Consider the following 57,671-nt stretch of genomic DNA (forward strand, 5'->3'; position numbering starts at 1 on the left):
ATCTGTACTTGATATACGATAATAATAATAACACTGTGGATTCTGTGGAAAATGCGTCAATAAAAGGAAAACTCGCTTAAAAATAGTGGGTTAAGAATGTTCCTGCCAATATGACATTGTGAATTTCTATGTGCAGAACATGTGGAAATCTGTGTGGTTTTCCACAATTTGGAATGTGGATTTCTTTTTCACACAAAAAATCCACAATCTATCCAGATTCTTTTCCACACCCAAAATCTTGTGCACAGCACTGTGCACAGAAAGCGTTTCTCTTTAAAAATCAATAACTTTTTATTTTTATCATTAAGAGATTGCAAATTGAGTTATCCACATCGGGCAAATCTATTGTTGATAGGCATCATACAGGTAAGAGGATTTTCTCTTTTTCGTTGAGGATATGTTTATATTGTTCCGTGTCGTCAGGTGTAAGCTATCTCACCATGCATACATAAATAGGAGACGGTTGAGGTGCTGACTTATGATTCTCAAAAAGCGATGCGCGCATTGTGCAAAAATGATCGCACACTCGGTCAATTAATCAAGCAGGCAGGACCAATAACCCTTGATTTGCCAAAACGATTAAACCCTTTTGATGCGCTTTTGCGGTCGATTATCTATCAACAACTCTCAGGAAAAGCGGCTGCCGCCATTCACAAACGGGTGCGCGTCCTGTTTTCTGGGGGAAATATCAACCCAAATCAAGTACTTGCGATGGATGACCAGGTGCTTCGCAATGCGGGAATGTCCCGGGCAAAAGTGGTCGCGGTAAATGATCTGGCGCAAAAAACCATAGATGGCCTGATTCCCCCGGGTTCACGCCTTCGGGAAATGTCGGATGCCGATATTGTAGAAAATCTCACACAAGTGCGCGGCATTGGAGAGTGGACTGTTCAAATGTTTCTGATGTTCCAACTCGGCAGGCCCGATGTGCTCCCGACAAAAGATTTGGGGGTGCGCAAGGGATTTATGCTCACTTATGGATTGGACGAGTTGCCAGCAGAAAAAGATATGATGGTCTATTGTGAGCGGTGGCGACCTTATCGCTCGGTGGGAAGCTGGTACATGTGGCGGGCACTTGAATTGTGAGGCTAACTTTCATGTATAAACGGAGCGGATTATGCCAAACCTGATCGTTTTATTGAGTGACCAGTTGCGCCGACAGGCTCTTGGAATTCACGGTGACCCGGATGCACGCACACCGCACCTGGACGCCTTTGCACAACAGGGTGTTCGATTTGACAATGCGTGTTCCACGTATCCGATCTGTGTGCCTTTTCGATTTACACTTATGACCGGCGAATATGCCCATGTCCGCAAAATACCGGGTATTGAATACGCAATGTCCACGGAAGAGCGCACGCTGGCAGATGAGTTTAATGAGGCGGGGTATGAAACCATTTATGTGGGCAAATGGCATCTCGATGGCGGGCACGGGCGGTTGGGATCTGCTGTGCAGGTCAACCGCACGCGGATACCGCGTTCTCGGCAGGGTCGCTGGCAAAAGTGGTACGGGTTTGAGCTGCGCAATGATCCCTTTGATACCTGTTATTTTGAGGACGACGATCCCACGCCGAAAAAAATTGAAGAGTATCAGACCGATGGCTTGTTTCAAATTGGTATGGATTATATAAAAGACCGCGTGGATGACCGTCCCTTCTGCATGGTCATTTCTGTGGAACCACCTCACGATCCTTTTGTGGCTCCCGAAGATGTGCAATCCGCATGGGAAGCGAGAGATATTGTATTACCCGAAAACTTTGATGTGGCGGATCCCACACAGCGCGAAGCGTTTATTCTCAGTCGCAAGCGCTACAATGCTATGGTTGAGAATCTGGATGCCAATGTCGGAAAGATGATGGTTTTTCTCAAGGCGGAAGGATTATTGGATGATACAGTCGTGGTCTTTTTATCTGACCACGGCGAATTGGCGGGCGCACACGGCCTGCGCGCCAAGCAATGGCCCTATGAAGAGTCTGTGGGGATTCCACTCATGGTGTGGGATTCCCGTGTGAGAGAACGCGCGGGAACGGTGATCAATGACCCGACATGCACCGAGGATTTGTTTCCAACACTGCTTGGATTGGTGGGGTTAACCCCAAAAAATGAGGTGCCGGGGACGAACTTGACACCGCTCATTCACGGGGATGTAGATGCGCTTGATCGCGAGGGTGTTTTGCTCGAATTTGTTGCGGAATTGCGGGAACGACCACCATTTTTTGATGAAGTTTGGCGGGGATTTCGGACCCGGGATTACAAATATACCGTGAAGGGCAACAATATGGGCGGCAGACCCTGGCAATTTTTTGATCTGAAAAACGATCCCGGGGAAATGAATAATCTGGTAGATGACCCCAATTACCGCGACCTGGTTGTCCACCATCATCGCTTGTTGTGCGAGCGCATGATTGAGACAGAGGATCACTTTGTCCTGCTTCCGGCGTTTGACAGTGAGGGTGTAAACGTCTGGGAAGAGTAAGTTCAGGGTTTCCAGATGGTCGCGCCGATATAGCGTTCGCCTTCGGGCGTATCATTGTAATAATAGGCTGTTACGAGTACGCCATCGGGTCTCAGAACAGTGCGCGGATACCCGATATCCGCATTGCCGCCATCTTCGCGCAGTACAATTTCCTCGCTCCAATTGGTTCCGGTCGTATCACTGATCCTCGCGCGAATACCATAAGGTGTTGCGCGATAACCGTAAGTTAGAACGACCCGTCCATCCTTCAGATGCGTCAACGTCGGCGGGTTCCCCCCCTGGCCAGAAGCCGGTACAGGCTGGCCGACATGTGTCCAGGTCAGCCCATCATCTTCGGATAAATACGTATCGATCCAGTGTTTAGACGCTGTAAATTCTCCGCGTTCCGTGCAGCGCACGGCGACAAGAATATGCCCATTACGGAGACGCAAACTTGCGGGCATGATCTGAAAACCCGCAGGCTCTTCACTCAGCCACGATAGAAATCCAAATTTGCGCCCGCCATCATAAGACCGCGCAGCAAATACGCGGCCTTCCAGCCCATTGCGCTTATTCGCCGTTAGAAATAGCGTACACCGATCCGCGCTATCTATCAGATAATCCGTTCGCGCAGCGATCCCGGTTTGCCCCCACATTGGGAGCCAGAAAGGCCCGTTCCACGACTGACATCGGTCCTGTGAATAGTACCAGAAGGAACAGACCCCTGGACCCAGGCCCGTCCTGGCACACATCAATGCGAAGTCGGGATGCGAAAAATCCACATTGCCCGGACAATCCGTCGGCCCGTGTTCTCCGTCCAGAACTTCGCCTACGCGCAATCCTTCATTCATGTGTTCATCGGCTGACAATCCGCGATTTCCCGGGGTTTTGCACGGCATGGGTGTCACGTTCCAGGTTTCGCCGCCATCCACACTTCGCGCTTGCATGTTTACAAATGGACTGTCTTTGTCTCGCGCGTGAAAACCGCCCTGGGGATCTGTATATCCCAGCGTAAATCCCAGTGCGATCTCGTCACCCCACGACCACACCCCGTAATTTGCAGGCCAACCCGCAAAACGCCCCGTTTCCCGGTACACGGTTACGTGTTTCATAATTTAACCGTACCATCTTCCAGCATGCTCAACAGTGCCGAATCATCCACGTTTAGAGGTAATTCAACTCTGCCTCGACGACGACTCGATTCATAAGTTGCAAAAATCAATTCTGTTGCTTGCAGTGCTTTGCGCCCCGAAAGTTCGGGTTCGCGTCCATTTTTCACGGCATCGACGAGGTCCAGCACAGCAACGGTTGTCGCATCGCGCTGACTCACCATGCCGCTGAGATCCACATCCACCTCCTGGGTGCCCGATACAACGCGGAGTGGGCGAGCATCGCGGCCCCCAATTTCAATGAACCCTTCGCTCCCGACCAACCGATTCGCAACGCCCTGCATCCTGGTTACACCTGTTACCAACAACCCCTCGCGGCCATTTTGATACCGAATCCACGAAATTCCGCTGCCTTCCACGGGGGTCCCAAACACCTCGCGCCCACCTTCTGCGTCGATTTGCCCGATTACCCACTCGGCGGGTTCATCGTCATTGTAAAAGAAGAACATATCGAACCAGTGCGTGCCCCAGTCGAACATGTTCGGGCAATTGCCCTCAAAACGCCGCACTTCGCCAATGGCACCAGATTTTGCAATCTCCTTTGCCTTTATAAATTGCCCGGCAAACCGCCTCTGATGACAAAATGTGATGACCACGTCGTTATCCACGCAGGCCTGATATAACGATTTTGCTTCTCCCCAGGTCGGTGCCATGGGCTTTTCTGCGTGAATCGCCTGAATCCCACTGCCCGCCGCATCTACAATCATGTCGTGATGCAATCCGGTCCAGGTACACACGCTGACAAAGTCCAGGTCTTCCTTTTCCAGCATGTCGCGGTAGTCTTCGTAGCCGTTTTCAACACCAAATTCCGCCATGTACGCCGAACGCGGTGCCTCAAACGGATCGGCACACGCTATGATCGCTACGTCGTCTGATGCGGTCCACCCGCGTGCATGCGCTTTTCCACGACCCCCACAACCGATAACACCAGCTTTAAAATTTGCCATTTTCTTTTCTCCTCTATTTATGTTTTCCAAATCGATGTCGCATCCACGACATAGCCCCTCTGGTTATCCACCACGTTTAACAGGGGTTCTCCCGCGCAGAATCGACGCACATTTTCCACAATTAATGCCTTTCTGCGCTTGTCTATTTCGGGCGAAGCACCTGCCACATGTGGCGTCAAAATTACATTTTCCATGGACCACAGGGCGTGATCTTGCGGCAGCGGTTCCTCTTCATATACATCGAGACCCGCACCGCCGATCTGCCCGGATTGCAATGCGCTGGTCAGTGCATGCAATTGGACCACTTTGCCGCGGCCGATATTGATTAGTATTCCCGTATTTTTCATCGCACGAAACATATCCGCATCGAATAACCCTTCGGTCTGTGCTGTATGCGGTACGCAAATTACCACAAAATCGGACTCCGCGACCATATCCGAAAGTTCATCTGGGGCATAAATACGCGCGATAAAATCGGGTTTTCCCTTTGGGGCTGGATCCATTCCCACCACGCGCATGCCAAATACCGGGCCTCGTTCGGCAACAGCCAGACCAATGCCTCCCAAACCGACGACGCCCAATGTCGTTCCCGCAAGGTGGATGACCGGCACGCCTTTTTCCCATTTGCTCTGGGACTGATTGCGAATATAGTGATGCAATCCGCGCGCAAATGCCATGACCATTGAAAATACATGATCGGCGATTACATCGCTGTATATCCCACGGATATTCGTCACTGTCAAATCGCTTTTTCGCAGTTCTGGAAAGTAATAGCCATCCAGCCCGGCACTCGTCGCCTGTACCCACCGCAGTTTTTTAGCTGCTTTCAAAATCTGCGGCGTCATTCCTCCAAAATACGCATCTGCATCACCAATTTCCGACAGGATGTCTTCTTCGGACTTCACCACGACTGTTTCCACACCCAGGTCGTGGATCTGCTGCATGTATTCATCTTCCAACGCCCGCTGCAATACCATTTTTATCGCCATTTTACAACCTCCAAGCGAATCAACGAATAGACGAATAGACGAATCCCGCCCAGCAACCCCACGGACGGGCGAGAGGCACTATCTCTACATTGTTCTCTGCACTGTTTTAAGACTGCCAGGGGATACTGCCGTTTTGCTGCATTTCCGTCTGCAACAACTCACCCATTTCCCGAAATGCGCCTGTTTTTGCCTGATCCGATGTTTCTTGAGGGTCATTGCCCAGATCATAGAGTTCCAGTGGTTCAAAAGGACTGTTGTGCAACAATTTGATGTTGCCGCGTCGAACAGCGTGCTGGTTTAGTCCGAGGAATGAGGGACCCCCGTCTTTTCGCACCCAGTACATCACGCGATCAGAAAAATTCTGCGTTTCTCCTCTCAGCGTTGGCAAAATAGACAGTCCTTCGATTTCATGGTTGACCGATACACCTGCTATTTCGCAGGCTGTGGGGAATAGGTCCATCAGCATGGCAACGTTATCACATACCTGGCCTTTCTCAATTCCATCTGCCCACATTGCACAGGTGGGTACCCGAATGCCGCCTTCATACATCTGTCCCTTTCCGCCTTTTAAATCACCGTTGGTTGCGCCCACATTTAGCTGTCCGCCATTGTCCGATGTGTAAATCACGAGAGTATTGGAGAGTTGTCCGGTTTGCTCAAGCGCGTCCAGGACCCGACCAATGCCCGCATCCATGTGCTCGACCAGTGCGATGTATTTCACCCGTTCGGGCGAGGCATCAGGCTCGCGCTGGCGCACCCGGTCGATCCAATCTTCTGGCGGTTGAATGGGCGTGTGTGGCGCATTATAAGCCAGATAGAGGAAGAACGGTTGTGACGAATGCGCGTGTCCGTGAATTACCTCGGTCGCCCATTCTGTAAATAGATCCGTTGCGTGTCCCCGCGGGTCAATCACCTCGAGGTCTTTCTGCATGTAATTCTGGTCGTGTCGCAAATGCGTGTAATAATCGTCCATCATGTCGCCCAGAAAACCGTGGAAATGATCAAATCCACGCTTGCACGGATGGTTCTCTGGCTCGAGGCCCAGGTGCCATTTTCCAATAATGGATGTGTGATAGTCTTTTTGTTTGAGCATTGATGGCAGTGTTATGGCATCGCGACTGAAATATCCCCAATTACTCTCGGGGTAAGTGCGAATCACGCCCGGCACGCCAACTCGATCCGGATATCGCCCGGTCATCAGTGCTGCGCGACTGGGGGAACATACGGATGAATTTGCGTAGAACTGCGTCAGGCGAATGCCGTTTTCAGCAATGCGGTCGATATTTGGCGTTTGAATATGCGGTCCTTGATGTGCCGAGATATCGCCGTAACCGTGATCATCGCCCAGGATTATCAGGATATTTGGCAAATGCGCCATGTATCATCTCCTTTAATAAAATTACATGTGTCGCAGCATTCGCCGCACGAGTTCGCGTTTTTCTGCGGGGTCTTTTGCCCAGCAGATTTCCTCAAATTGATCTTCAAATGTTCCGGGATTTTCGATTGTTCGATCCCGACTCAATTTTTGCAACTGCTCAATTTCACGAGGATCGAGTCTGTGGGACATGCGGTTTAGTGCAAATTTGAATCGTTTCGGATTCCGCAAAAAATAAGTGCCCAGATCCCGGAGCATGTCGCCGTATTTCAAGCTTTGCTCCGCAACAGTTTCCGCGAGTTTATCATTTTGCATGGCCGAACTCCTTTTATTATTCATTCGCGCGTTTTCCAATTGTATCCGCGAGGTGGTCCATCAGATCGTCGAGTGCCTGCCGCGATGCGCGATCGCGAAATGCTTTGAGCGCCGGATCGTTTGTTTCCACCATCCATTCTTCGAGCGCGTTTCTCAGAGCCTGAATTTCATCGGCGTAGTTAGGGTCGTCAATCAGGTTGTTCAGTGCATTGGGGTCGTTCTCAAAATCGTAAAATTCTTCGAGTACGCGATAGCTGAACAAATGGTTTCGCGCAGCCAATTCCGGGTCGTTGGCTTCTGCTTCTTTCATCGCCTGCCAGGACCGACCATTCTGGGATTCATTTCGAAATTCCCGTTCGCCATCGGACCAGGGGTTGAAGATATAGCCGAATCGCGTGTTTTGCACACATCGCATCGGGTAATTGCGCCACCCCGAGGTCTGGTGAAATTGCGTGAACACACGCTCGCAGCCATCCTGTTTTTCACCCCGTAATACCGGCAAACGCGATTTGCCATTGACGCCGTCCGGGATATCTACACCAATCGCATCCAGTACTGTGGGCAAATAATCTACCCCGGAAATAAAATGCTCGGTATCCACGCGCCCGGCTTGAATGACCGCGGGCCACCGCGCCAAAAAGGGTGTGCGCGTGCTGTTTAGATAACAATTTGTTTTTGCAAAGGGAAATGCCATGCCATTATCGGATAAAAACATCACGAGGGTGTTCTCCGCCACGCCCGCTTCGTCCAGCACGTCGAGCAATCGGCCCACAGTGTCATCACAGCGGCGAACAGAGTTGTAATACTCGGCAATTTCCAGACGCACTTCTGGGATATCGGGTAAAAATTCGGGAATGACCACTTCTTCTGGGTCAAATGTGCGCGAGGGTGGCACCGCTGGTGGATCGAGTTCGCTGTACCATTCGGGCTTGTCATTACCGTAGAACGGACGGTGCGGATCGTGGGAATTTGCCATGAGGAAAAATGGGTGGTCGCCATCTACGGCAGATTGAACAAAGTTTTTGGTATGTTGATAATACGCATCGGGATTTCGCCCCTGCCCCAAATCGATCTGATCATACGCCATGTCCCATTGAAATGCCGCGTATGGTGTCGAGTGTGTCACTTTGCCCAAAATGCCCACGTCATAGCCTTCACCGCGCAAGATGTCGGGTAGAATGGGTACTTCTTCGTGTCGCAAATGGTAGAAGCCCTCGCCGCCGCTGAGATGCGGATATCGCCCGGTCATCAATGCCGAGCGGCTCGGTTGGCATACTGCTATCGTCACATGTCCGTGGTTAAACCGCAGTCCTCCCGCGGCCAATCGGTCAATATTTGGGGTCGTCCCCGCTGTTGGGCAACCAAATGCCCCCACAGCATCCCAGTTCATGTCATCTGCTGTTATCAGCATGAAATTTGGTCTGTTCATATTGCTCCTTTCCTCTACTCTTCCCCATCGTAATATTCCACCTCGGTCAGGCGGCCCAATTTGCCCGGTGGGCGGATCGCCCATTTATCTGAGTCCGGATAATAGACCGGGTCACTCACGGGGTTATCGGCAATGACATAATAAATCAAATCCTCTGTCTCACTTGTGTTGCGAATCTGATGCGCGGTGCCGGGCGGCTGAACGAATGCGTCGCCTGCTCCCACCTCAAATGTATGATCATTACGGCGCACGGTGCCCTGGCCGTGGAGCACGATATAAAATTCCCACTGGACCTGGTGCGCGTGGCACGGAAAATTTGTCTTTTCCGGCGGCAATCGCACCCATTCGACTTCAAATGGTTGTCCTTTGGTCTCCAATGCTCCGGAAATATCCTTTCTATGCAAACCGTATTTGCCCGTGCGCGATAGGCGCGATGTTTCCTCTATTTCCGATTCGTTGATTTTTTCTATCACTGTGATCTTCCTCAAAATAGTTGTTCACTGGGCGTTCCATCCGCCATCTACATATAGCGATGCTCCCGTCATAAAGCTGGATGCATCGCTCGCCAAAAACAACGCTGCGCCGCGAATTTCGTGCAACTCTGCCCAGCGATTTAATGCCGTCAATTCCAATAACGATTTTACCTTCTCGGGCGTCTTTAGAAGCGGTACATTGATCTCGGTCAAAAAGGGTCCGGGACACAGGGCATTGCACCGCACATTGGACTCGGCCCACTCCAGAGCCATCGTTTTTGTCATGCCGATTAATCCCGCTTTTGACGAACAATAGGCCGAGCGCTCTCTTAACCCGACGCCGCTTAATGCCGACGCGATGTTCACCACTGAACCCGATCCCTGGGGCTTCATAACCCGGGCAGCCGCACGGCAACACAACCATACGCCAGTTAGATTGATGTCGATTACTTGCTTAAACTCGTCGAGGGGAAACTCCTCTACGGGATGCCGAATATTAATCCCCGCGCTGTTGATCAACACGTCCAGCTTGCCGTATTTCTCGATGACGGTATCAAATACCCGATCCACGTCTTTTTCACGGGTTACATCTCCAGCGAGACCGAGACTCTCTTGCCGTGTTTCTTCTGCGATCTCTGCGGCCACGCGGTCACAATCTGCCTGCGTCCGCGAGCAAATGACGGTTTTTGCACCGGCCTGCGCCAATCCCATCGCCATTGATGCGCCCAATCCTTTGGATCCCCCGGTGATTAACGCGACCTTTCCATCCAATCGAAATAAATCCATTACATATATTTCTGACATGTTTTCTCCAGTGGTCATCTATGGTCTCAATGTAACCTTTACGGACTGAGTTCCATCTGCGACGAGGTCCATACCCTTGTGAAAATCCTCAAGTGGCAATTGATGGGTTACGATCTGGTCCATTGGGAGGCGTCCCTGTTCCAGCATTCGAATGGCAATGGGATAACAATGCGGACTCAGATGGGCGCCGTGAATATTGAGTTCTTTTGTATCGCCAATAATCGTCCAATCCGTTGTCACGGGTTCGCGCATTACGCTGAATTCGACAAATGTGCCGAGTTTGCAAATCATGAGCAGTCCCTGTTCCACTGCCGAGGGATGCCCGGTCGCCTCGATGTACACATCGCAACCATAACCTTCTGTCAATTTATGGACTTCGTCAACCACATCCACCGAATTTGGATTCAGCCCCAGATCCGCCCCACACGCTCTGGCTATTTCCAGCCGTTTATCACTTAGGTCTAAGGCAATTAGCAATGCGGGATTCTTCATTCGCGCGGCAGCGACCATACCCAGGCCCAGCGGTCCCGCGCCAGCAATGACGACTGTGTGGTTTAACTGGATATTGCCGCGTTCGACCGCGTGAATCGCACAGGCGAGGGGTTCTACATACGCCGCATGCGCGGCGGGTATGGATTTTGGCACGCGATAATTCAGGGCTTTAGCAGGCAACCTGCAATATTCGGCCATTGCGCCAAAGGTCGCCTGGCGAAAGCCGTAAATATCGTGTACCATGCACATCCAGTATTGCCCGCGCAAGCAATAACGACACGCGCCGCACGGCACGATTTGCTCCGATACGGCGAGGTCGCCAATCGCCAACCCGTATTTGTCACCCGCACCGTCGCCGAGTGCAACGACCTCTCCCACAAATTCGTGCCCGGGAATAATTGGTGCCTGGCAATAGCCCTCGCGGTGGGAATCGCCCCAGAACATGGGTGCTCCCAGATAGCACTTTAAATCGCTTGCACATATACCGACCGATTGCACGCGAAGTAGAACCTCTCCCGCCTCTATCTGGGGTACTACGTATTCTTCCAGGCGATAATCTTCGGGCGCGCGGCACATGACTACGGGCATTGTTTTTGGCAGATCACCCATATCAAATCCTTTTCTTGACAAGAGAAAGTCCTTAGGATACACTTTAGCAGTTTGATAGTATAAAGAAAAACGAAAATATTTTCATCTTTAACCTTATGAGGTAAAAGTGGCAATTGGTATTGGCTTGATTGGCATGGGTGTTGTGGGCGGCGGTGTGGCCCGCATCCTTCGAGATCGGGAACGCGAATTCAAAGACGTTCGGGGTCTCGATCTCGATATTCGCAAGGTTGCTGTGCGCGATTTGTCCAAATCTCGCGCAATTGATTTGATTCCCGATTGTTTTACGACCAATCCTATGGATGTGGTCTCGGATCCGACAATTCAGATTGTGGTCGAGGTGATGGGCGGTGTTGATGCGGCTTATGATCTCGTTCTCGCGGCGCTTCAAAATGGGAAAGATGTTGTTACGGCGAACAAAGCTCTTCTTGCCGAACGCGGCGACAGCCTGTTTGAGGCTGCGGTAAAAAATAATGCAGGACTTGGCTTTGAAGCCAGTGTATGTGGTGGTATTCCCATTATCCAGACACTCAGCCAGGGTCTGGTGGCGAATAATATTCAATCGCTTTACGGCATCCTCAACGGCACGACGAACTACATCCTCACCCGTATGACAGAAGCCGGAGAGGATTTTGGTCCCATGCTCAAAGAAGCACAGGACAAAGGGTTTGCTGAAGCCGATCCCACCATGGATATCGACGGCACGGATGCAGCTCAAAAGCTCGCGCTTCTCTGTCGCCTCGCCTTCCGCCAGCGCGTCTCGTCTGGCGATATTCTCAAAGAGGGCATCTCTCACATTACCGCATTGGATATCGATTTTGCCCGCGAACTCGGTTATACCATCAAATTGCTCGGCATAGCCCGCGTGGTGGGAAATCGCATTGAGGTGCGCGTGCATCCCGCCTTTGTGCCTCACGATGCACTCCTGGCCGATATTCGCAATGAATTTAACGCTGTGGAAATTGTCGGCAGTGCGGTTGACGCCCAGGTCTTTTACGGCAAAGGCGCCGGTGAATTGCCCACAGCCAGCGCGGTGGTCGCCGATCTGGTCGCCATTGCCGAACGGCGCAAAGCCGGTCTTGGTCCCGCGGGAGCACCACTTGCTCCGCTACCCGAGGCGGACCTCGTTCCCACCGGCGATATTCAGACTGGCAGCTATTGTCGGCTTACCGTTTACGACAAACCCGGGGTTCTGGCACAGGTTGCAGCGCTCTTTGCCGGTGAAGATATCAGCATAGAAACGGTCATCCAGCACGGGCGCTCGGAAACAGAAGGTGGCACGGTTCCCCTGATCATGATCACGCACGATGCTCCCGAATCCGCGATGCAACGCGCCATCGTGCGCATCGGGAATTTGTCCGCTGTGACAGAAAAACCGCAGATTATTCGGATTTTGCATCCGTGAGGGGATGTGAAAACAAAAAAGCGGCAGAGAATTTTCTCTGCCGCTTCGGATCAAAAGATTGTGTTGTTCACTTCCATCCTGTTCGCTTTTGTACCTCGCGCCATAATGCCTTCATCGTTCCGTTTTCCTCAGCCGTGTTCTCATCTCCAGTTTCACTTACTTCTTCAGATGTTGCATCCATCGCGGTTTCGCCTTCTTCTTCCTCGTCTTGATTGATCACCTGTGCCACATCAATTACCTGATCGCCGTCATCCGGATTGATCAATCGGACGCCTTGTGCATTGCGCCCAATCACGCTCACGTCCGCTACTTTCTGTCGGATCAAGATGCCGTTCTGCGTCACAATCACCATATCGTCGCGGCTGTCTTCCATCACGCCCATCATTGATACCACAGGACCATTGCGATCTGTGGTCTTGATGTTGATCACGCCTTTTACACCCCGATTTGTCAGGCGATAATCCGAAACCGGTGTGCGCTTGCCATATCCATTGGCACATACCGTCAATAAATGAGACTGCTCTAACTCTTCAGGTCTAACGACGACCATGCCTACCACGACATCATCGCCTTGCAAGGACACGCCGCGCACACCCTGTGAGTTGCGCCCCATAGCCCGCACTTTGTTTTCGTCAAAGTACACAGCTTGTCCGTTCTTTGTGGCAATGATAACCTGGTCGTCACCCCCTGTAACCGCGGCTTTGATTAGCTGATCGTCTTCCCGGACATTCATTGCAATAATGCCACCCTTGCGCGGGCGACTATAAGCCGATAGCGCGGTCTTTTTTGTTAGCCCCTTTCGGGTTATAGACAGCAGATAGCGATCTTCATCAAATTCGCGCACTGGCACGACTTCGGCGACCTTATGCCCAAAGGGGATATCCACGACATTGACAATGGGCCGACCGCGCGCTTGACGCGTACCCCGCGGAATTTCATGCACTTTTAGCCACACACAGTGCCCGCGGTCTGTCAATACGAGGATATAACTGTGCGTGGAAGCCACGAACAAGCTTTCTACAAAATCTTCATCTTTTGTTCGCATACCCGTGATTCCGCGTCCGCCCCGGTTTTGTGCGCGATAGGTGGATACTGGAATGCGTTTGATGTATCCATTGTGAGAAATTGTAATGACCATATCCTCTTCGTGGATCAAATCTTCAATACTGAACTCAGAGGCCGCGAACACGATTTCTGACCGCCGATCGTCGCCGTATTTTTCGCGCATCACACCCAATTCGTCTTTGACTATTTGCATGCGCGATTCTCGGTTGTCCAGAATAGAGCGCAATCGTTCAATCTCCTGCACCAGGTCGGAGTATTCGTCTTCTATCTTTTGTTGCTCCATGTTGGTCAATCGCTGCAATGTCATGGACAGAATGGCCTGTACCTGGCGTTCAGACAATTGGTGTTGTTCTTCGGTCGATTGGAGTTGTCCTCTAGACAATTTGAGTTGTGTCAACGCACGCCGCGCTTCGTTGGTATCTTTTGACCCGCGGATAATGCGGATTACTTCGTCGATGTTGTCCTGGGCGAGTATTAATCCTTCCAGGATATGTGCGCGGTCTTCAGCGACTCGCAGTTCGTATTCTGTGCGTCGCTTTACGACATCGTGGCGGTGGTCGATATAGCACTGTAACATGTGTTTCAAGGTCACTTGTTGCGGCCGGCCGTTGACCAGCGCAACCATATTGGCCGCAAATGTCGATTCCAATTGGGTATTTTTGTAGAGTTGGTTCAAGATCACGTCCCCGACCACATCGCGTTTGAGTTCCACCACGATGCGCAGTCCATCGCGGTCGGATTCATCCTGAATATTTGAAATCCCTTCAATGCGTTTTTCGCGCACCAGATCCGCCATTTTTTCCAATAGCGTTGTCTTGTTCACCATATAGGGGATTTCTGTGATGATAATGGTTTCTCGACCAGTTTTGTCTTCTTCTATATCGGCTTTTGCCCGGATCCGCAGATGTCCGCGTCCCGTCTGATAGGCGTCTAAAACGCCACCTATACCATAAATGATGCCACCGGTTGGAAAGTCGGGTGCTTTGATATATTCCATCAATTCAGCGATATTCAATTCGGGATTATCGATCAATGCGACAAGGCCATCGGCGACCTCCTGCAAATTGTGCGGTGGGATTGCCGTCGCCATTGTCGTGGCAATTCCCACAGCACCGTTGCAAACCATGTTTGGAAACGCAGAAGGCAATACTTTGGGTTCTTCCAGGCGCTCGTCGTAGTTGGGGCGATAATCAACGGTCTCTTTCTCGAGATCGTTCAACATTTCTTGCCCCGGTCCGGCCATACGCGCTTCTGTGTAGCGCATTGCAGCGGGTGGATACCCGTCGATGGAGCCAAAATTACCCTGTCCATCTACAAGTGGATAACGCAATTTAAAATCCTGCGCCAGATGCACCAGCGTTGGATAGACAATGTCTTCACCGTGCGGATGATAATTGCCCGAGGCATGACCGGCAATATGAGCGCATTTTCGATGCTGTCGGTTTGCGCCCAGGCCGAGGTCATTCATCGCCACCAAAATGCGTCTTTGCGATGGCTTCATCCCATCGCGCACATCCGGCAATGCGCGATTGACCAGTGTGCTCATCGAATAATCGAGCATGGACTTCTTCAACTCATCGCCAATTTCAACAGGGATCACCCGCGATCGTTCTATCATCATTGTCTCATCGTCTCCTTTTTAAGGTCCCGACACATCCAATTCCGCTTCCAGTGCGTGTTCTTCGACGTACTTTCGCCTGGGCGCAACGTCATCACCCATAAACATTGAAAATGCGTGCTCGGCTTCCATCGTATCTTCTTCTGTAACGATTAACACCGTGCGCGTTTCGGGATTCATGGTGGTTTCCCACAATTGTTCGGGGTTCATTTCCCCCAAACCTTTGTAGCGCTGAACCGTCACGCCTCTTCCCTCTTCGCCCAATTCTTCCAATATTCGGTCTCGCTCGGCATCGTCATAGGCATAGCGTTCTGTGCGCCCTTTTTTGACCAGATATAAGGGCGGTTGTGCGATGTACACGCGTCCATCCAAAATCATCGGACGCATATAGCGAAAGAAAAACGTGAGCAACAAAGAGCGAATATGCGAGCCATCCACATCGGCATCTGCCATGATGATAATTTTACCGTAGCGCAGTTTTTCCACGTCGAAGTCTTCCCCAACACCTGCACCGAGTCCCAAAATAACGGGTTGCAACTTGTCGTTGCCCAATACCCGGTCCAGCCGCGTTTTTTCCACATTTAGCAACTTGCCCCACATCGGTAATATCGCCTGAAATGCGCGATTGCGTCCCTGCGCTGCCGAACCGCCGGCCGAGTCACCTTCCACGAGAAAAATTTCTGTTTCTTCTTTGTTTTTCGAAGAACAATCCAATAACTTACCGGGCAGGCCACCGCCTTCGAGTACGCCTTTGCGGCGCACGAGTTCGCGTGCTTTGCGCGCAGCTTCTCGCGCCCGAGCCGCATCAACGGCTTTTTGCAAAATCCTTTTTACCATATTGGGATTTTCTTCAAAGCACTCGCCCAGTTTTTCTCCCACCAGCGATTCAACAATGCCGCGCACTTCGCTGTTGCCCAGTTTCCTTTTGGTCTGACCTTCAAACTGCGGTTCGGGCACTTTCACACTGACCACAGCGGTGAGTCCTTCACGGGTATCTTCGCCTGAAAGCGCAAATTTTTCATTTTTAAACACATTGTTTTTGTTGCCATAAGTATTTAATGTCCGCGTAAGTGCTGTTCTGAATCCGGTTTCGTGTGTTCCTCCTTCGAGCGTGTGGATGTTGTTGACGTAGCTCAAAATATTTTGCTGGTAGGAATCGTTGTACTGAAATGCCACTTCGGTAACCACGCCGTCGCGTTCACCTTCAAAATGCACGGGTTCATGGAGTGCTGAACGCCCCTCATCCATATATTCCACAAAGGCTTGCAGGCCGCCGTCATAGTGAAAAATTTCTTCATAATCGTCGCGCAGATCTTTTAACGCGATGGTGAGTCCGCGGTTCAAAAATGCCAGTTCGCGCAAGCGATGCGCCACAATTTCCTGGCTGTATTCAACGGTTTCGAAAATTTCATCGTCTGGCTTAAATGTGGTCTTGGTCCCAGTGTTTGATCCCGCACCAATATCCTCTACTTCTGTAACGGGTACACCGCGTTCATAACGCTGTGAATACACCCGCCCTTCAGGGTCAATGAGTTTGGAACACACTTCAACTTCACACCATTTTGACAGGCCATTCATCACAGAGACCCCCACGCCGTGGAGGCCTCCCGAAACCGCGTAATTTTTTTTGTCAAATTTGCCCCCCGCATGCAGCACAGTCATGACGACTTCCAGGGCAGAACGGTTTTCTTCTGGATGTTGATCCACGGGAATACCACGGCCATTGTCCGTTACTGTAACTGATCCATTTTCATTGAGAAAAACTTCGATGCGGTCGCAATGCCCCCCCATGGCTTCGTCAATGCTGTTGTCAACGACTTCCCAGATCAAATGGTGCAGACCATTAACACCAGTATCGCCAATGTACATTGCCGGGCGTTTTTGCACTGCTTCAAGCCCCTTGAGAACTTGAATATCATCAGCGGTATAACCATTTTCAACTGCATCTGCCATATATGACTCCTGTGTGAGCGAATAGACGAATCAGCGAATAGACGAATCCCGCCCCGCCACCCAACTGCTATCGTTGATGAACTGGCCTGGGAACTGGCGCAGTTGTACATCACTCGTTGTGTACCATGAATTTTTGGGACATTTACCTATTGTAACCGAATTTTTTTTACCACATCACCGCCAACTTCGCGGTTCAAATTTTGACGTATTGTCTCGCATTGAAAGGTCAACCAATGCCGCCATGTGGGATTTTGTACTGAGACAGATAACTGCCCCCATCGAAAGCTGTTAACTTGCGTTACAGCCGCAATATCTTCACCCACAATTTCTTCCCACAATGACAACACGCGCTGTTCTCTCAATTTTTCCGCAAGTCCCAGGCTATCTACCACCTGGCGAATGGCATCACCTGCGGAAACCGGGTCAGATGTTGGACCACTCCGATACCTGTAAACACCGCTCTTGCGTCTGTCTGTCTCGGCATCCATAGTATTGTTCACAATTTCAACAGCCGAAATTCGTGTTTTTCAAAATCCAGATCTGGATCTCGAGCTGAGGTTACGACCACTTGCCCAAAATCGGGAATCAGGTTCAATACGGCGTTTGCCCGTTTGGGATCGAGTTCTGAAAACACATCGTCCATCAGCAAGACAGGGCGCCACCCGGTCTGTTGCTCTAAAAATGTGGCTTCGGCCAGTTTCCAGGAGAGCAGAACGGTTTTCAGTTGGCCCTGGGACGCGAATTGATGTACAGCTTTGTCGTCAAGTGTAAAAATCAGATTGTCGCGGTGTGGTCCCGTAAGTGTATATCGCAGTTCGACTTCCTGTGGCAACCGAGTCGTCAGCGCTTCGAAGAGTATTTCCCTACCCTGATCGCGCGTTTCCAGGGATATGGGACTGCGGTAATTCGCTTTCATTTTTTCTGCTGTGGGCGCGATGGTCCGATAGTATTCAGATAGAAGATGTTGTATATCATTCAGCGCTTCGAGACGGCGAGATATTATGCGAGCACCTAAATTGGATAATTGCTCATTCCACGGTTCAACTTGTTCGGGATGTGATAAAAGTGCTGAACGGCGGTCTTTTAACAACCGATTGCGCTGTGCCAACACGCGCTGATACCCTTCCAAATCAGACAAATAGGACGCGCTTGATTGCGAAACGAGAATATCTAAAATGCGGCGGCGCTGAGCCGGTTCGCGCAATACGAGATCTACATCTTCGGGAGAAAATAAAACAGCGTTGAATGCGCCAATGAGGTCCGAAAGGCGGGGAAGAGAGGTCTCTGCAACAGAGGCTTGTTTTTTGCCAACAAGGGGATCGTAGGCAATGCGAATGGGGAAGGAACGATCTTCGCGCTCAATCTGGGCTTCGATCACAAAATAGTTAGCACCCCACCTGAGCACATCCCGATCTCTGGCACCACGACCCGATTTGGCCAGTGCCAAAAAATACAACGCTTCTAAAACATTTGATTTGCCGCGGGCATTATCTGCCCAAATTGCCGTTTTTGCCTGATCAAATGTAAATTCAGCATGCTCAAAGTTTCGAAAATTGGTGAGTTTAAGTGAGGAGACATACATCAGTCATTGAGTCGCAAGGGCATAAGGAGACATAGATAGTCTTCGCCTTCGAGTTGTTCACCAGGCCTGATGATTCCCGCGGCAACAGCACTGTCGAGTTCAAAGAGGATTTCGTCACAGTTAATGCGCCGGAGCACGTCTTGTAGATAGCCGGAATTATATCCAATAGTCATTTCATCTTCATCGTATTCAACGCCCACAGATTCGCGTGCTTCGCCTCCTATTTCCTGGCTGGTCGCTGATAATGCGAGTTCATCCTTTTTGAGTTCGAGCCGCAATTGATGGGTCTGAGCACTTGCCAGAATGGAGACGCGCCGCACCGCAGGCAGCAATTGGCTGTTCGAAACGCGAAGGCGCTTACCGTTGTTTTGGGGAATCACCTGTTCGTAATCGACATAGGGACCTTCAATTAGTCGAGAGAAGATCTGGATGGCGTCTTCGTCGCCCAATGAAAAAAGTACATGGCTTTGCCCGAGTTGTACTTTTTGAAGATCTGATCCTCCCCCCATGAGTTTAACCACCTGATTCAAAGCATGAGGGGGAACAATGGCCTCTCTGTTGTTATCGGGTAACCCATCCTGAATCCGCGAATATTTGACCAGACGGTGACCATCTGTTGCCACCATGGTCATGCGTCCATTGCCAACCTGCCAGAGCACCCCTGTGAGTACCGGGCGGGTTTCATCGCGAGACACGGCAAAGATCGTCTTAGAAATCATTTCGCTGAGGACATTGCTATCAGCCGAAGAATCCTGAGCATCCTCATCTTCATCGGATAAAAACGCGATCTCGGGACCATCGATCTCCGTAGGCAAGTCGGGAAAATCGTCAGATGGCACCGACATCAAGGCATAAGTTCCTTCGGCACCACTTTGACGCTGGAGCGTTACACGACCTTCTTCGGCAGTGAGGGATAGGGATTCTTCGGGCAACTCGCGCACAATTTCTGAGAATTTGCGCGCTGGCACCGTTGTTGCCCCGGCGTCTTCGATGGTGGCCGAAAGTTTGCATGTTATTGATATATCGAGATCTGTGGCGCTCAAACACACATCACTACCATTGTTTGCATCAATCAGGATGTTGGACAATACAGGCAATGCGGTTTTAGAGGGCACGATATCGATCACAGCCTGGATACCTTTGAGGAGTTCCTCTTTTTCTATTGATACTTTCATGAATACGTCTCTCCCAAGCGCGTGAAGCCCTTTGTAAATGATTTTTTGAGGTGTTGTATAGCGCGTTTTTTTGAGGTCAAAAATGATTGATTTTTTGTTCAATTACAGACATTATAATTTACTGAATTTTAACGATTTTGTCAACCTTGCTTTTTGTCCGAAAACCCTCTGTGTCCCAAAGAGTTGTCAGGAAAAAAAAGAACAACTTAAATGGTTAAAAATTCACGTCTTGCCGTCAGCCACAAGCCCTTTGCAAAAATCGTTTCGCCGGTGAATTTCGCCCAGTGTCTGGCATAGGTGTTCACCTGGTCGGCTGTTTGTTCACACAGTGCCTGTACATCGTCATCGGTTTTGACCGTATTGGTTTTGTAATCGACAATTTTCCATCCTCCGGGCAGGCGATAGACCAGGTCGATGACGCCGCGGATAATTTCGCTGGTGTTGTTCTCCGCTTGCGATACCGCGAAGGGGACTTCGGTATATACGGTTTCTGAAGCCTGTATTTCCGCCCATATCTCCGAGTTGCGAAAGTGCTGCAATGCGTCCAATGCGTGTGGTAGAAACCCGGCGTCTGCACCTGCATTATTCAGCAGATGCGCGACATAAGGTGTGGGATCAGCGGGCAATCGCATGTTGATGGCGTCGTCGAATATCCGGTGGATTACGGTGCCATACGCAGCGCCTTTGCCTGCTGCTGATCGCCCTTCGTCCGTATATGTGACGTCCGCCCGGTCATCTGTTACCTGCGCGACTTTAAACGATTCTTTTTTCACAGTTTGCCAGAATTGGTCTCTTTGTTTTCGTTCCATTTCTACAGACAGTGTTTTGGTTGATGGGGTTTCTGGGGTGGGTTGCGGTGAATGGTCGCCGTGCGCCAGTTCGGACACGTTTTTTAGATGGGGATAGAGCGGCGACCACGGTCCATGGTCGGGTTTTTCCTCGTAGGTGGATACTACGAGCAAGTTTTCTGCGCGCGTTGCTGCTACGTAGAGCAATCGCAGTTCTTCGCCTTGCAAAAATCGCGTTTCTTCAGCTTGGGCATCTTCCCAACCCGCAGGCTCGGCGACAACCTCGCGTTGATACGGTCCGCGGGGTTTTGTAATGGGCAATGCCAAAAAGGGTTCGTCGCTGGTACGGGATACGTGAAATTCGGGACCATAGCGCGTGTAACTCGTGTCATAGGGGTCGGCGAGGAAGACGATTTTGCCCTGTAATCCCTTGGCCTGATGCAGGTTCATCAATCGCACGACGTTTTCCTGTGCGGAGGGGATGGTCATTTGTTCAATTTTGTAGTCTCTGTCGTCAATGAGGGCGCGCAGTTCGGTCACCACCTGCCCCCAATGCATTCCCTGTGCGCTCCATTCGCGGATGAGAGATAATATGCGGATGAGATTGCCAGCGTGTGTTTCTCCCATGGGCAGGGTGCGCACAAAAGGCAGGAGGCCGAGTCTTTCTACACAGCGCGCTATGGCAGTATCTGGCGATAGGGAGTATAACCATTCCAACGCTTTTTTGAGATGGTCATAAGCCTGCTCGAATGTTCGGCGCAATTCTCGATCCATTCCTTTGGGTAAATCGCGTGTCCAGTTGAAATCACCACCTGCTTTTTTGAATGCATAGAGGGCATCATCTCCCAGGCCGACGAGATCCCCCCGCAAATAGGCGAGTAGTGGTAGCGGATTGTCGGGCATATAAACGGTTTCCAAAAAATCTGTGAGCGTATGCAATACGTCTGCTTCACCCAGGCGATTGCCTCCCGTGATTTCAAAGGGAATGCTGCGTTCCTCCAGTGCCTGGGCGTAATGGGACAAATAGCCAGAGGTGCGCGTTAAGATGAGAAAGTCGCCCGGCGATGCGTTGGCGGCTTCTCCATTAATTTCCGTTTTGCCTTCTATGGCTGTTGCGATGAAGTTTGCAATCCGCGCGGCGTCTTCCTCTGCGATCTGGCTTCGGCTGTTGCGATAGACTTTGTCGATTGAAATTCGGCGGACTGCATCTGTTTCATCATCGGATCTGTATTTGAATAGCGGAGCAAATTCGGCTTGATAGGGTTTTTCATGCGCGGTGAACAGGGGTTCAAATGCCGCGTTGATCCAATCGCAGAGGCGACCCAGTGAGCGAAAGTTCGTGTTCAGGTTGACGATATCGCCATTGGTATTGTCAATGCGGTTGCGGACGAGGTCGAAGGTTTCGACATCCGCGCGGCGAAAGCGATAGATCGATTGTTTGCCGTCGCCTACTAAAAATAAGCTGCCCGGGCGGGGTGTAAGTTTGCGCCAATCGGTTTCTTGCAGGTTTTCGCCGGTTAAATACAGCAATATTTCGGCCTGGATGGGATCGGTATCCTGAAATTCATCTACGAATAGGCAGTGATAGCGATCCTGAAAGTGGCGGCGCACTTCGGGGTGGTCGCGCAGTAATCGCGCGGCGAGTTCGAGGAGGTCTTGAAATGTAAGGCGTCCGGTTTCGCGGCGGGTTTTGGCGTATTCTGCAACTGCGTCATCGACAAAGGGGGCAGCGAACCGGTAGATGTATTGCCGCCATCTGGTGAGGGTGGGGTCGAGTATTTCGGTTTGAAGTTCGGGTAATAAGGTGTCTCGCAAGTGTTTTGCAAAATCCTGGTTGGGCGCCCAGCTTTTGAGGGTGACACCGAGGTTTCCGGAAAGTATGTGCAAGAGGGCGATGCGATCCGCGTCGGACTGAATCCCCCGGTTCGACAGGAATAATCGCGCGCGCATCAAAGCCGTCTGGCAGGCATCGCGTCTGCCGGGGAGTGGATCGGGGATAAAGGCTCCTGTGTGTTGCAGAAAGGCTTCAAGTTGTGAAACTGCGGTCGATAAATCGGGTTTTTGTACTGGTTCGCTTACGAGCGGTACATCGCTGAACTGGTAGCGTCTTTGAAAAAATCCATACAGGTCTTCCGGGCGCAGACCCAGTTCTTCAAATTTGACGAGTTGCGGGTCTTCGGATAGAAAACTCTGCTGGACAAATTGATCCCACGCTTCGCGGCGCATGACGGCTTCTTCGCGTTCTTCGACTTCTGAAAAGTCGGGTGGCAGGCTCGCTTCAACGGGTCGTTCTCGCAATAACTGGCCGCAGAATGAGTGTATGGTGCCAATAAAGCATTGATCTACTTTTTCGAGTGCGTTTTGAATGCGGTCCAGGTCCTCACCGTCTGCGTTTTTAGCACGCGATTTTAATTCACTGAAAAATCGCCCGCGCATTTCACCTGCTGCTTTGCGCGTGAAGGTGATGGCGGATAGTTGATCTACGGCTACGACACCTGTTTGCACCGCGTTCACCATCCGCTGCACCAGCGCATAGGTTTTTCCCGCACCAGCTCCTGCGAGTACCATCATATTGCGATCCAGTGCTTCGGCTATTTTATCGCGTGCTTGTTGATCTCGAAGGTTCATATTCCCATCCAGCGATTGAGGCTGTCCAGCAAGAGTGCGAAGTCGGGATCGTCGTCCATTGTTTCACGCGCGTCGGCGAGGGCGTTGGCGTCCAGGCGTTCTTTGCTGCAGACGCGGTTGTAGATGCAGTAGTCGCATTCCTGGGATTTTTGTATGTGAAAAAAGCCACCGTTCTCTACCAGTTCGAGCAAGGGGCGCAACACATTGGCGAGTGTTTCGGGTGCTGGCGGCGTTTCTGAAAGCCTGCGGCCGTGTTCTCTGTCACCGGGAAAGACGTAACCGGATAATTGTACGCGGCCAGGTTCGCGTTGTTGTCTCAAGATCGAATTCAGGGCATAGGCGTACAGTGCCCATTGCAAATGCGTGCCGCGTTTGAGCAGGTCCCGTTCGTCGTATTGTGCCATGGATCCGGTTTTGTAATCCCAAATTACAAAGTTGTCGTCCACGCGATCTACGCGGTCAATACGCCCGCGGATGCGAATCGCGACATCTTCTGCGAGTTCGAGTGTCACAGGGGGTTCGCAATTCAGCCCGCCCGATTCGCCAAATCCGAAGGTCACTTCAAATGCGAGGGGATCGGCGTCTTTTTGATCGGACTCGACGGATAGAAATACCTGCGCGGCTTGCAATAGACGTTTGACGTCGGCGCGATACGCCGCTTCGTGTTCAACGGGATGGGTTTCTTTTTTGGCTTCTATTTCTCGTTCTAAGATTTCACGAATAAGCGTTCCGTGTCGTTCGCGGTCGGGGCGTTCTCCTCGCGCTTTCAGGGTTTGCATGAATTTGTGAAATAAGCTGTGTAATAACGCGCCATAAGACAGGGGATCGAGCCATCGCGTGGGGTCGGTTTCGGTTTTTTCTATGGGTTGTATTTCGAGTACGTAGTTCAAAAAATACCGGTACGGACATCGGGCGAGCATTTCCAGTTTTGAGGGTGAAAAGATGCGGTGCTGTGCGGTAATCGCCAGTTCGGGTGTGGGCTTGCCGAGCCATCCATCATAGGTCGTCAATCCGTCCCATTCGCGATTGCGGCGCGCCTTTTGTCCTGCGACCAGATGGGGAAAGGTCTGATGCACAACGGATTCGTAGTCGGCTGAGGCGTGGTGCGCTATCAGTGCCTCTGCGTCGTCCAGCGCCTGTGTAGATGTTTGGGGCAAAGTGGGTGCAACAGGTATAGGGTTGATGTTCATCTGTTCGGCGGCTTGCTGAAAGAGGGCGGCGGGATAGCGTTCCCGGCTGTCGGATAGGCTTCGATGGCAGGACAATAATGTCACTTTATAAGATGCCATGCCCAATACGCGGATGAGATGCCACACTTGCTCGGCGGGTCGCGTGCGGCGCAGTTCCAGTTCACCGGATACGCCCGAGCGCTCGCCATCTAATAGTATTGGGTCTTCTGTTGCGCCACCGGGGAAGGTGGCTTCGTCCAAGCCTGTGATGTAAATATGTGCGCGATTGGTGTATCCCGCGCGCGAAAGCGGGGCTATTGACAGATGTCCGGATTTGGCTGCTTCGGCTTTAAAAGAGAGGTTGGCGATCAATTCAGATAGACGGTTTGCCAGTCGGCGTACAGGTGCTTTGCGGCGCACGGATTGGGCCATGTGGTGCAGGCGATCCCGGATCGCGGTGAGGACCTCATCTTCGGCGTTTGCAAAGTGCGCGAGAAATTGCAAGCCAGCATTGACCAGCGCACCGAGCGATACACGGGGTCCGCTGGGGATGAGATCGAATAAGCGTTTGAGTTCTTCTTCAACGGCTTCGATTTCCTCAAGGGTTAATCCGCGATGGTCGGTTTCCGAGTTTTCACTGTCTCTATGGCGCAGGTCGGCTTTTATCTGGTTCAGGGCAGTAAAATAACGCCGAGGACCTTCGCCTTCGCCAATATGCGCGTGTTGGAGGACGGTTGCAATTACAGGTGCGCCTTCGGTGGCGATCAGGCCCGCGCGGCACATCATTACGAGTTCGTCAGAGGGGTATCCCACGCCTACCCACCGGTAAAAGTTCACCAGTGCGCGACCGGTTCGGGTTGTCGAAACAGGTATGCCTTCGGCAAATGTGGCGGGCAGCCCATATCGCTGAACCGCATCGCACAACAGGCTCACATAGGGCATTTCTGAGGTGTATGCGATTTCGACGGCATCCAGGGGTATGGTTCCCGATCTTATGTCGCGCAATACGGTGCTGATTTCTGTTTCGGTGCCCAGGGTTTCGCACAGTTGGATTTGAGATTTGTCTCTGGGGTTTAATCTCGATTTAGATATGTTTCCGCCTACTCCGATTTTGCCTGTGTTGGCGGGATAGGGTGCTTTGGGAAAGCGTTTTGCCGCACTGTGTGGCGGAGGCGATACACCCATATTATTTCGCCCGATGCGGCAGATATAACCCTTTGCTTTTTCACTGAGATAGTCGAATGCCAGTTTGGGTAATGGGGTTTCGTCCAGGATGGCATAGTGTGTATTTTGTGGGGGTGATTTTAGATGTTTTAATGCATGTCGATACAATACGGCGTTGTCGTAGAGATTATCTCTTTCAAATGTCGCGCAATACGTCTGGTAAAGTCGCTGCAATACCTGATGCCGCGTGCCTTTCTCAGAAAGCGAGTCCGTTTCCAGTTCCAAACCCGCTGCACGCAGAACGCGCAATGTGCGCAGGAAAGGTCGCGCGAGCGCAGTGGCCTGTTGTGCGAAGTAATCATCATTGACTTCGCGCACGGCCCGGGGGATCATTTCGTCCAGATAGAATAAGTCCGCGTCTTGCGCCATGCGCGAATACCCTTCCGCGATGAGATGGGCACCCGCATCTTTTTCCGCGAGGCTGCGCGGGGTTTCGATTTGTAAGTTTAGCCACGAATATCCCGTTTCCGCAAGTGCGAGTGTCAGGTCGTGCCCTATGGTCATGGTGGGGACGATCAGGACTTTTGCGTCGATTGGATGCGCGTCACAAAATGCTTTCAGTTGTGTGAGGTGGTATTGCATGGAATTATTCCTGATAAATTTGCAATAATTTACGATCGGGCGGGCACAGGGGCGCCGCCCCTACCTACTCATATCGCAATGTCTCAGTGGGATTTGTTCGGGCGGCTTTCCACGCCTGTGTGCTTACGGTTAATAGCGCGATTCCCAATGTCAAGAGGCTTCCGAGGACGAATGGGGTCGCGCCGAGTTCAATCCGATAGGCAAAATGCTGCAACCATCGATCCATTGCCAGATAAATAATCGGATAGGCGATCAGGTTTGCGATTCCGACGAGTATGACAAATTCTCTGCACAGGAGTATAACGAGATTCCAGACGGATGCGCCCATTGTTTTGCGTATGCCTATTTCTTTTGTGCGCTGTTCTGCGGTGAAGGCTGCCAGACCCAGCAGTCCCAGACACGCTACGAAGATCGCGATGACAAATGCCGCGCTGAATATTTGTCCCGTGCGCTGGTCGTCCCGATACCAGCGTTCCAATTGGTCGGACGCAAAGGCGATTTCGGGCGAGCGGGTGGGCAGAAATTCCGTCCAGGTGCGTTGTAGAAATGCCATTGTTTCTGAGAGTTCTTGCGGTCGAACCCGCATGGAGAGGTGACTGAGGCGATACCACGCGGCTGTGATGACCAGTGGTTCGATGGTTTCGTAGAGGGGCCGATAGTGAAAGTCTTTGACTACGCCGATTACATGTCCTTTTCGAACGTGTGAGTTCAGTGTTTTTCCTATGGGGTCTGTCCAGCCAAATACTTTTGCTGCTGTTTCGTTTATGACGAATAATTCGCCGGGTTTGCCGCGTCTTTCCCACGCGCGTTCCGCGTACGTGCGGTCGTAATTTCGCCCGGATAGCAGGGGTATGTCGTAGCAGTCTATAAATGCCTCGTCTGCGCCAAATACCCGCACTTCAACGCCCCGGTCTGGATCGCCTTCTGGGAAGAACCACTCGCGGTTGGGCCAGCTGTTTCCCGGCAGATCCGATGTTGCCGATACGGTTGTGATATTCAGGTGTTGTGAGAATGCGTCTTTTATCTGAAGGTACCGCTTTTGCAACTGTCCGCCAGTGCTCTGATATCGGTCTTGCCGGAAGATTGAGGCGACGACGACTTCTTCTTTGTTAAATCCCAGGTCTTTTTCCTGGATCAATCGCATTTGATCGGCTACAATGATGGTTCCTATGATCAATATAATCGATATTGCAAATTGCAATACGACGAGTCCTTTTCGCACATGAGCCTGGGCTGATCCGGCTTTGATTGCCCCGCCTTTCAATACGGTCGCGGGTTCGAATGCGGAGAGGTAGAGTGCGGGATAGCTTCCGGATAATAGCCCGACGAACAGGGTGATTCCCAGGATCCAGAGGGTTAATCCGCTGTTCAGGGTGAGGTTTTCTTGCACAAATGCGCTGAACGGGGGCAGTGCGAGATATACCAATCCGAGGGCTATACAGGCGGATAGGGCGGATAAGAGGAGAGATTCGCCAAGGAATTGCTTTATGAGATGCGGGCGATACGCGCCCACGACTTTTCGGAGTCCCACTTCTTTTGCGCGGCTGACAGACCGGGCTGTGGAGAGGTTCATGAAGTTGATACAGGCTATTGTGAGGATGAAGAATCCCACGAGTCCCAGCAGATAGATTTGCTGTATGTCTTTGTAGGGTCTTCCCGCGTCGCCCGTAAATCCGGGCATATCGATTTTGGAATACAGGTGCATGCGCGAGACGGGATGGAGATAATAGCGCACGGTTTCGCTTTCGTCTTCTGCGATTTCCGCATAGCGTTCGACGAGTTCCGGCAATTTCCGAGCGATGTCTTCGGGGTTGGCTCCGGGTTTCAGGCGCAGGTACGTATTTGCCGGGCGCGAGTACGCTGGCGGCAACCAGTGATCCCACGATCTGCGCTGGCGAACGCCCTGTGGCATGGTGGCGGTGATGAAGTCATACTGGAACCGCGAGTTGTGGGGTGCTTGTCGTATTAAGCCCGTGATTTGATATGTGCCGCCAAATAGGTTGTGATCTACTGTGATTGTTTTGCCGATTGGATTGATGGTTCCGAAAAATTTCCGGGCGATGGATTCTGTTATAACTACTGAAAATGGGTCCTGTAATACAGTTTGGGGATCGCCTGTCAGGATTTCGATGCCGAAGAATGCGAATACGTTGGGGTCGCTTAGCCAGAACATCTGTTGAAACGATTTTTCCCCGGCGTTTATCCAGCGGAGGCCAGCCCAAAAGCGCGTGGCGTCTTCCACGTCTGGAAATTCTTCGGGCAACACAGTTGCCAGTGGTCCCTGCTGGCCCGTGTTCCACGCTATCCGCCCGTTTGCATGGCGGGTTTGTTTCATGACGCGATAGGTGCGCGCTACTTCTGGGCGAAACCGGTCGTAGCTCAGTTCATAGGAGATGTAGATCGCGAGCAATACCGCACACGCCATTCCGAGTGCCAGTCCCGATAAGTTGATCAATGAGTAGCCCGGATGTCTCAGGAGGTTGCGGATGGCGATGGTGAGGTAGTTTTTTGCGAGGTAGAGGGTTTGTTTCATGGGATATAGGTATAAAGGGAGAAGAGAGGATCCCGTCATCGCGGCATGCAGTTGAGCCGCGATCCAGAATGTTTTGAACTGTCATCCAAAAACCAACGCCGCTCGCCGCGCGAATTAATTATACGATACCTCTCCTGATAACAGAATTAAAATCCGTGAACACATCATATTGTATTCATACGAATAACTTTACGACGACGCACTTCGACCTTTGTGATATTTTTTAACGTCCATTCTTCTGGCTCACCCCCTCGTTGGCTATACCGTGCATAAAAATGTATAATATCCCCTTCAGTAATATACTCAGCCCATTTTCCTTTACTCACAGATGTATAAGTAAGTGTAATAGATTCTCCAAATGTGCCATAATGAAATAGTACTCGTGTATCTGACACTTCTCCGCACTTATCACAAATTAAAAACACATCGGATAAACGTACCATTTCCAATTCTTCCGGTCCCTTAAACCAATAATTCGGTTCTTTGTAAATTTTTTCAACTGTGGCACAAAAGCGTTTTCTGGGCATCTTGTTTGTCCTCGCAACAGGATAAAATGATAATACAGAAAAATTTTCGCTGTGCTGTACCAATTCTAAATTTTTTCTGTGTATCCCTGTATGTTCGGACAAAATATCCAATGCTTCTTTTTCACCCCAACAACCCTCTATATCTACCAGCCATCTCTCAGGCAACAATCCGTCAATCACAGGATAAAAACCAAGTTTTTCTGGTTCTTTTTCCACATGTCCCAAATACTTACCCGTCGTATTATCCCTTAATCCGTACAAGCCAGATTCAAAATTTGAATTAGCAAAAGAAAGTGTTTTTTTGCTCATGTGAGACCCTAAATGTGTAGCAAACATCAAATCCTATCTACTTTCCACACCTTCCATCTTACCCTGACACACCGGACGGTTTGTCTTTTTAATCTTAGTTAGACTGTTATATTCTTTCAAGGCATTTTTTTGTGGAACGGCATAAGGACGAGGGGAGCAGTCCAATGGAATATGGTAGCCCTATTTTATACAAGCGCGTGGAGATTCCACCCGAGTTCTGTGTTACGGCAGAGGAGGGTACCTATGGCGGGGATATCCGGATGGGCGATCTCGAGGGAAATGGTCGGGCGGATTTTCTGGTGTACCGATCGGTTGACGATGCGCATGATGGCGGGGGCATGAAGCCGTGTTTTCTCGGTGCTTTTACCGCGGATGGCGAGGTTCTGTGGCGGGTGGGAGAGGGCGGCGTCCAGCCCAGCCGGCCCGGTCCTGTCGCTATTTGCAATATCGATGGCGATGGTAGGGATGAGGTTATTTGCTTTTTTCTGGATCCTTCGGTTGAGGCGGATCCCGATTCGATGGCAAATGTCGTCATTCAGATTCGGGACGGGGCGACTGGGGATCTCGTGAAACAAGATAGTCCCGCTGAGTTGCGGTCGTGTCTAGGACGGGGAGCGAATTGGGTGCATCAGCGCATTATGATTGCCAATTTCCGCGGAACCGATACGCCTCGAGACTTTGTGATTAAGCTTGGTAGCAGGGTTATTGCTTTTGATGAGGAACTTCAGGTTCTCTGGACCTATGAATCCAGGTGGACCGAGTACAGCCGATGTCCCGCGTACATTCCCTCGGTTGGAGATATTGACGGCGATGGCAGGGATGAGGTCAATGGCGGGTATTTTTTATTAGATCACGATGGGACGGTTCTCTGGGAAGAGCAACTTGGATGGAATATGGATTCGGTATCTATCACAGAGTGGGATAATGGGCAGGTGCGCGCCATTTGCTCTGGTTTTGGGCATGTGATGGATGGTCGCGGAAATGTGGTTTTGCGGCTCGGTGAGGAGAAGGTTCCCCACGGTCAGGAGGTGAGGGTGGCGCGATTTAGAGCGCGCGATCCGTCTCCCCAGATGGTGATTCGATATCAGGGACACAATACGGATGTTATGGTCATTGATACGAAGGGGATCTGTCTCAACGATTTCCGCCTCAATCCTTCGCCCAATAATACGGGTATGGAAGTTGTGTACTGGAATGGGTCAGATGCGCCTGCACTTCTGTACAATGGCGGGATGCTGTGGCTGCCTCTTGAGGGGACCTCTATCCCACTGCCGGGTCTTCCGGACCCCAGACCCGTTGGACGCATGGCCTGGTATCACTGTATTCCAGCAGATGTGTGCGGAGACGAACGGGAAGAGGTGGTTCTGTATAATCCGTGGGAGACCGCGGTCTATATTTATACCCCGTATCCCCTGGATGAGAGTCTGTATCGGGGATACCGGTCCTCTGCGAGACAATACAATGTCAGATTGATGGATTAAGGGCGGCGCTCAGCGAGAAAACTATCTGGTTAATATTGTCATTTAAAGTTATATTTTAAGTCAGCAGAGCACTACCCTTTGTGTAAGAAAGGACAGCTATGGCTACTCTAACAGATCGTATCACGGTCAATCCCAATCAGTGCGGGGGACGACCCTGTATTCGAGGTATGCGGATTCGCGTCACGGATGTGCTGGATTTGCTCGCTCACGACTTGACGTATGAACAAATCCTATCAGAGCATCCAGACCTTGAATCTGAGGACATCCGCGCTTGTCTGAGATTTGCCAGTGATCGGCTTAACCATCCGGTTCTCAAAGATGAGCAGGCCTGGACAGAACGTTTTGAGGCTACAACGGATGAGCAGTGGGATCGTTTGGCTGAATCAGCGCGAAAGGAAATTGCTGCGGGTGATACGGACTATGACCAGTTACTCAAGCGTCTGTAATTGAAGTGTCGCGAAAGATGTATTGAACCTTATTTTTTTAGCCCAACGGACTCTGTCAAACCGTTGGGCTTTTTCTATCTTCAGGAGGAGATGGCAACATGAGTAATTTGAGTTTACTGACCGGCGTTTACGCAGATGTCGAAGCGTATGCCGTGCTGATAGATAGGGTAATTGAACGGCTGGGACGAGGAGAGATCGGTTCGCCCGATCCAGATCAGAAGAAGCTCGGACAACTTCTCGTTGATGCCAGTGATCAGGGCCTCGAATCACAATCTCTTGAGGCTCTGACTCTGGACAACTTGATACGGTCAAACACCGGTGAGCCTTTGCCAGGTCTGAAGAGGCTTGGCGAGTGCCTGCTCAGTGGCAAAGTTGATATCAGCTATCATAAACAGTTAGAGACGCTTGCCCAAAGACTGGAACAGGAACGGGTGGGGATAGCTCGTCAACTATGGGGGCGTTAATAGCCACGGTCAAATGATTTCTTAGGCACGCTGTTTATGAAGGTGGGCAAGGAGACCCTCTGCCGTTTCAAATTCACTGGAAGACCGGCCCTCTCGCTCGTCTCGCTCAGCTTCCCGCTCGCCTTTTTGCCATGACTCCAGCCACCAGTACTTCTGCTCTGGATCAATGAGACCTGCTTTTGTAGCCACGTTGACCTCTGCCTCGGTTAATCCTTTGGAATTAAGCATGTCCTCGTTGATGGTCTTGATCTTGTCTTTTGCCCGCGCGAGAATCCGCCGTTCTTTTTTTGAAAGCTCTGGGGGACTCATCTGCTGCGGTATGAGGACGACTTTTCCATTCTCTTCAATTACCTCAATCATATCACCCACTTTGAGGCCGAGTTTCTCAAACACCGGCTTGGGAATAGTGATCCGGTGGCTGGAGGTAATTTTCGAATGTGGCATTTCTCGTCTCCTATTTGTCATTGCAAGTACTGAACATAGAATAAAATTAAAAAGCCCTGAAAAAAAGTCAATGACTTGCTGATAAGCAAAACCACTGGATCGCGGCTAAAACCCTGCCGCGATGACGGCTTTAGTAATGGGTCGGAAAAAGAAATTCCTTCCTACCTGATGGCTCAATATCTTGCCGCGATGATGAGGGCTGATGGGTCAGGTCATGCCAGTGATGCAAGTTATTTATTGCACTGCTGGTAAGTATTTGTCAACGATTTTGTTGACAAATACTTGCTGAAAAACAATAGGGAAGCAATAACATCATAATAAACAACTCTTTGCTTGCAGTTCAATGAGTTGTTCTTGAGGCTCATTCAACAAGCCTATTGCACCTTCGCCTATGGCAAGGGGCAGGGGGAAGAGTCAACAGCGAGTTTTTTTTGATGTCTTGCACATAAATTTGAAGTTATATTTTAAGTCAGCTAATAAATATTAGTCAACAGATTTGTTGACTAATATTGTTAAAAAAATGATCAAGGAGCAATAAAGTTATAATAAACAGGTCTTTGCTTGTAGTTCATCAACGAGAACTTTCTGGTTTTCAGAGTAATCCACGGGCACTTCGACGAGGTGTACGCCGCCTTTGGTATAACATTTTTCCAGCAGGGGTACTGTCATTTCTGTGGATTTCACGCGGTGTCCATGCGCGCCGTAGCTGTTGGCGTACATGACAAAATCCGGGTTGTCGAATTCCAGTCCAAAATCGGGAAGCCCCATCCCGTATTGTTTCCAGCGGATCATGCCGTAGGCATTGTCTCTTAAGATCAGTACGACGAGATTGAGGTTGAGTCTTACGGCTGTTTCCAATTCCTGGCTGTTCATCATAAAACCACCGTCGCCGCAAATCGCCATGACCCGCCGGTTGGGATAAAACCGCGCGGCTTCCATTGCCGAGGGCAGGCCCGCGCCCATGGTGGCAAGGGCGTTGTCCAGCAATACGGTGTTGGGTTGCGTGGTCGGGTAGTTGCGCGCAAACCAGATTTTGTACACGCCGTTATCCAGGGCAATGATGCCGTCTTCGGGCAGGACTTTGCGGACGTCCCAGACGAGGCGCTGGGGTTTTACCGGGAAGCTGTTGTCGTTTTCTCCCAGACGAATGTGTTCCTGAATCTGGCCGCGGATGCGCATGTAATAGTCGAAGTCGTGCGAGGCTGTTTTGCCGGTTTTGTCGGCGAGGCGTTGGATCGTGTTTGCAATGTCGCCGACGACTTCCAGTTGTGGAAAATAGACATTATCTACCACGGCGGATTGGAAGTTGATGTGGATGACCCGGGTTGCGCCTTCGTCGTGTGACATGAAAAATGGCGGTTTTTCCACGACATCGTGTCCGACGTTTATGATCAGATCGGCGCGTTCAATGGCGCAGTGGAGATAGTCGCCATCGGATAGTGCTGCGGTGCCCAGAAATAGAGGATGGAGACCGCCAACGACGCCTTTGCCCAGCTGGGTATTGAAAAAGGGTATGCCGGTTTTGTCGAGGAAGTGCGCCACGGATTCCCAGATGCGCTTGCGGTTGGTGCCTGCGCCCAGGAGGAGTAAGGGCCGCGTAGCTTCTTTGATCATTTTGACCGCGTCGTCAATGGCGCGTTCATTGGCGTCGCCGCGTCTGCATGTGCTGATGTTAAAAACCGGCGTGGTGTGTTCGTCAACGGGTTCTTCGGCGACATCTTCCGGCAATTCCAGGTGTACGGCGCCGGGGCGCTCTTCTTGTGCGAGGCGGAATGCCTCCCGCACCATGGAGGGAATCATATCTACGTTGACGATTTGTCGGGTGTATTTTGTGAGGGGTTCCATCATGCTTACAACGTCGATGATCTGAAATTGGCCCTGTTTGCTCTTTTTGATGGGTTTTTGGCCCGTGATCATGAGCAGGGGCATGCCGCCCAGTTGGGCATAGGCCGCGCCCGTCACAAAATTGGTCGCGCCGGGACCGAGTGTGGCAAGGCAGACGCCGGCTTTGCCCGTGAGCCGTCCATAGGTCGCAGCCATAAACGCAGCACCCTGTTCGTGGCGGGTCAGGATGAGTTTGATGCTCGATTTGCGAAGGGCTTCCAGAAAGGCGAGGTTTTCTTCTCCCGGCACGCCGTAGATATATTCCACGCCTTCATTTTCCAGTGCTTTGACAAATAGGTCCGAAGCGTTCATCGCTTCCTCCGGGTTTATGCGGGGACACTACGTCCCCTCGTTTTGTACTGGTTGAGCAGGTCGGTCAATCGGGATACGATTTCGGGGTGTTGCGCGTAGAGGTTTTCGCGTTCTCGGTAGCCGGTTTCCATGTCGTAGAGTTGGCCGGGGGTATCATCCGGAGGGTCGTCGGGATAATCATTGCCGCCGGAGCTTTGGTGGAGGAGCAATTTCCATTTGCCCTGGCGGATGGCAAATTCGCCTTTGGAAGAGTGATGCACGGTGGCTTCGCGGATGGATGTCGCGTTCTGGCTCGTGAGGACGGGTAGGATGCTGCAACTGTCTTCGCCGGCATTTTCGGGAAGGGTATGGCCGATAATGTCAGCGGCTGTTGCGATGAGGTCTGTGAGACATACGATTTCGTCGCTGAAGGATCCAGCCGCGACTTTTTCGGGCCAGCGGGCGATAAAGGGTATGCGATGCCCGCCTTCCCAGTTGTCGCGTTTGCAGCCGCGGAAGTGATAGGCACTGTAGTGGTTGTATTCTTGTTTTCGCGTGTGCATAAAGCGTTCGGGACCGTTGTCGCTGGTGACGATAAAGAGGGTGTTGTCGGTGGCGCCGATTTTTTCAACAGCGTCCATGATTTGCCCCACTGCCCAGTCGCATTCGACGACGAAGTCGCCGTATTTGCCGGCCTGGCTTTTGCCTGTGAATGCTTTGTTTGGCGCGATGGGCGTGTGGGGACCGGTTACGGGATAGTAGAGGAAAAAGGGCTGTTTGCCCGCTGCGGTTTCTTCGATGAAGGAGACCGCTTTTTTTGTGAGGTCTGGGATGACGTGTTCGGGTTTGAGGCCCGGCGCAGCGTGTCCTTCGCGTCCAAAGAGGCCCCTATGAGCACGGGCTGTTGGCTCGCAGATTGTGCGGTTGTTTTCGAGATAGACATAAGGCGGCATGTCCAGGGATGCGGAGATGCCGTAAAAGTAGTCGAATCCGAGGTCGCACGGTCCGCCGGTAAATGGTTGGGTGAAGTCTATGGCTTCGCCGCGGTTCCATCCCAGTCTGTAATTTTCGAGGTGTTGGACGCCTTTTTTGCGCGTCCAGTTTAATCCCACATGCCATTTGCCGATGCAAGCGGTGTGATATCCGTGTTGTTTGAGCAGGGACGCGACGGTCAGGCGTTCGGGTTCGATGAGGGGTTCTGAGTATCCGTTGAGGACGCCATTTTGCAGTCGGGTGCGCCAGCAATAGCGTCCGGTTAAGACGCCATAGCGCGAGGGGGAGCACACAGCGGAGCACGAGTGGACATCGGTGAAGCACATGCCTTCAGCGGACAGGCGGTCGATATTGGGGGTTTGGATTTTGGATTCGGGATTGAGGTAGCTGATGTCCCCATAACCGAGGTCGTCGAAGAAGATATAGACGATGTTGGGATTGGACATTGGGGTCTCCAATTGGTTGTATAAGGTTCATTTGGCGGGCGCGATGAAGATTTTGTCGCCCTCCTTACACCCAAGTGTCTTTGAGGCGTTTTCGTAGTTGCGAGCAATCCTCAAGCGGCCTTCCGCTGTCAAGAATGCAACCCATTCTCCGCGCGGTACGTCTCCATAAGTGGTGGCAAGCAACACTGTGAACGTCTGCTCCCCATAGCTGACCTGAAAACGAGTTTTGGGAGAGATGCCAAGTTGCTGCAGGTCGCCCTCGATAAATTCGGTGTTGATGTTGCCGTAGGTCGAGGAGATGCTCTCTATCTTTGTGTAAGCCCCTCCTTCCACAAATTCCGCAGACGACACATGATTCGGAGCGATGGTCGCATCTTTGTCTCGTTCAATCGCACCGGTGTCCAGATAGGCGTCGAGCGCGCGCAATGCGGTTTCCCGTTCGATCTCTCTGAGGTTGACGTGTCCGTCGCGTGCCACAGACCAGAATACTGGCACATTCGGTGCCTTTGCCGCTTTCTGGATATACGCCTGGGGTCCCTCCGCTTCACTCTGATTACTGACGAAGAGCAACGGGAGACGTGGGGTATAACGCCATTCGTGGGGGTGCTCTGTATCTCGCACTTGCAGTGCCGCCCCCAACGCGAGCAAGCCGTCATAACCTTCGGGAGCGGTCTCGGCGATCAGTGTCACGATCGCACCGCCCATTGAGCTACCCTGTACAATTACACGTTCAGGCGCGCCATAGGTTTGGGCAATGTGCTGGCGTAGCAGTTCGATGTCCGCTACCGCATCGACGACGATCGCTCCGTTGCGGCGGTAGCTGGTAGATGCGATCATCCAGCCATCGGCAAGCAGATGCTGGTACGTGGGTGAGTCTGTGCGAAAATCGGCGCTCAGGGGCGCATTTTCGGGGCGATAGCCGTGCGCCAGCAGCAGGAGTTTTCCGTTCCATGACTCCGGTATGGCGATGACGAATTTTGATTGCTGGAGTTGACCTGCTTCGGTGCGAAATTTAACTGCCTCTGCGGCTGGGGCGAGCAGTCCGCCGATGAGCAGGAAATAGCATATCCCTTGTACGAGTGTTGAACGGTAGATCGTTTTCATGATGGCTCCTTTGGATTGTTTTGCCGGACAGTTTGTGGTGTCTATGCCCAGCCCCAGCAGTTCATACGTCCAGAGGTCTGTTATGTTCCGATGGTGTTTTGGTCGGTGTGATTCTGTTCTTTGAGGATTTGTTTTTGGAGGTATTCGGGCAGTTTGAGGACGCGCTGGAAGTAGGTGGGTTCGTCAAAGCGCAGGTTGTTGTTTTTGAAGAGGGGACGGTCTGTGTCGCGGCTGAGGTCGCAGTCGAATCGGGCGAGGACGGATTCGCTCATGCTGCCCCCGCCGTCCGGGTTGATATGGCACAGTCCCCAGGTGATGCCGCGTCCATCGCCGTTGTCGGCAAATGCGTCGGGTACAAAGGGTCCGGGGGCGACAGGGGGCACCTGGAGCAGGGATTTCATTTCGAAATGGAGGCCGTCAGGCGCGTATTGTACGGTGTTTTTTTCGGGTCCGTCCAGGCTGACGATTGCGGCGATACCCTCTTTGTAGGGCCAGAGGCAGGTTTCGTGGCCGGAGTTGAGGACGGGGTTTAGCGGTGATTTTTGGTATGGTCCTTCCGGATGGTCGGCAATGGCAACGCCCTGAGCGCGGATGATGTTTGCGCCGCCGCGTTTTTGTCCGGGCGAGCCTTTGTAATACATATGGATTTTGCCTTTGTAGATGAGGGGGAAGGGGTCGTGTATGCAGTTGCAGTCCCAGTCGTCGGGGCCGCCGGGTTCCACGATGGGTCTGCCCATTCGCGTCCAGGGTCCATGGGGAGAGTCGGCGATGGCGATGGTGACGGGGCACGAGTCGCCGCCCTGAATGACTTCGCTGTATGCCTGGTGGTAGAGGTAGTATTTGTTTTTCCAGACGAGGATGTCGGGTGTGCAGTTTGAGCGCCAGCCAAATTCGCCTTTTGAGGGGCGCGTGGCGGCTGGTCCCTGTTCTTCCCAGTGAAAGCCGTCTTCGCTGGTGGCATACCAGATGTCTGCGAGGTCCCAATCGACAGAGGGGATTTCGTCGGTGGCGTTTTCGTGTCCGACGGGGGGACCTTTTGTGCGCCGGCATGTGTACCAGACGTAATAGGTGCCGTCGATGCGGAGTACTTTGGATGGATCGCGGCGAGAGACGTTGGGTTCTCGTGAGAATCCCGCGAGGGGGGAGTATTTGAAGTTGCTGAAAAATTCATTGCCGCGGTCTTCATGGGGGTTCCATATATCGTACATGCGTTCCATTGAGGCACTGAGTTCGCGGTCTGGTTTTTCAAGTGGTAGTTTAGCGGGGAAGGGCGTTTGCATGGGGGGTCCTTGGTGAAGAGGTGTTTGGTCGGGGCGACGCAGGTGTTGATCAGGCCAGTTATTTGATTTTTGCCTTCAAGGTATCGACGAGTCGTTTCGCATGGGGCGATGCCGCAACCACTTTGTCGGGGTCAATCTGCGCGAGGATATCGAACGAATGTTGCCCCTTTTCATATTCTCCTTTTGAAACACCCGAACGCGTCGCGTTTTTTAGGCCGTTCAATACATCGTCTTTTGGAATTTTCTCAATATCCTGACGGGCGGGAAGCGCGTTTTGTTTAAAGCCGTTTCCGTAGTAAGTAGCAAGAGTGTCCCTATCGGCAAGGAACCACGCCTCCATGCACTGCACCATCAGATGTACCTGGTCGTCCGTGGTGCCCGAGGGTTGGTCCCAATTATCGGGCTTCTTCAGGTGTTGCCAGGGGCCTGTTATCACTGGTCCTTCGCTGTCAACCAATAGCACGATGAAGTCATATCTCCCAGGCCTGCGGACTGCCGCACGAAAATCATCGAAGGCTTCCCGCCGACTGCCACTTGCGACTACGCTCGGCATTCGGCCTTCCATGCCAGCCTTTTGAAAAAAATTGCTGAAACTCCGACGACACTTTGTCCTCAGTGCCTTTGTTTCCCCGCCACCTTCGACAAAAACCTTGATTCTCACCAGCGGTTCCCTCCCAGGTCACCTCTGGTCCACAAGTCCCCCAAGCTATAACGCTTCAACCACTCGGTAAGGTCGGCCTTGTCAAGTCGGTGCATTTCCGTCTGGCTGTCGTGCTTTTCGCAGACTACGACGCTCTCCGGCGTATCGGTCAAGGTGTCCACAAGCATGTCGGAGTGGGTTGTGACGATAAGCTGGCACCTTTGCGATGCCTCTCGCAACAGATCGCCGAGGACTGGCAGAACGTCGGGATGCAAGCCCAGTTCCGGCTCTTCAATACACACCAGTGGTGGGGGATTCGGGTGGCAAAGGATAGATAGCAGGCACAGAAAGCGTAGCGTACCATCGGATAATCGCGTTGCTGGAACCATGATATTTTTTTCCTGGACGAAGACCTGAACCGTTCCGCCTTCAATACTGATGTCCAGATCAATCACGCCTTCGTAGAGTTGGCGCATGGTTTCCAGTATGCGATCTTTGACTTTTGGCTCCCGCTTCAACCGATTCAGCACCAGTCCCAGGTTTCTTCCATCTTCGAGCAAAAAGTCGTTGGGCAGATCTGCTGGTTGTGGCTGACGCGGTGGCGTGTGGCGACCAAAGGAACTCTCGCGATAGAGTCGCATGCGGTCAAATGTCTCGCCAAGCCATGTCAACTCCGGATATTGGTCCGGGTCCTTCCGCTGTGCAAGAATGGATTGCTGCAGATTGATCTGTTCCAGGACTAATGGATGGCGCGTTTCATCACTCTTGTACGACTCACCACTGTAATTCAGAAGGGCGTTACCGCCCATTAACTCGTAATAGATATAGGGCTTTGGTTCAGAGCTGTATGCCTCTTCTATCAGTTCTTCTATCAACTCGAATAGCTGGCCCCTCTCTGCAATCCCGAGGGAATATCGTAGCGGTTTCTTCGGGTTATCCAGAATCACTTCGATATGGGCCGACGATGCTCTGGGGTCACCTCGCCAAAGCCAGTCGCGGATGCCTCCACCTTCTCGAATTGGGATCGTGAGATCTCTGGGCGTGGCTTTTAGCAGGCCAATCGCCTCGATAAGATTGGATTTTCCGGAGCCGTTGGGGCCGATAAGAACATTCAGGGGACGAAGTTCCAGTGCTTCGGTATCAGGCCCGAAGGAGAGCAGATTTTTCAGTTGGATGCGCTCTATAAACATGTTTCGTCCTTGTTCATCAGCTTGCTTTCGGGTTCTTGCATGCGAATTAATAACACGCGATGCTCAGGTGTCAAGAGAATACAGCGAACGGCTGATCGCTTTTTAATGCCCATCTCACGACCTCTGATGATAAATATCCAGTAGTTTTTCGGAGAGCGATTCGACGAGGTGGCGGTGTTGTTCTGATGCGATGAGGTTCTGGCGCTCGTCTTCTGTGGGGTTGTCTTTTAAGTTGAAGAGGGCGTGGTGTTTTAATTCGTCTTCTGTAATGAGTTCTTGTCCGACGATCAATTTCCAATCGCCATCTCGCAGCGAGAGCATGGGCCCCATGATGTAGTCGTCGTGGAGGACGAGGGGGTGGGGTTCAAATTCATCATCCTGTAGGCCGGTGAGAAAGGGCGCGATGCTGGTGCTGTCTTCGGCGAATCCCGCGCGTGAGGATGCTTCGATGCCGACGAGGTCTGCGATGGACAATATGAGGTCGTTGAGTCCATACGTGATGTGGCTGGTGCGCCCGGGGGTCGCGTCGTTGCCGTCGCCGATGTTGCCCTGTTTCCAGAAGGCGATTGTGGGCACGCGATGGCCGCCTTCGTGGATGTGGGCTTTGCGACCGCGGTAGTAGCCGCTGGATTCTTTGCCCGCGTTTTCCGCGCCGTTGTCGCTGGAGAAGATAAAGAGGGTGTTGTCGATGAGTTTGTGGCCCGGGTTGCGCGGGTCGTCGTGGGTTTCGAGATAGTTGAGCAATTGACCGACTGCGACGTCGTTTTCGTATATGAAGTCGAGGCGTTCGGGCGTGTTGTGCTCGCAGCCGCCGACCTGGTCGCGCTGTTTGCCCCATTCGGTGCTTTCCCAGCCATTGGGGTCGTTGGTGGTTGCGTGTGGGCGCGAGAGTTCGCGTTTGCCGTTTTTGAAGTGCGCCTGTCCCGTGATGGGTACGCCGTTGAGTGCGTCGCACGGTGTGTGGGGTGTGTGATTGGAATTGGCGGCGTAGTAGAGGAAGAAGGGTTGTTGTTTTGTGTCTTCTTCTGCGAGATGGGTGTCGAGAAAGCCAACGGCGTGCTGGAAGTTCATGGACCCGGTTTTGTACAGGTCGTAACCCGAGATGTCGTGAGGGTTTTTGCCGGTTGCGCCGATGCAGCGGCGGTTTTCGATCCAGCCCGCATTGGCAGAGGTTCCATGGCTTCGGTTGGTGATGAAGTGGTAGTCAAAGCCGTGTTCTTCGGGGCAGTCGGTCAAGGGTTGGCGCACGTCTGCGTCGTCCCATCCCTCGGCGGGTGAGCCGTCGGATTTTGTGTAGGTCAGGCCCACGTGCCATTTGCCCGAGATGCCCGTGCGATATCCGGCTTCTTTGAGGATGGTGGCGAGTGTGGGCCGTTCTTTTTCGATGAGCGGCGGATAGTGGGGACCAAAGGCGACTTTGTGTTTGAGTTGCGTGCGCCAGCAATAGCGTCCGGTGAGGAGGGCGTAGCGCGTGGGAGTGCATACGGTTGATGGGGTATGTGCATCGGTAAAGCGCACGCCCAGGCGCGCGAGGCGTTCCAGGCTGGGGGTGTGAAGTTGTTCGTCGTCGCGGTTGCCGGTCCAGTCCTGATACGCGCTGGTGTCGCCCGTGCCCATGTCATCGACGAGGAAGATGATGATGTTGGGTTGCATGTGTCTCCTTATTTCATGTCGAGGAGTTGAACGCTCAGATAAGAGGGTCTTTGAGAGGGTAAGAGGATGGCGCAGATTGTGTTTTCGCCGGGGATCAGGAGGTCGCATTCGTCGGGATGGAGCAGGGCGCAGGTTTCCGAGACGGGTGCGGAGTGCTGCCTGACGCGGAGGCTGCGGATGAGTTGGCCGTTGATGAAGATCTGGCAGTCGGCTGATGAAACGACGTAGAATAGGGGTTTATCGGGGCGTTGATTCAGGTCAATGGCGGTGCGGAGATAGATGGGAGCGTCTTCTGTTGTGCCATAAGGGCCTTTTCCCGCGTTCCAGGATGAATCGTCGAAGTGGGTTTGACACCAGTCGCCGCCGCAGTTTGGCAGGTTGGCGCGGGGCGAGGTGTGGATGGCGGGGAGAGGGGATACGTCGCCCGTGCTGTATCGCCATTCGGTGTGGGGACCGATGGTGGTTTCAAATTGCGGGGAATCCCAGAGTGTGGCGTGGATTTTGCCGAGTTCATCGGGGTCGATTTTGGAGATTTTGCGGTCGTAGGTGAGCCAGCCGTTGAGTTCGTGTTCGACGTCGGTGATCTGGGTATAGACGATGCCGTTGAGGGGGGTGAGGCCGACCATTGCGCGGAGGTTTTCGACCCAGAAGCGATAGTCGTCTTCCATTGCCTGTGGTGTTGGATATGTAGGGCGGGTGATGTCGTTGATGTGGTCGATATGTTCGGATGGCTCTTCGTGGTCGTACCAGGTGTGACCCGGGATGCAGAGGTTGAATCCGCCCGCTTCGCCCAGGAGGACGATGCGGTCATTGGCGCTTTGTTGCCGCGCCGTGGCGGGGTAGAAGGTGTAGTCGTGTATGTCGCAGATGTCACCCGTGCCCATGTCGGCCCAGCCGCTGGCGCTGGTGACGAGGCGAGAGGGGTCGCGTTGTGCGACGTGGTCAGTGAGGCGTTCGGTGTCGTGCTGCCCCCAGCCTTCGTTGAAGATGATCCACTGGACAACACTGGGGTGGTTGTGCAGCCAGTCCATGATGTTGTCAAATTCGGTCTGCCATTGTTGTGCGGCTTCGGGGGTGACGCTTTGTCCAAATTTGGGCATGCAGACCATGTCTTGCCAGACCAATAGGCCGAGCCGGTCGCAGTGATAGTACCAGCGGTCGGGATGGGTTTTGACGTGTACGCGCACCATGTTGCAGGCGATTTGTTTGAGGTACTGGAGGTCGAAGAGGATGGCTTCGTCAGATGGCGGGGTGAGGATGCCGTCGGGCCAATAGCCCTGGTCCAGGGGTCCGAGTTGAAAGATGGGTTTGTCGTTGAGGAGGAAGCGTTTGATGCCGTTTTCGTCTTCGCCGATGGCTATTTTTCGCATGCCAAAGTAGCTGTCGATTGTGTCGATGGTTTCGCCGTTGTGTTGTACTTTGACTTTGAGGTCGTAGAGGAAGGGATGGTCTGGATGCCAGGGTTTTGGATTTGGGATGCTGAGGGAGATGGTGCGGTCGGCCCGTCCGGTTGCTTCGGAGACTTGCTGGTTGCCGTCATAGGCGATTGTTTGAATTTGGCAGCCATTCAAGTTTTCGCCTGAGACAGTAATATCTATCTTTGCAGCGTCTATATCGGGTGTGAGGCGAAGGGTGCGGATGGATTGCTCTGGTAAGGCTTCGAGCCAGACGGTTTGCCAGATGCCGCCGGTGGGTTGATACCGAAATCCCTGGCGGTTTTCCGGCATGATTTGTTTGCCAAGGGCCTGGGCCTGTTGCTCGGTGGCGTCCCAGCAGGAGACGATGAGTTCGTTCGCGCCGTCTGTTAAATGGTCGGTGATGTCAAAGGTGAAGGGGTCGTACCCGCCGTGGTGTTGTCCCGCTTTTTCGCCGTTGATATAGGCACTGGTTTCCCAGTCGGATGCCTGAAAATGGAGGAGTACGCGTTTGTCCGCCCATGCGTCGGGAACAGTAATATTCCGACGATACCAGAGTCGCTGGTTCGGGCGGAGGATTTCCATGATGCCCGAGAGGGGGGCGTCTATGGCAAAGGGTACGAGGATTTGACCCTGATAGGTATCAGGGGCACTGGTGTTGCCGATGGGTTCGAGAGCGTAGTCCCACAAGCCGTTGAGGTTTTGCCAGTGCTGGCGCACCATTTGAGGGCGCGGGTGTTCTGGCAGGGCGTTATCGGGGGAGACGTTTTCCGCAAAAGGCGTTGAGATGTGTTTGGTCACGGGGTTCCAGGCCATCTCTCAAGCTACCTTTTTGGGTCTTCTTTGTGTTTGACCTCTGGGTTCGCTGTCCCAGCGCAGTGCCTGGAGGCGATGCATGGCGGCTCTGAGTGCTTCGGGCGTGCCGATGCGATAGAGGCCGTGTACCGCAAATCCGCGAACGTAGTGGTTGCCATCGCGCATGGCGTCTGCCAATTCGGGAATGGCTTCTTCGGCATGGATGCCCAATCGCGCGAGGGAGAGGGCGGCATTGCGTCGCACAAAGTCGCTTTCATCCGTAGATAGGATGTCGGCGAGCGGGCGCACGGCTTCCGTGCTGTTCTGACTGGTGGTGCCCAGGGATTCCGCGGCGTGTGCGCGTGTGTCTTCGTCGGTGTCCTGCAATAAGGCGATGAGGTCGGGCGTGGCTGAGTTTGCTCGCAAGCCCAGGTCGCCGAGTACATCGACTGCGCGCATGCGGATTTTTGGGTCCGGATTTTTGGTGAGTTCGATCAGTGCGGGTACGGCAACTTCGCCGACGTTTGTGAATCCGTATCCGGCGTTTCGAGGTGGGGCTTCATCTTCCGTATCTTTGAGTGCGTCGATCATGGCGGGGATCGCTTTTTCGCCCTGTAATCCGAGGGTGTAGGACGCATTGAGGGCGGCGGCTTCGTCGGGGTTGGCGAGTTGCTCGCTCAGGGTTTGGATTGATGTCCCATTGCTCGCGTGTTCGGGTGCTTTGCCCAGGTGCCAGTCCCACATGGCCTGCCATGTCGGTTCTTGTGGGTCATCGGATGCGATCCATGTTTCGTCTCTGTGATCCCATGTGGGTTCGGTAGGCTCGGTCATGCGCGTGAATAGGAATTTGACCATGTGGCGCGTGATCTCTGTGTAGTTGGCTTCTTTTTTGTGCAGGATGTCGTAGTGAATGAGTGCGACGGTTCCAGCCGGTCCGGATGTGAAGAGGTGTTCTCCTTCCTGGTCGCGGGCGGTGATGTATTGCGATCTGGGGGTTACGCTGGTCGGTCCCATTTCGCGGGGTGTGTCCTGGGGGTAATACATCGCCATCATCCAGCGGCAGTGGTGGTGCCGGCGGTTTTGGTCGGCGCAGAACCGGCTGTTGTGCAAGCTGTCTTTGTGCATGGTGCGCGCATCGCTACCCGGGCGGCTTTCGTGAACGTGGCGGTGCAGGTGCAGATAATAATCGGGTCCGAGGATGCTGGAAAATGCGCCGTGTACAATGGGGTGATCCCATACGTCTTGCAGTTCTGGTACGGCGGGGAGGAGGTTGTTACCGGGATTTCTGCCGCTGTTTTTTTCAAAGGATTCATCGATGCGTTTATAGACTTTTTCGTGGAATCCCTCCGGGAAGTCGGGATGGAGGAGCAAATATCCGTCGCGGATGAATTGCTGCATTTGCTCGTCGGTCAATAAGACGGGTTTGTCTGCCATGACAGTTTCCTTTCTGGTGTTATGGATGGTTGAATATATAAATATTTCATAATACCTCTATTTAATCAAGGACATTTTGTTTCTGAGCACATGCTACAATTGTAACGCGATACTGCCCCGATTTTTCTCGTTGAGTCTGTCCATGTAATCCCTGCGCTCAAAGAACTGGCTGGTGTCGTAGAGAAAGGCGTATTTGCCGTTCCGAGCACAGCCGGTTTCGAGGGCGACGCGGTTGATTTCGGCGATGTTGGGATAGGAGGGCCAGAGTATGCCTTCTTCGCAGTAGGAGGTGTCGATGAAGTAGCGTTTGTAAATGCCGCCGCCGGGTTTGGGTCGGCGGGCGTGTTGCAGGGCGGAGTGGACGATGATGATGGATCCGGGGGCCAAATTGTCGATGGTGCGCGAGCCGGGCAGGTCTTCGAATTGAAATTGGCGATAGGCGTCGTTGGCCATGACTTTTTTGTGGGTGCCGGGCATGACGAGGAGGTCGCCCACTTCGCCGTTCAGGCCGTCCATGTACATGAATACGTGTACCATCAGGTGCGAGCGATTTGTCTGGGGGAGTTGTGCATAATCTTGATGCCACGCTACCCCGCGTTCTCCGGGCAGTTGCCATCGGGCGTGGATGTGGTGATGGACGAATTTTTTGCCATTCATCAGATCGGCCACGCGATCGACAACACCGGGTTCAGATGTGAGGAGGCCGAGTTCTGGATACGCCATGAGCATGGGGCGTTCACCTTTTTCGCGGTCGATCATGAGTTGATCGACATCGGCTTTGATTCGTTCGTTGAGGTCGTGGTCGAAGAGGCCTTCGAATACGAGGTATCCCTCTTCGTCGAATTGGGCGATGTCATCGGGTGTGAGATGGTTCATGGGTCCTCCTTCAAATAGATGTACGCCAGATGCATATCGGGGTTGCCGTGGGCAAAGTTGCCGTCGCAGGCTCTGAGGAGTTGGCGTGCGAGTTGATCGACTTTGTCGGGATATTCGACGGCGAGGTCGTTTTCTTCCCGGTAGTCGTCCAGGATGTTGTAGAGTTGAAAGCCGTTGGTTTTGTTGATGTGGCGCAATTTCCAGCCATCGGCTGTGGTGAGGGCGGGACCCAGGCGCGATGAAAAGACGACGGGTGCATGGGGGCGTTGCTCTTTGCCCAAAAGGGTGGGTAAGAAGGATTCGCCGTCTTTTCCGCCGGGTGTTTCCTGCCCTATGAGATCGGATAGCGTGGGCATAAAATCGTAATTGGCGATCATGTGATCGGTTGTGCCGGGGGAGATGTGACCGGGCCAGCGCGCGATGTAGGGCAGGCGAGTGCCGCCTTCCCAACTCGTCCATTTGAGACCGGCCATGCCGTCGTTGCCGTTGAAGATGTCGCCGCTTTGTTCGGTTGTGTGCCGGGTGGTGATGTCGTCATAGCGGATGCCGTCGAGGTTTTGTCTTTTGACGGTGCGGCCTTGTTGTGCGGCGTAGATTTCGTGGCCGTTGTCAGAGCTGAAGAAGACGATGGTGTTGTCGGCAATGCCGAGCGCGTCGAGTTCGTCGAGGATGATGCCAACGGTGTCGTCGAGGCGAAGAATCATGGATGCGTATTCTTTTTCAAAGCCGGTGAGTTCTGGCGCGTCTTTTACGCCCGGGTGAATTTCGGGAACGGAGATGGGGCCGTGGGGCAGTTGTGAGGGATGGAAGAGGAAGAAGGGTTGGTGGCGATGTTTGCGGAGGAAATCGACGATTTTGTCGTTGAAGAGGTCCTGGGAGTAGGTGACTTTCCCGGTCATGTCGTGGCGGATGGCCGCGTTTTCCGGGGATTCTGAACCGGGGTGGTTGCCGCAGTCGGGATGGGTGTTGCCGGGTATTTCGACGATGTCGCCATTTTCAAAGAGGAATGGCGGGTAGAAGCCGTGGCAGAGTTGATGGTCGTAGTAGCCGTAGTGGTAATCCCATCCATGCCGATGAATGCGTTCTGGCGTTGTGGCAAAGCCCCATTCGAGTTTGCCAATTTGTCCCGTGACATAGCCTGCGCGTTGTGCGATTTGTGCGAGGAAGACTTCGTCGGGGCGTTCTTGAAGGCCGGTGTTGTTGATGAGTTCGGCGATGTGTTCAAAGGTCATCGCGCCTTCGGCCATGGGGCGGTAGAGACCGCCTCTGGTGAAGGTCCATCGGCCCGCGTGTGCGTCGTGATAGCCGGTCATGAGGCTGGCGCGCGCCGGGGCGCAAAAGATGCAGCCATAGGCGCGGGTGAATTGCAAGCCTTCGCGGGCGAGGCGGTCAATATTGGGGGTTTGAAAGTGTTTTTGGCCGTAGCAGGAGAGCATGCCGCGGCCGAGGTCGTCGCCGTAGATGTAGATGATGTTGGGGTTGGACATGGAAATTCCTTTTATAGCTCGGTGACATCGATAGCCTTGCGCTGTGCTGTCGCCTGGTGCGCGGCATGGATGATCGAGAGGTTGTGGCGGGCGTGTTCGGCGGTGATTGGGGGTGAGTTGCCTTCTGCGAGTGCTTTTAAGGTGGCGGCAAAATAGTTGGCGTGTCCAGCGCGGGATAGGGCGTCGGTGCTGAGGCCGTGGTCGAGGTCAACGGGTTGCCATCTGCGGTCGGCTTTGTCGAGGTAGCGGAGTTCGCGCCCGCGCCCGACAATGCGGATGGCATGTGTGCGGGTATAGACTTCGCATATACTCTGGTCACCGCCGGGCATGCCCCAGGATGTCGAGACGGTGGAGATTGCGCCGTTTTCGTGTTCAAAGAGGAGGAAGGCGACGTCATCGACGTCGAAGTCGAAGAATTTGGTCTGTACGCGGGCTTCGACGTAGCGTACGGGTGAGCCGATCATGGTTTCGACGAGGTAAATTTCGTGGTACGCAGTGTCGCCGATACAGCCGCCGCCGGCTGCTTTTGATGCGCGCCAGACGTTGTTGGGGTCGGCCTGGTCTTCTGTTTTGCCAGCGAGGGAGAGGGCGCGGCCCGTTTGGGGTATGCCCGTGTTTTCTCGGCGCAATAGTCTGAGTGCTTCTGCGGTGCCGGGTGTGTAGAGGAAGTTGTGTACGATGGCGTAGGGGACATTGTGTTTTTTTACGGCGTCGAGGAGTTGGTCGGCTTCTTCGAGGGATGTTGCCATGGGTTTTTCCGAGATGATGGCGACGCCCGCTTGCGCGGCTTCGATGACGTGTTCGGCGTGCAGGTGATGGGGGGTGGCGATGATGACGGCGTCGAGTTCGGCGCGGTCGAGCATGTGGCGATGGTCTTCGTAGCGTTGTTCTGATATGATGTCTGCTGCTGTGCCAACGCGATTTCTGTTTTCGGGGATGGGATCGGCTATTGCCGAGATATTTACGAGGTCGGGTATATCGAGCAGGCCCTGGAGATGGGATTTTTGGACGATGCCGCCGCAGCCGATCAGGCCCAGGCGGATGGGGTGGTTTTGTTCACGGGGCATTGCGACCATTCCTTTCTGCGATTTTTTGCGCGATGTATTCCGCGTCGCGTCCCACGCCGCGCAGGAGATGCGATCCGACGGTGTGTTGAAATTTCAAGCCGACGAAGAACAGGCCGGGGATGCAGACGCCGCGTGTGTGTATGGGTCCGTTTTTGTCAAATGCGGATTCGGGATGATGCACGCGGATGAATTTGTGGTCGGATCTAAAGCCGGTACACCATAAGACGGTCAGGTCTTTTAGGCTGACAATTTTGCCGTTGGCACAGACGATTCCGCGATGGTCAGCATCTATTACGCGACCGACTCGTTGTACGCCATAGTGTTTTGAAAGCCAGCGCGGCGATGGCGCCATGGCGGGGTCGCCGCCCTGCCATTGGTGCATAATACGCCGTCCGATCAGCGTTTGTCGCTGGATTTCAAATATTGGGAGCATGCGCGAGAATACGCCGATGGGGACTCCCAGTATAGACCATGGGACGACGCCGTTGCCGCTGAGTGCAAATGAGAGGTTTTCAAATTGATCCGATTGTGCGAGGTCCAGGCAGATTTGAACACCACTGCTGCCGCTGCCGACGATGAGGACGTTTGCCGTTGTGATCTGGTCGGGGTTTCGATAGGCCGATGAGTGTAGCTGGGGGGTTGTTTGTGGCAGTTTTTTGGCGGCGTCTGGGACAAAGGGTTGGGCCGCATGCCCGGTGCAGATGGCGACGTTGGTCGTTTGATAGGTTTTGGTGTCTGTATGGACGTTCCAGATGTTTTCTCCTTCGGCGACTTGCGTGACGGTGACGCCTTCTTTTAATGGGGGATTGACCATCTGGCGATACGCGCAGAAATAGTCGAGTGCTTCTTCGCGCGTGGCGGTGTCGTACCAGGCTTTGTGCGGTGCGAACGGTTTTTGCATGCCGGGCAAGGTGTTCATCCAGTTGGCTGTGTTTAACCGAAAGCTGTCCCAGCAGTTGTGCCACGCAGAGAACGCCTGGTCACGCTCCAATACGAGGTGCTCGACCCCGCGTTGTTGCAAGAAATAACTCAGTGTAATGCCGGCTTGTCCACCGCCGATAATGATGGTGTTTATCATACACGCTATCCCTTAGATTACAAATTTATGCTTCAAAATAGCGCGTTGACAGAGGTTTTGCAAGCCAGTTCAAATTTGGTCTGACGATGGGGGATTTTGGTTGTATATTGGCGGGGTGCGTTTTAATTATTCGATTGAAAGGATGAGATTATGTTGATGACTGGTGGTCAGGCTGTGGTTGAGACATTGGATGCCTGGGGGGTGGATGTGGTGTTTGGTATTCCGGGAGTTCACACGCTCGCGCTTTACGATGCGCTTTACGAGCATCCGCGCATTCGGCATGTGACGACGCGGCACGAGCAAGGGGCGGGTTTTATGGCCGATGGGTATGCGCGGGCTTCTGGGCGCGTGGGTGTGGCGTTGACGACGACGGGTCCGGCGGCGGTGAATGCGTTGACGCCAATTGGGGAAGCGCACGCGGAGTCGTCGCCCGTGTTGCTGATATGCAGTGGTCCTACGGATGAAACAAATGGCACAGATGCGGGTGTCTTACATGATATGCGGGACCAGTTTGGGACGTTGTTTTCGGTGACGGGGCGCGGGCAGCGCGTGTCGTGTGTAGAGGAGATACCAGATGCGCTATCAGAGGGTTTTGAGGCGATGAAGTACGGGCGTCCCCGGCCCTTTATTTTTGAAGTTCCGCTGGATGTTTTTAAGGAAGAAGCAGAGGTAAAGATTGACGAGCCAGCGCACCGCCCGCCCCATAAGCCTGAGGAGGCTGCGCTCGATGCAGCGGCGGAGATGATTCAGTCTGCGCGCAAGCCGGTGTTGATCGCGGGTGGGGGGACGCAAGATGCGAGCGATGATGTGATTAAGTTAGCGGAAAAACTCGGCTTGCCGGTGGCTGTTACCGCCAATGGGCAGGGGGCTGTTCCGGCGGATCACCCTTTGTTGGTGCGCGGTGAGGCGATGAACAAGTGTTTGAACGAGGCGGATGTGGTGATTGCTGTGGGTACGCGTCTTGGCTTTCGATTTGAGCAGATGTGGAAGGGGACACCGGAGAAGCTCATTCATCTGGATATTGATCCGGAGGTGATCGGGCGGTCGTTTGAGCCAGATGTTGCGCTGATTGGCGATGCGGGCGAGGGGTTGAGGGGATTGTACGCGCGTCTGGATGGGGTGAAGTCCGCGTGGGATGTCGGTGATTCTGTGCCGCAGGCGTCCGGTCAGTGGGAGGAGAAACCTTTTCCCGAATTGTTGGGGGTTTTGCGGGATGTTCTGGATCGGGATGCGGTGGTTGTGAACGATATGACGATGATTAGCTATCAGGCACGTCGCCATTTTCCGGTTTATCAGCCGCGCACGTTTTTGTCGCCTACGGTTTATGGAACGCTGGGGTTTTCCATGCCAGCGGCTGTAGGTGCCAAGGTCGCGTGTCCAGATAAGCAGGTGGTGTCGCTGTGCGGCGATGGCGGGTTTATGTACACGGCGACAGAGCTTTCGACCGCGGTTCAGCAGGGGGTGTCATTGCCGGTTGTTTTGTGCAATGATAATACTTATGACGCGATTAAACGGGCGCAAGATCGGGAATGTGATGGGCGGAATATTGCCGTGGAGTTGGCGAATCCCGATTTTGTGATGTTTGCACAGAGTTTTGGTGTGCAGAGCGTTCGCGTGACTGATGGACAGGGGTTTGGTGAGGCGCTCGAAGAGGCATTGCAAGCCAAGGGACCGACGCTGATTGAGGTTTTTTTGCCGGAGTATTCTTGAGAAGTGCATCCTTATGAGTGGTAGATAAAGACAGACGCGGGAGAATATTATGGCAGCAAAGCGAAAAAAGAGGCGGCACCGAGGGGCTGCTGGCAAGGCGAATGCGGATTTGACGGCGCATATTCGGTCGTTGGGGTTGACGAGTGTGGGGCAATACCAGGCGTGGTGTCGCGATCATGGATTTAATGGGGCGCTGAATAAGAGCTGGCAGGAGCGACGGCAGGAGCGCAAGGTTGCAGACCGGGCAATTGATGAGGAGTTGGCCGAGCAGGAATTTGTGCGCCATATCAGTGCGTTGGGGTTAAAGACGGTTGCGGATTATACCGCGTGGTGTACCGCGCACGGGTTGAGTACGGGGACGCATAAGAGTGTTGCTCAACGCAAGAAAGAGAGCGATTTGGCCGAGCGCATAGAGAGCGATGCGGTTTTGGCGAGGATGAAAAATCACACGCGGCGGCCACAAGAGACGATTCAGGCGATTTATGAGGGCAAGCTGTCGGAGGCGGAGTTAAATCGCCCGCATTTGCAAAAGATCCAGCGGGCTTTTGATGGGCTGGGGAGAGACCGCAAGGGGCGGCGCGCGCTGTTGCAGTTGTTGCTTCACGTGGAAAAACGAGGCGATTTTTTTGACGTCAAGCCCGCGATTGTGCGCCTGGGACCTTCTGATGGCAATACATTTATCGAGGGTTTGGGCGCGCTGGCGCGCTGGCACAAGCGGTGGTTGCGCGATCCAGGGGAGTGGCGGCCAGACTCGCACAATGGGCGCAAGCAGTTTGGTTCACTGGCGCGCCATTTGCTCGCGAAGTACGATGTGCCCGCGTTTATGGATATTGCGTGGTTTCTCGGCGAGGACGACGAGGCGCGGCAGCAGCAGGGCTGGTTTGTGCATGTGGGGACAGGCGGGAATATCCGCAAGGCAGATGTTCCGCTGACGCTGACGAAGAAGATGGCGCATTTGTTTTTGGAGTCGCCGCACGATTACACGATTTACGAGGCGTTTCGGCGCGGTCAAATTCTGGGGCTTGGCGGGGAAGAGCCGCTGGTGCGCGCGGTGAATAGTACGCGGTTGGGATCGTCTTTTGAGTGCGAAGATTTCTGGCATAAGGTGGTGCATTTTTTTGTGAATAATCCAATGCTCGATCCCGATGAGGTGGGACCGATTGTGGATTATATTCACAATCAGAAATACGTGTCTCGAGAAGAGACGGTTGGTGGCGAGGTTGTGCAGTTGCCGCCCGAGCAGCCGAATTTTTCGATTAAGGGGCGCAGTATGGTCAAGTTACTTCGGCAGGTCGAGATGTGGCACCGGCAGTTGGCGCGGCAGAATCGCTTGCCCGCAAAGGTGTGGGCGCCTTCGGGTCTCAATGAGCTGGATTGGACGGCGACGGATAATTATGGGAATGAAAAGGAGCGGTGGACGATTACGGAGTTGCTGTCGGTCAAAGAGTTGTCCCTCGAGGGACGCAAGATGCATCACTGCGTGGGGTCTTATGCGAATAATTGCAAAACCGGGAGATCGTCGATCTGGACAATGCAGGTTACGACGCCAGAGGATGAGACACTTCGGGTGATGACGATTGCGGTGCAAAATGGCAGCCGAAGCATTACGCAGGCGCGCGGGAAGTGCAATGCGCGACCCAATGGCAGGACGCCCAGTGGCAAGCGTCGGGATTTTAGCAAGGAGTATGAACGCCATTTGCGGAAGTCGCGCCATGTGTTGTATTTGTGGCGAGAGCAAGAGGGGTTGTCTATGTCGCGTGGGGTGTGAGGGAATGGACGAATAGACGAATAGACGAATCAGCGAATCAGCGGATCATAGCAGTTCATAGGCGCACAGGTGTCGGCTATTCATACCGCAACGCTGTGGCTGGATCGGTCAGGGCTGCGCGAATCGCCTGTGTGCTCACGGTCATGATCGCGATTGCCATTGTTAGCAATCCGCTCGATACAAAGACCAGCGCGCCCAGATCTATGCGATACGCAAATCCCGCCAACCATTCATTCATGACCCAATAGGCCAGTGGAAATGCGATTATATTGGCGAGCAGGACCAGGATTACAACTTCCCGCGAGAGCAAACGTATGATATTGGGGACGGATGCGCCGAGGGTCTTGCGAATGCCAATTTCTTTGGTGCGCTGCTCGGCTGTAAATGCCGCGAGGCCAAACAGTCCCAGACACGCTATTATAATCGCCAGCCCGGCAAATAAAGTTATAAGTGTTCCTATCCGTTGTTCAGCCAGATAAAAATTCGCTAAGTTTTCGTCTAAAAAACGGTAATAAAACGGCTTTTCGGGAATATATTTCCGCCACATTTCTCCGATATATTTAAGCGTTTCATCAATATTCTCACCGCGAATTTTTAGTGTTAGTACGTTGAATTTGGGTTGCCACATCGCAATCGCCACGGGGCGGATGATTTCGTGTAGCGACCGGTTGTGAAAATCTTTTACCACGCCGATTACAACGCCTTTCTCCCGGTTTGATGCAGCCCATCCAAACGCCTTTCCAAGCGGCTCGGTCCACCCCAATCGCTTCACGGCAGTTTCGTTCAGGATAAATGCCTGAGATGTGTCGGTTGTCACTGATAGTGAAAAATTGCGACCCGCTACGAGTTCCAGATCATAGGTGTCTAAAAAGGCTTCATCCACGCCCAGGACGCGCATCCGCCAGTCTTCCCCTCCCCTGCCTTCGGGAAATACCCTGTCCAGTTGTCCCCCATATCCCATTGAAGAATGCGATGCCGATGCTTTCAAGATGTTTGGGTGCTTCAGATATTCATTTTTGATATTCAAATAATCGTCTGTCAAGCGTCGATCTGTAGAAAATAGCCAGGTCATGACCATGAGATCTTTGTCAAATCCCAGATTTTTGTTCTGTACATAATTCAACTGTTGATATACGGTGTATGTGCCCGCGATTAAAAATGTCGAGATCGCAAATTGAAATACCACGAGGATCTGTCGCAGTCGGCCGCTTCTGGTACTCGAGACAAGCGTGCCTTTCAGTACTGTTACGGGCCGAAAACTGGATAGAAATAGCGCGGGATATCCTCCGGAGAGCAGGCTTACCAGTACGGTTAAAACAAATAGCCCGGCAATCGCATACCACAGGGTCTGTCCTTCGAGTGCTATTGTTTTTCTGGCAAAGTTGTTCAGGAGGGGGAGAGAAAATTTCACAATAATTAGCGACAATAGCCCGGCCAACAGTGCGGTCAAAAATGTCTCTCCCAGGAACTGTCGGATCAATTGGGCGCGGTAGGCTCCCACTACTTTTCGCAACCCGACTTCGCGTGCCCGTCGCGCAGAGCGCGCTGTTGACAGGTTCATAAAGTTGATGCACGCAATCAGTAAAATGAACAGTCCGATGATTGCAAACAGGTACACATACGTGATGTCGCTATGAGATGAGATGCCATAATCCACTTTGGAATACAGATAGATTCGCTCTAAGGGTTGCAAAAAATAGGTGCTCTTTTTGACGATCTCATCGCCCATATATCGCGCCATGAATTCAGGCAATTTTGCTTCGAGTGCTTTAACATCTGCGCCTTCTCGCAATAAGATGTAATTGTGTGCCGGTCGCCAGGTTGAATCCACCGCCCAGTTTTCAAATACGTTCCGCGTCCAACGGGTATTTACCGTTGCACATACAATGTCAAATTGCATGGTTGATTGTCGAGGCACGTTTTTCAGTACCCCGGTAATCGTATATACCCCACCCATATACCGGTCATCAACGGTAAGCACTTTTCCTATTGGGTCGTCATCCCCAAAAAATCGCCGCGCGGTTGCTTCTGTCACCAGGATGGAAAGCGGTTCTTTGAGTACTGTCGCGCGATCTCCCTTCACCAGTTCAAAATCGAAGACTTCCAAAAAATCGGGGTCCGTCAAACAGAATCGCTGATCAAATTTGCGGTCTTTATAAGTGGTCCAGATATAATTCCACGACAGATATCGCACGACTGTTTCGATCTCTGAATAATCTTTTTTTAGTGCGGGTCCCGCTGCGCCCGATGTGCCAAAACCCATGTCACGGGCGCCGTCATCGTTGCGCATCTCGCGGATCAATTTGTAGATCCGGTCACTTTTTGTGTGAAATCGATCTACGCGAAATTCATCGTGAATAAATAATCCGATGAGGACACAACAGGCCACGCCCACCGATAATCCCAGTACATTGATCAGCGAGTATCCCTTGTGGCGCATCAAATTTCGCAGGGCGATTTTCAGATAGTTTTGGAACATGTTTTTTTACAAAATGGGATTATAGCTGTTCATCCCGGTCTAACCATCCGTCCGATAGATGTACGATGCGATCTCCGTAAGCGGCGTTTTCTCTGACATTGGTCGGGCAACCAGTTACTTCAGACAATGCGCCACTGCGTCCCTGTACGTTTCGAGCTCTGGGGTTTTCAGGTTCTTCACCTTGGCCAGATCATCCCATTTCCTGAGGTGCACGGCATTCTGATAGTAAGGATTGCTTTCGAACTCGGTCCTTTCCCGATCTGACATGAGGCCTCCTTGCAGTTGGAAACTATGCTTAGAGGCTTCGGAAAGGGTGTTGTAGTAGGTCGAATCCGTGGTGCAGATGTATCGCTTGGCCGGAACGTGAAGTTTCACCGGTTCGGTCACCGCCTCGATAAAAAAGGGCGCTATGTACGCGGCGCCCACTTCTTCGTGGAGAAAGTCCTGGGTATGGAAATCTGCGTTTTCTGCGTGTTCGTCCATCAGAAAATGGCCGATATCGTGCAATAGTGCGGCAGTTATCTGAATCGCGTCTCCATTGGCGAGCTGGGCCAGATTGGCGCACTGGAGCGCGTGTTCGAGTTGCGTTACGACTTCGTCGTAGTGGGACTGGCCCCTCGCTTCCATGTAGGTGAACAGGGCATTTATTTTTTTTTCGGGACTGCCTTCGGCCAATTCGTTCGCGAGTGTTGGATCGACGTGTTCCTTCATTTTGGCACCATCTTTCTCTAAAAATGTTCGGGTGATAAATTTAATTGGAGGGATTACAACTGCTCATCCCGGTCCAACCATCCGTCCGATAGGTGTACGATGCGGTCTCCGTAAGCGGCGTTTTTCTCTGAGTGCGTGCATTGGACAATGGTTACGCCTTCGGCATTCAGGTGTTTGAACAGGGTCATGATCCGCTCGCCTTCTGCCGAGTTTAAGTTGCCGGTTGGTTCGTCTGCCAGGATCAGTTTTGGCTGTGTGATCAATGCCCGGGCTATGCCTACCAGTTGTTGTTGTCCGCCGGATAACTGGTTGGGGAATAGTCGCTTTTTTGCCACGATGTTGAAGCGGTCCAGCATTTCGGCGATGCGGCCTTTGCGTTCAGCGCCTTTTACTTTTTGATACAGGAGGGGGGTTTCCAGGTTTTCGCCGACGGTTAGTTCGTCGATTAGATGGTAGCTTTGAAATACAAATCCGATGTGGTCGCGATGTAGCTCGGTCAATGCGCGTTCGTCCAGTTTGTGAACTGCGCGGTTGTAAAAATGGTACTCTCCATTCGAGGCGGTGTCCAGCATGCCCAGGATGTGCAATAGGGTTGATTTGCCAGCGCCAGAGGGTCCCATGATGGATACAAATTCACCTTCGCGGATTTGCAGGTCAATGCGCCGCAGTACGAATGTTTTTACGATGCCGTTTTCGTAGTATTTTTCGATGTTTTTTAGTTCGATCATGTCTGTCTCCTTATTAGCTATCAGCGGTTAGCTGTCAGTCCCCAGCCCTTCACACTTCACACTTCCTATGCGCGGCGTTCGAACAGGATAGATACCTCGTGTTCGGATGGTTCGCCAATTTCTACGAGCGACCATTCCTGGTCGTAGTTTTCCACAATCCGTTTCAAACTCGTTACTCTCTGTTCATGGGGTTCG

At 52.6% G+C, this 57,671-nt stretch carries 45 protein-coding genes (1 of these 45 running past the window's edge); 8 read left to right on the forward strand and 37 right to left on the reverse strand.

Annotated elements, in window-relative coordinates:
- Positions 1–495 precede the first annotated feature (495 nt).
- Together F4Y39_21625 and F4Y39_21630 are read left to right on the forward strand one after the other, a co-directional pair.
- Positions 496–1,086: a DNA-3-methyladenine glycosylase 2 family protein gene (locus tag F4Y39_21625; GenBank protein MYC16335.1), complete on the forward strand. Its 591-nt coding sequence runs from the start codon at positions 496–498 to the stop codon at positions 1,084–1,086.
- A 31-nt stretch (positions 1,087–1,117) separates the two neighbouring features.
- A complete protein-coding gene (locus F4Y39_21630) occupies positions 1,118–2,476 on the forward strand; it encodes a sulfatase (GenBank protein MYC16336.1) in 1,359 nt (452 codons plus the stop codon).
- A gap of 2 nt (positions 2,477–2,478) precedes the next feature.
- Here F4Y39_21630 and F4Y39_21635 read toward each other — a convergent pair whose 3' ends face one another.
- The 9 genes from F4Y39_21635 to F4Y39_21675 form a co-directional block, all read right to left on the reverse strand.
- The gene (locus F4Y39_21635; GenBank protein ID MYC16337.1) at positions 2,479–3,567 is read right to left on the reverse strand and encodes an exo-alpha-sialidase; all 1,089 of its coding nucleotides are present in this window, start codon (positions 3,565–3,567) and stop codon (positions 2,479–2,481) included.
- Positions 3,564–4,571 carry a Gfo/Idh/MocA family oxidoreductase gene (locus F4Y39_21640; protein ID MYC16338.1) on the reverse strand — a complete coding sequence of 336 codons (1,008 nt, stop codon included), beginning with the start codon at positions 4,569–4,571 and terminating at the stop codon, positions 3,564–3,566. Before F4Y39_21640 ends, F4Y39_21635 begins: the two co-directional genes overlap by 4 nt.
- Before the next feature lie 17 nt (positions 4,572–4,588).
- A complete protein-coding gene (locus tag F4Y39_21645) occupies positions 4,589–5,560 on the reverse strand; it encodes a D-2-hydroxyacid dehydrogenase (GenBank protein MYC16339.1) in 972 nt (323 codons plus the stop codon).
- A gap of 106 nt (positions 5,561–5,666) precedes the next feature.
- Positions 5,667–6,938 (reverse strand): sulfatase-like hydrolase/transferase, encoded by a 1,272-nt coding sequence (locus tag F4Y39_21650; GenBank protein ID MYC16340.1) that lies wholly within the window; start codon positions 6,936–6,938, stop codon positions 5,667–5,669.
- A gap of 21 nt (positions 6,939–6,959) precedes the next feature.
- On the reverse strand, positions 6,960–7,250 hold the full coding sequence (locus F4Y39_21655; GenBank protein ID MYC16341.1) for a hypothetical protein: 291 nt from the start codon (positions 7,248–7,250) through the stop codon (positions 6,960–6,962).
- Between the two features lie 16 nt (positions 7,251–7,266).
- Positions 7,267–8,763 carry a sulfatase gene (locus F4Y39_21660; GenBank protein ID MYC16342.1) on the reverse strand — a complete coding sequence of 499 codons (1,497 nt, stop codon included), beginning with the start codon at positions 8,761–8,763 and terminating at the stop codon, positions 7,267–7,269.
- Positions 8,694–9,170, reverse strand: coding sequence for a cupin domain-containing protein (locus F4Y39_21665; GenBank protein MYC16343.1), 477 nt, complete (start codon positions 9,168–9,170; stop codon positions 8,694–8,696). The genes F4Y39_21660 and F4Y39_21665 overlap by 70 nt, the downstream gene beginning before the upstream one ends.
- Positions 9,171–9,176: 6 nt before the next feature.
- Complete coding sequence (locus F4Y39_21670) at positions 9,177–9,956, reverse strand: SDR family oxidoreductase (GenBank protein MYC16344.1); 780 nt, start codon at positions 9,954–9,956, stop codon at positions 9,177–9,179.
- An 18-nt stretch (positions 9,957–9,974) separates the two neighbouring features.
- The gene (locus F4Y39_21675; GenBank protein MYC16345.1) at positions 9,975–11,057 is read right to left on the reverse strand and encodes an alcohol dehydrogenase catalytic domain-containing protein; all 1,083 of its coding nucleotides are present in this window, start codon (positions 11,055–11,057) and stop codon (positions 9,975–9,977) included.
- Between the two features lie 133 nt (positions 11,058–11,190).
- On the opposite strand from F4Y39_21675, the gene F4Y39_21680 reads away from it, so the two are divergent.
- Positions 11,191–12,459 (forward strand): homoserine dehydrogenase, encoded by a 1,269-nt coding sequence (locus tag F4Y39_21680; protein MYC16346.1) that lies wholly within the window; start codon positions 11,191–11,193, stop codon positions 12,457–12,459.
- Between the two features lie 67 nt (positions 12,460–12,526).
- On the opposite strand, the gene gyrA is transcribed toward F4Y39_21680, so the two are convergent.
- The 9 genes from gyrA to F4Y39_21725 form a co-directional block, all read right to left on the reverse strand.
- Positions 12,527–15,145, reverse strand: a complete 2,619-nt coding sequence (gene gyrA, locus F4Y39_21685) for a DNA gyrase subunit A (GenBank protein MYC16347.1) — start codon at positions 15,143–15,145, stop codon at positions 12,527–12,529.
- An 18-nt stretch (positions 15,146–15,163) separates the two neighbouring features.
- Positions 15,164–17,095 carry a DNA topoisomerase (ATP-hydrolyzing) subunit B gene (gene gyrB, locus F4Y39_21690; GenBank protein ID MYC16348.1) on the reverse strand — a complete coding sequence of 644 codons (1,932 nt, stop codon included), beginning with the start codon at positions 17,093–17,095 and terminating at the stop codon, positions 15,164–15,166.
- 146 nt (positions 17,096–17,241) lie between these two features.
- Complete coding sequence (locus F4Y39_21695) at positions 17,242–17,595, reverse strand: DUF721 domain-containing protein (protein MYC16349.1); 354 nt, start codon at positions 17,593–17,595, stop codon at positions 17,242–17,244.
- Positions 17,592–18,677 carry a DNA replication/repair protein RecF gene (recF, locus tag F4Y39_21700; GenBank protein ID MYC16350.1) on the reverse strand — a complete coding sequence of 362 codons (1,086 nt, stop codon included), beginning with the start codon at positions 18,675–18,677 and terminating at the stop codon, positions 17,592–17,594. The genes F4Y39_21695 and recF overlap by 4 nt, the downstream gene beginning before the upstream one ends.
- Positions 18,677–19,852, reverse strand: coding sequence for a DNA polymerase III subunit beta (gene dnaN / locus F4Y39_21705; protein ID MYC16351.1), 1,176 nt, complete (start codon positions 19,850–19,852; stop codon positions 18,677–18,679). Before dnaN ends, recF begins: the two co-directional genes overlap by 1 nt.
- Positions 19,853–20,058: 206 nt before the next feature.
- The gene (locus tag F4Y39_21710) at positions 20,059–23,268 is read right to left on the reverse strand and encodes an AAA family ATPase (protein ID MYC16352.1); all 3,210 of its coding nucleotides are present in this window, start codon (positions 23,266–23,268) and stop codon (positions 20,059–20,061) included.
- A complete protein-coding gene (locus tag F4Y39_21715; protein ID MYC16353.1) occupies positions 23,265–26,243 on the reverse strand; it encodes a PD-(D/E)XK nuclease family protein in 2,979 nt (992 codons plus the stop codon). Before F4Y39_21715 ends, F4Y39_21710 begins: the two co-directional genes overlap by 4 nt.
- A gap of 64 nt (positions 26,244–26,307) precedes the next feature.
- Positions 26,308–28,815 carry an FtsX-like permease family protein gene (locus tag F4Y39_21720; protein MYC16354.1) on the reverse strand — a complete coding sequence of 836 codons (2,508 nt, stop codon included), beginning with the start codon at positions 28,813–28,815 and terminating at the stop codon, positions 26,308–26,310.
- Between the two features lie 125 nt (positions 28,816–28,940).
- Positions 28,941–29,612, reverse strand: coding sequence for a hypothetical protein (locus F4Y39_21725; GenBank protein MYC16355.1), 672 nt, complete (start codon positions 29,610–29,612; stop codon positions 28,941–28,943).
- A gap of 164 nt (positions 29,613–29,776) precedes the next feature.
- On the opposite strand from F4Y39_21725, the gene F4Y39_21730 reads away from it, so the two are divergent.
- From F4Y39_21730 to F4Y39_21740, 3 genes are all read left to right on the forward strand, one after another.
- Positions 29,777–31,093, forward strand: a complete 1,317-nt coding sequence (locus F4Y39_21730) for a hypothetical protein (protein MYC16356.1) — start codon at positions 29,777–29,779, stop codon at positions 31,091–31,093.
- A 98-nt stretch (positions 31,094–31,191) separates the two neighbouring features.
- The gene (locus F4Y39_21735; GenBank protein MYC16357.1) at positions 31,192–31,539 is read left to right on the forward strand and encodes a DUF433 domain-containing protein; all 348 of its coding nucleotides are present in this window, start codon (positions 31,192–31,194) and stop codon (positions 31,537–31,539) included.
- 98 nt (positions 31,540–31,637) lie between these two features.
- On the forward strand, positions 31,638–32,003 hold the full coding sequence (locus F4Y39_21740; GenBank protein ID MYC16358.1) for a hypothetical protein: 366 nt from the start codon (positions 31,638–31,640) through the stop codon (positions 32,001–32,003).
- 21 nt (positions 32,004–32,024) lie between these two features.
- Here F4Y39_21740 and F4Y39_21745 read toward each other — a convergent pair whose 3' ends face one another.
- The 14 genes from F4Y39_21745 to F4Y39_21810 all read right to left on the reverse strand — a co-directional run bounded on the left by F4Y39_21745 (position 32,025) and on the right by F4Y39_21810 (position 50,080).
- Positions 32,025–32,468 carry an AbrB/MazE/SpoVT family DNA-binding domain-containing protein gene (locus F4Y39_21745; protein ID MYC16359.1) on the reverse strand — a complete coding sequence of 148 codons (444 nt, stop codon included), beginning with the start codon at positions 32,466–32,468 and terminating at the stop codon, positions 32,025–32,027.
- 519 nt (positions 32,469–32,987) lie between these two features.
- Complete coding sequence (locus F4Y39_21750; protein ID MYC16360.1) at positions 32,988–34,643, reverse strand: acetolactate synthase large subunit; 1,656 nt, start codon at positions 34,641–34,643, stop codon at positions 32,988–32,990.
- Positions 34,644–34,657: 14 nt separating this feature from the next.
- Entirely contained in the window at positions 34,658–36,061 is a 1,404-nt protein-coding gene (locus F4Y39_21755) for an arylsulfatase (GenBank protein MYC16361.1), read from the reverse strand.
- A gap of 27 nt (positions 36,062–36,088) precedes the next feature.
- Positions 36,089–37,165, reverse strand: coding sequence for a hypothetical protein (locus F4Y39_21760; GenBank protein MYC16362.1), 1,077 nt, complete (start codon positions 37,163–37,165; stop codon positions 36,089–36,091).
- Positions 37,166–37,245: 80 nt separating this feature from the next.
- Complete coding sequence (locus tag F4Y39_21765) at positions 37,246–38,445, reverse strand: family 43 glycosylhydrolase (GenBank protein ID MYC16363.1); 1,200 nt, start codon at positions 38,443–38,445, stop codon at positions 37,246–37,248.
- A 58-nt stretch (positions 38,446–38,503) separates the two neighbouring features.
- Complete coding sequence (locus tag F4Y39_21770; protein MYC16364.1) at positions 38,504–39,106, reverse strand: DUF4276 family protein; 603 nt, start codon at positions 39,104–39,106, stop codon at positions 38,504–38,506.
- Positions 39,103–40,275 carry an AAA family ATPase gene (locus tag F4Y39_21775; GenBank protein MYC16365.1) on the reverse strand — a complete coding sequence of 391 codons (1,173 nt, stop codon included), beginning with the start codon at positions 40,273–40,275 and terminating at the stop codon, positions 39,103–39,105. The genes F4Y39_21770 and F4Y39_21775 overlap by 4 nt, the downstream gene beginning before the upstream one ends.
- Before the next feature lie 114 nt (positions 40,276–40,389).
- Positions 40,390–42,036, reverse strand: coding sequence for a sulfatase-like hydrolase/transferase (locus F4Y39_21780; GenBank protein ID MYC16366.1), 1,647 nt, complete (start codon positions 42,034–42,036; stop codon positions 40,390–40,392).
- The gene (locus F4Y39_21785; GenBank protein MYC16367.1) at positions 41,937–44,159 is read right to left on the reverse strand and encodes a hypothetical protein; all 2,223 of its coding nucleotides are present in this window, start codon (positions 44,157–44,159) and stop codon (positions 41,937–41,939) included. The genes F4Y39_21780 and F4Y39_21785 overlap by 100 nt, the downstream gene beginning before the upstream one ends.
- A gap of 3 nt (positions 44,160–44,162) precedes the next feature.
- On the reverse strand, positions 44,163–45,572 hold the full coding sequence (locus tag F4Y39_21790) for a HEAT repeat domain-containing protein (protein ID MYC16368.1): 1,410 nt from the start codon (positions 45,570–45,572) through the stop codon (positions 44,163–44,165).
- Between the two features lie 93 nt (positions 45,573–45,665).
- On the reverse strand, positions 45,666–46,448 hold the full coding sequence (locus F4Y39_21795) for a phytanoyl-CoA dioxygenase family protein (GenBank protein MYC16369.1): 783 nt from the start codon (positions 46,446–46,448) through the stop codon (positions 45,666–45,668).
- A complete protein-coding gene (locus F4Y39_21800) occupies positions 46,445–47,935 on the reverse strand; it encodes a sulfatase-like hydrolase/transferase (protein MYC16370.1) in 1,491 nt (496 codons plus the stop codon). The genes F4Y39_21795 and F4Y39_21800 overlap by 4 nt, the downstream gene beginning before the upstream one ends.
- 11 nt (positions 47,936–47,946) lie before the next feature.
- Positions 47,947–49,011: a Gfo/Idh/MocA family oxidoreductase gene (locus tag F4Y39_21805; GenBank protein MYC16371.1), complete on the reverse strand. Its 1,065-nt coding sequence runs from the start codon at positions 49,009–49,011 to the stop codon at positions 47,947–47,949.
- Positions 48,992–50,080, reverse strand: coding sequence for a SidA/IucD/PvdA family monooxygenase (locus F4Y39_21810; protein ID MYC16372.1), 1,089 nt, complete (start codon positions 50,078–50,080; stop codon positions 48,992–48,994). The genes F4Y39_21805 and F4Y39_21810 overlap by 20 nt, the downstream gene beginning before the upstream one ends.
- A 150-nt stretch (positions 50,081–50,230) precedes the next feature.
- Here F4Y39_21810 and F4Y39_21815 point away from each other — a divergent pair, with 150 nt between their 5' ends.
- Both F4Y39_21815 and F4Y39_21820 read left to right on the forward strand, forming a co-directional pair.
- Positions 50,231–51,790, forward strand: coding sequence for a thiamine pyrophosphate-binding protein (locus F4Y39_21815; protein ID MYC16373.1), 1,560 nt, complete (start codon positions 50,231–50,233; stop codon positions 51,788–51,790).
- A 49-nt stretch (positions 51,791–51,839) separates the two neighbouring features.
- Complete coding sequence (locus F4Y39_21820) at positions 51,840–53,558, forward strand: hypothetical protein (GenBank protein MYC16374.1); 1,719 nt, start codon at positions 51,840–51,842, stop codon at positions 53,556–53,558.
- A 29-nt stretch (positions 53,559–53,587) separates the two neighbouring features.
- Here the strand turns inward: F4Y39_21820 and F4Y39_21825 are convergent, their stop codons facing one another.
- The 5 genes from F4Y39_21825 to F4Y39_21845 all read right to left on the reverse strand — a co-directional run.
- Positions 53,588–53,617, reverse strand: coding sequence for a hypothetical protein (locus F4Y39_21825; protein MYC16375.1), 30 nt, complete (start codon positions 53,615–53,617; stop codon positions 53,588–53,590).
- A gap of 17 nt (positions 53,618–53,634) precedes the next feature.
- The gene (locus F4Y39_21830) at positions 53,635–56,037 is read right to left on the reverse strand and encodes an FtsX-like permease family protein (GenBank protein MYC16376.1); all 2,403 of its coding nucleotides are present in this window, start codon (positions 56,035–56,037) and stop codon (positions 53,635–53,637) included.
- 114 nt (positions 56,038–56,151) lie between these two features.
- Positions 56,152–56,748, reverse strand: a complete 597-nt coding sequence (locus tag F4Y39_21835) for an HD domain-containing protein (protein MYC16377.1) — start codon at positions 56,746–56,748, stop codon at positions 56,152–56,154.
- A 53-nt stretch (positions 56,749–56,801) separates the two neighbouring features.
- Positions 56,802–57,476: an ABC transporter ATP-binding protein gene (locus F4Y39_21840; GenBank protein ID MYC16378.1), complete on the reverse strand. Its 675-nt coding sequence runs from the start codon at positions 57,474–57,476 to the stop codon at positions 56,802–56,804.
- A 65-nt stretch (positions 57,477–57,541) separates the two neighbouring features.
- A protein-coding gene (locus tag F4Y39_21845) for a hypothetical protein (protein ID MYC16379.1) crosses the window boundary here: on the reverse strand, positions 57,542–57,671 show its 3' portion. 128 nt of this gene lie beyond the right edge of the window; 130 of the gene's 258 nt are visible here — the last part of the coding sequence; the start codon falls outside the window, past its right edge — the gene reads right to left on this strand; the stop codon is at positions 57,542–57,544.

The sequence above is a fragment of the Gemmatimonadota bacterium genome, assembly GCA_009838845.1.
In the GTDB taxonomy this organism is placed as follows: domain Bacteria; phylum Latescibacterota; class UBA2968; order UBA2968; family UBA2968; genus VXRD01.

Excerpts from the sequence above, each read along its gene's own strand:
- F4Y39_21625 (MYC16335.1), top strand. The coding sequence starts at position 496 with ATGCGCGCATTGTGCAAAAATGATCGCACACTCGGTCAATTAATCAAG.
- F4Y39_21630 (MYC16336.1), top strand. The coding sequence starts at position 1,118 with ATGCCAAACCTGATCGTTTTATTGAGTGACCAGTTGCGCCGACAGGCT.
- F4Y39_21635 (MYC16337.1), bottom strand. The coding sequence starts at position 3,567 with ATGAAACACGTAACCGTGTACCGGGAAACGGGGCGTTTTGCGGGTTGG.
- F4Y39_21640 (MYC16338.1), bottom strand. The coding sequence starts at position 4,571 with ATGGCAAATTTTAAAGCTGGTGTTATCGGTTGTGGGGGTCGTGGAAAA.
- F4Y39_21645 (MYC16339.1), bottom strand. The coding sequence starts at position 5,560 with ATGGCGATAAAAATGGTATTGCAGCGGGCGTTGGAAGATGAATACATG.
- F4Y39_21650 (MYC16340.1), bottom strand. The coding sequence starts at position 6,938 with ATGGCGCATTTGCCAAATATCCTGATAATCCTGGGCGATGATCACGGT.
- F4Y39_21655 (MYC16341.1), bottom strand. The coding sequence starts at position 7,250 with ATGCAAAATGATAAACTCGCGGAAACTGTTGCGGAGCAAAGCTTGAAA.
- F4Y39_21660 (MYC16342.1), bottom strand. The coding sequence starts at position 8,763 with ATGGGCGATCCGCCCACCGGGCAAATTGGGCCGCCTGACCGAGGTGGA.
- F4Y39_21670 (MYC16344.1), bottom strand. The coding sequence starts at position 9,956 with ATGTCAGAAATATATGTAATGGATTTATTTCGATTGGATGGAAAGGTC.
- F4Y39_21675 (MYC16345.1), bottom strand. The coding sequence starts at position 11,057 with ATGGGTGATCTGCCAAAAACAATGCCCGTAGTCATGTGCCGCGCGCCC.
- F4Y39_21680 (MYC16346.1), top strand. The coding sequence starts at position 11,191 with ATGGGTGTTGTGGGCGGCGGTGTGGCCCGCATCCTTCGAGATCGGGAA.
- gyrA (MYC16347.1), bottom strand. The coding sequence starts at position 15,145 with ATGATGATAGAACGATCGCGGGTGATCCCTGTTGAAATTGGCGATGAG.
- gyrB (MYC16348.1), bottom strand. The coding sequence starts at position 17,095 with ATGGCAGATGCAGTTGAAAATGGTTATACCGCTGATGATATTCAAGTT.
- recF (MYC16350.1), bottom strand. The coding sequence starts at position 18,677 with ATGTATGTCTCCTCACTTAAACTCACCAATTTTCGAAACTTTGAGCAT.
- dnaN (MYC16351.1), bottom strand. The coding sequence starts at position 19,852 with ATGAAAGTATCAATAGAAAAAGAGGAACTCCTCAAAGGTATCCAGGCT.
- F4Y39_21710 (MYC16352.1), bottom strand. The coding sequence starts at position 23,268 with ATGAACCTTCGAGATCAACAAGCACGCGATAAAATAGCCGAAGCACTG.
- F4Y39_21715 (MYC16353.1), bottom strand. The coding sequence starts at position 26,243 with ATGCAATACCACCTCACACAACTGAAAGCATTTTGTGACGCGCATCCA.
- F4Y39_21720 (MYC16354.1), bottom strand. The coding sequence starts at position 28,815 with ATGACGGGATCCTCTCTTCTCCCTTTATACCTATATCCCATGAAACAA.
- F4Y39_21725 (MYC16355.1), bottom strand. The coding sequence starts at position 29,612 with ATGAGCAAAAAAACACTTTCTTTTGCTAATTCAAATTTTGAATCTGGC.
- F4Y39_21730 (MYC16356.1), top strand. The coding sequence starts at position 29,777 with ATGGAATATGGTAGCCCTATTTTATACAAGCGCGTGGAGATTCCACCC.
- F4Y39_21735 (MYC16357.1), top strand. The coding sequence starts at position 31,192 with ATGGCTACTCTAACAGATCGTATCACGGTCAATCCCAATCAGTGCGGG.
- F4Y39_21740 (MYC16358.1), top strand. The coding sequence starts at position 31,638 with ATGAGTAATTTGAGTTTACTGACCGGCGTTTACGCAGATGTCGAAGCG.
- F4Y39_21745 (MYC16359.1), bottom strand. The coding sequence starts at position 32,468 with ATGACAAATAGGAGACGAGAAATGCCACATTCGAAAATTACCTCCAGC.
- F4Y39_21750 (MYC16360.1), bottom strand. The coding sequence starts at position 34,643 with ATGAACGCTTCGGACCTATTTGTCAAAGCACTGGAAAATGAAGGCGTG.
- F4Y39_21755 (MYC16361.1), bottom strand. The coding sequence starts at position 36,061 with ATGTCCAATCCCAACATCGTCTATATCTTCTTCGACGACCTCGGTTAT.
- F4Y39_21760 (MYC16362.1), bottom strand. The coding sequence starts at position 37,165 with ATGAAAACGATCTACCGTTCAACACTCGTACAAGGGATATGCTATTTC.
- F4Y39_21765 (MYC16363.1), bottom strand. The coding sequence starts at position 38,445 with ATGCAAACGCCCTTCCCCGCTAAACTACCACTTGAAAAACCAGACCGC.
- F4Y39_21775 (MYC16365.1), bottom strand. The coding sequence starts at position 40,275 with ATGTTTATAGAGCGCATCCAACTGAAAAATCTGCTCTCCTTCGGGCCT.
- F4Y39_21780 (MYC16366.1), bottom strand. The coding sequence starts at position 42,036 with ATGCGACCTCCTGATCCCCGGCGAAAACACAATCTGCGCCATCCTCTT.
- F4Y39_21785 (MYC16367.1), bottom strand. The coding sequence starts at position 44,159 with ATGGCCTGGAACCCCGTGACCAAACACATCTCAACGCCTTTTGCGGAA.
- F4Y39_21790 (MYC16368.1), bottom strand. The coding sequence starts at position 45,572 with ATGGCAGACAAACCCGTCTTATTGACCGACGAGCAAATGCAGCAATTC.
- F4Y39_21795 (MYC16369.1), bottom strand. The coding sequence starts at position 46,448 with ATGAACCATCTCACACCCGATGACATCGCCCAATTCGACGAAGAGGGA.
- F4Y39_21800 (MYC16370.1), bottom strand. The coding sequence starts at position 47,935 with ATGTCCAACCCCAACATCATCTACATCTACGGCGACGACCTCGGCCGC.
- F4Y39_21805 (MYC16371.1), bottom strand. The coding sequence starts at position 49,011 with ATGGTCGCAATGCCCCGTGAACAAAACCACCCCATCCGCCTGGGCCTG.
- F4Y39_21810 (MYC16372.1), bottom strand. The coding sequence starts at position 50,080 with ATGATAAACACCATCATTATCGGCGGTGGACAAGCCGGCATTACACTG.
- F4Y39_21815 (MYC16373.1), top strand. The coding sequence starts at position 50,231 with ATGTTGATGACTGGTGGTCAGGCTGTGGTTGAGACATTGGATGCCTGG.
- F4Y39_21820 (MYC16374.1), top strand. The coding sequence starts at position 51,840 with ATGGCAGCAAAGCGAAAAAAGAGGCGGCACCGAGGGGCTGCTGGCAAG.
- F4Y39_21830 (MYC16376.1), bottom strand. The coding sequence starts at position 56,037 with ATGTTCCAAAACTATCTGAAAATCGCCCTGCGAAATTTGATGCGCCAC.
- F4Y39_21835 (MYC16377.1), bottom strand. The coding sequence starts at position 56,748 with ATGAAGGAACACGTCGATCCAACACTCGCGAACGAATTGGCCGAAGGC.
- F4Y39_21840 (MYC16378.1), bottom strand. The coding sequence starts at position 57,476 with ATGATCGAACTAAAAAACATCGAAAAATACTACGAAAACGGCATCGTA.